59 protein-coding genes and 2 tRNA genes (2 of these 61 running past the window's edge) are annotated in these 56,971 nt (G+C 36.7%); 41 read left to right on the plus strand and 20 right to left on the minus strand.

All coding sequences use genetic code 11. The features are described 5' to 3' along the window. From ACYT6F_RS05590 to ACYT6F_RS05600, 3 genes are all read right to left on the minus strand, one after another. Positions 1-1,269, minus strand: partial view of a patatin-like phospholipase family protein gene (locus ACYT6F_RS05590; protein WP_472600257.1) — the 5' portion only. Its footprint begins 891 nt before the window's first position; 1,269 of the gene's 2,160 nt are visible here — the first part of the coding sequence; it begins with the start codon at positions 1,267-1,269; its stop codon lies off the left edge, out of view. 3 nt (positions 1,270-1,272) lie between these two features. Then, a complete protein-coding gene (locus ACYT6F_RS05595; protein WP_472600258.1) occupies positions 1,273-3,717 on the minus strand; it encodes a bifunctional UDP-N-acetylmuramoyl-tripeptide:D-alanyl-D-alanine ligase/alanine racemase in 2,445 nt (814 codons plus the stop codon). Positions 3,718-3,807: 90 nt separating this feature from the next. Continuing rightward, on the minus strand, positions 3,808-4,401 hold the full coding sequence (locus ACYT6F_RS05600; protein ID WP_472600259.1) for a thymidine kinase: 594 nt from the start codon (positions 4,399-4,401) through the stop codon (positions 3,808-3,810). A gap of 62 nt (positions 4,402-4,463) precedes the next feature. Here ACYT6F_RS05600 and ACYT6F_RS05605 point away from each other — a divergent pair, with 62 nt between their 5' ends. The 6 genes from ACYT6F_RS05605 to ACYT6F_RS05630 all read left to right on the plus strand — a co-directional run bounded on the left by ACYT6F_RS05605 (position 4,464) and on the right by ACYT6F_RS05630 (position 10,261). Then, entirely contained in the window at positions 4,464-5,966 is a 1,503-nt protein-coding gene (locus ACYT6F_RS05605; protein WP_472600260.1) for a hypothetical protein, read from the plus strand. Positions 5,967-5,974: 8 nt separating this feature from the next. Beyond that, on the plus strand, positions 5,975-6,649 hold the full coding sequence (rsmI, locus tag ACYT6F_RS05610; RefSeq protein WP_472600261.1) for a 16S rRNA (cytidine(1402)-2'-O)-methyltransferase: 675 nt from the start codon (positions 5,975-5,977) through the stop codon (positions 6,647-6,649). Next, positions 6,650-8,125, plus strand: a complete 1,476-nt coding sequence (locus ACYT6F_RS05615) for a WG repeat-containing protein (RefSeq protein ID WP_472600262.1) — start codon at positions 6,650-6,652, stop codon at positions 8,123-8,125. 166 nt (positions 8,126-8,291) lie between these two features. Beyond that, positions 8,292-9,035, plus strand: coding sequence for a 3-oxoacyl-[acyl-carrier-protein] reductase (gene fabG / locus ACYT6F_RS05620; protein ID WP_472600263.1), 744 nt, complete (start codon positions 8,292-8,294; stop codon positions 9,033-9,035). 3 nt (positions 9,036-9,038) lie between these two features. Further along, positions 9,039-9,791: a DUF6056 family protein gene (locus ACYT6F_RS05625; RefSeq protein ID WP_472600264.1), complete on the plus strand. Its 753-nt coding sequence runs from the start codon at positions 9,039-9,041 to the stop codon at positions 9,789-9,791. A 50-nt stretch (positions 9,792-9,841) separates the two neighbouring features. Continuing rightward, positions 9,842-10,261, plus strand: a complete 420-nt coding sequence (locus ACYT6F_RS05630) for a hypothetical protein (protein ID WP_472600265.1) — start codon at positions 9,842-9,844, stop codon at positions 10,259-10,261. A 2-nt stretch (positions 10,262-10,263) separates the two neighbouring features. On the opposite strand, the gene ACYT6F_RS05635 is transcribed toward ACYT6F_RS05630, so the two are convergent. Both ACYT6F_RS05635 and ACYT6F_RS05640 read right to left on the minus strand, forming a co-directional pair. Beyond that, positions 10,264-10,998: a DUF1835 domain-containing protein gene (locus ACYT6F_RS05635; protein ID WP_472600266.1), complete on the minus strand. Its 735-nt coding sequence runs from the start codon at positions 10,996-10,998 to the stop codon at positions 10,264-10,266. 2 nt (positions 10,999-11,000) lie between these two features. Next, positions 11,001-12,041, minus strand: coding sequence for a GMP reductase (locus ACYT6F_RS05640; RefSeq protein ID WP_472600267.1), 1,041 nt, complete (start codon positions 12,039-12,041; stop codon positions 11,001-11,003). A 168-nt stretch (positions 12,042-12,209) separates the two neighbouring features. On the opposite strand from ACYT6F_RS05640, the gene ACYT6F_RS05645 reads away from it, so the two are divergent. Genes ACYT6F_RS05645 through ACYT6F_RS05655 form a run of 3 tightly spaced genes read left to right on the plus strand, consistent with a single transcriptional unit; the run spans position 12,210 to position 14,588 of the window. Next, positions 12,210-12,965, plus strand: a complete 756-nt coding sequence (locus ACYT6F_RS05645; RefSeq protein WP_472600268.1) for a prolipoprotein diacylglyceryl transferase — start codon at positions 12,210-12,212, stop codon at positions 12,963-12,965. After that, on the plus strand, positions 12,943-13,176 hold the full coding sequence (locus tag ACYT6F_RS05650) for a hypothetical protein (RefSeq protein ID WP_472600269.1): 234 nt from the start codon (positions 12,943-12,945) through the stop codon (positions 13,174-13,176). Before ACYT6F_RS05645 ends, ACYT6F_RS05650 begins: the two co-directional genes overlap by 23 nt. 8 nt (positions 13,177-13,184) lie before the next feature. Continuing rightward, positions 13,185-14,588, plus strand: a complete 1,404-nt coding sequence (locus tag ACYT6F_RS05655; RefSeq protein ID WP_472600270.1) for a radical SAM protein — start codon at positions 13,185-13,187, stop codon at positions 14,586-14,588. Positions 14,589-14,958: 370 nt separating this feature from the next. Here the strand turns inward: ACYT6F_RS05655 and ACYT6F_RS05660 are convergent, their stop codons facing one another. Together ACYT6F_RS05660 and surE are read right to left on the minus strand one after the other, a co-directional pair. Next, positions 14,959-16,296 carry an IS1182 family transposase gene (locus ACYT6F_RS05660; RefSeq protein ID WP_472597713.1) on the minus strand — a complete coding sequence of 446 codons (1,338 nt, stop codon included), beginning with the start codon at positions 16,294-16,296 and terminating at the stop codon, positions 14,959-14,961. Between the two features lie 110 nt (positions 16,297-16,406). Next, positions 16,407-17,177 carry a 5'/3'-nucleotidase SurE gene (gene surE / locus ACYT6F_RS05665; protein ID WP_169231672.1) on the minus strand — a complete coding sequence of 257 codons (771 nt, stop codon included), beginning with the start codon at positions 17,175-17,177 and terminating at the stop codon, positions 16,407-16,409. Positions 17,178-17,325: 148 nt separating this feature from the next. Between surE and ACYT6F_RS05670 the strand changes: the two genes are divergently transcribed. Continuing rightward, the gene (locus tag ACYT6F_RS05670) at positions 17,326-19,455 is read left to right on the plus strand and encodes a carboxy terminal-processing peptidase (RefSeq protein WP_472600271.1); all 2,130 of its coding nucleotides are present in this window, start codon (positions 17,326-17,328) and stop codon (positions 19,453-19,455) included. Between the two features lie 99 nt (positions 19,456-19,554). Here ACYT6F_RS05670 and ACYT6F_RS05675 read toward each other — a convergent pair whose 3' ends face one another. Continuing rightward, positions 19,555-20,058 (minus strand): superoxide dismutase family protein, encoded by a 504-nt coding sequence (locus ACYT6F_RS05675; protein ID WP_169231674.1) that lies wholly within the window; start codon positions 20,056-20,058, stop codon positions 19,555-19,557. A 370-nt stretch (positions 20,059-20,428) separates the two neighbouring features. On the opposite strand from ACYT6F_RS05675, the gene ACYT6F_RS05680 reads away from it, so the two are divergent. The 8 genes from ACYT6F_RS05680 to ACYT6F_RS05715 all read left to right on the plus strand — a co-directional run bounded on the left by ACYT6F_RS05680 (position 20,429) and on the right by ACYT6F_RS05715 (position 27,342). Further along, on the plus strand, positions 20,429-22,669 hold the full coding sequence (locus tag ACYT6F_RS05680) for a TonB-dependent receptor (protein ID WP_472600272.1): 2,241 nt from the start codon (positions 20,429-20,431) through the stop codon (positions 22,667-22,669). A gap of 47 nt (positions 22,670-22,716) precedes the next feature. Further along, positions 22,717-23,367 carry a hypothetical protein gene (locus tag ACYT6F_RS05685; RefSeq protein WP_472600273.1) on the plus strand — a complete coding sequence of 217 codons (651 nt, stop codon included), beginning with the start codon at positions 22,717-22,719 and terminating at the stop codon, positions 23,365-23,367. Between the two features lie 119 nt (positions 23,368-23,486). Next, positions 23,487-24,809, plus strand: coding sequence for a 2TM domain-containing protein (locus ACYT6F_RS05690; protein WP_472600274.1), 1,323 nt, complete (start codon positions 23,487-23,489; stop codon positions 24,807-24,809). Positions 24,810-24,816: 7 nt separating this feature from the next. Next, positions 24,817-25,140, plus strand: coding sequence for a 2TM domain-containing protein (locus tag ACYT6F_RS05695; RefSeq protein WP_472600275.1), 324 nt, complete (start codon positions 24,817-24,819; stop codon positions 25,138-25,140). A 2-nt stretch (positions 25,141-25,142) separates the two neighbouring features. After that, positions 25,143-25,712, plus strand: a complete 570-nt coding sequence (locus tag ACYT6F_RS05700) for a methyltransferase family protein (protein ID WP_472600276.1) — start codon at positions 25,143-25,145, stop codon at positions 25,710-25,712. Positions 25,713-25,952: 240 nt separating this feature from the next. Continuing rightward, a complete protein-coding gene (locus tag ACYT6F_RS05705) occupies positions 25,953-26,258 on the plus strand; it encodes a 2TM domain-containing protein (protein ID WP_472600277.1) in 306 nt (101 codons plus the stop codon). Between the two features lie 11 nt (positions 26,259-26,269). Beyond that, complete coding sequence (locus tag ACYT6F_RS05710) at positions 26,270-26,542, plus strand: 2TM domain-containing protein (RefSeq protein ID WP_472600278.1); 273 nt, start codon at positions 26,270-26,272, stop codon at positions 26,540-26,542. A gap of 56 nt (positions 26,543-26,598) precedes the next feature. After that, complete coding sequence (locus tag ACYT6F_RS05715; protein ID WP_472600279.1) at positions 26,599-27,342, plus strand: LytR/AlgR family response regulator transcription factor; 744 nt, start codon at positions 26,599-26,601, stop codon at positions 27,340-27,342. A gap of 87 nt (positions 27,343-27,429) precedes the next feature. Here ACYT6F_RS05715 and ACYT6F_RS05720 read toward each other — a convergent pair whose 3' ends face one another. Beyond that, a complete protein-coding gene (locus ACYT6F_RS05720; protein ID WP_472600280.1) occupies positions 27,430-28,326 on the minus strand; it encodes a hypothetical protein in 897 nt (298 codons plus the stop codon). A 111-nt stretch (positions 28,327-28,437) separates the two neighbouring features. On the opposite strand from ACYT6F_RS05720, the gene ACYT6F_RS05725 reads away from it, so the two are divergent. Next, on the plus strand, positions 28,438-29,202 hold the full coding sequence (locus tag ACYT6F_RS05725) for a glycine-rich domain-containing protein (RefSeq protein WP_472600281.1): 765 nt from the start codon (positions 28,438-28,440) through the stop codon (positions 29,200-29,202). A gap of 17 nt (positions 29,203-29,219) precedes the next feature. Further along, on the plus strand, positions 29,220-29,555 hold the full coding sequence (locus ACYT6F_RS05730) for a hypothetical protein (RefSeq protein ID WP_472600282.1): 336 nt from the start codon (positions 29,220-29,222) through the stop codon (positions 29,553-29,555). Positions 29,556-29,631: 76 nt separating this feature from the next. Here the strand turns inward: ACYT6F_RS05730 and ACYT6F_RS05735 are convergent, their stop codons facing one another. Both ACYT6F_RS05735 and mnmA read right to left on the minus strand, forming a co-directional pair. Then, entirely contained in the window at positions 29,632-29,826 is a 195-nt protein-coding gene (locus ACYT6F_RS05735; RefSeq protein WP_472600283.1) for a hypothetical protein, read from the minus strand. A 68-nt stretch (positions 29,827-29,894) separates the two neighbouring features. Beyond that, entirely contained in the window at positions 29,895-31,082 is a 1,188-nt protein-coding gene (gene mnmA, locus ACYT6F_RS05740) for a tRNA 2-thiouridine(34) synthase MnmA (protein ID WP_472600284.1), read from the minus strand. Positions 31,083-31,197: 115 nt separating this feature from the next. Here mnmA and ACYT6F_RS05745 point away from each other — a divergent pair, with 115 nt between their 5' ends. Then, a complete protein-coding gene (locus ACYT6F_RS05745; RefSeq protein WP_472600285.1) occupies positions 31,198-31,725 on the plus strand; it encodes a hypothetical protein in 528 nt (175 codons plus the stop codon). Between the two features lie 352 nt (positions 31,726-32,077). On the opposite strand, the gene ACYT6F_RS05750 is transcribed toward ACYT6F_RS05745, so the two are convergent. After that, a complete protein-coding gene (locus tag ACYT6F_RS05750) occupies positions 32,078-34,606 on the minus strand; it encodes an ATP-dependent Clp protease ATP-binding subunit (protein WP_472600286.1) in 2,529 nt (842 codons plus the stop codon). A 152-nt stretch (positions 34,607-34,758) separates the two neighbouring features. Here ACYT6F_RS05750 and ACYT6F_RS05755 point away from each other — a divergent pair, with 152 nt between their 5' ends. The 5 genes from ACYT6F_RS05755 to ACYT6F_RS05775 all read left to right on the plus strand — a co-directional run bounded on the left by ACYT6F_RS05755 (position 34,759) and on the right by ACYT6F_RS05775 (position 38,004). Beyond that, complete coding sequence (locus tag ACYT6F_RS05755) at positions 34,759-34,986, plus strand: uroporphyrinogen decarboxylase (RefSeq protein WP_472600287.1); 228 nt, start codon at positions 34,759-34,761, stop codon at positions 34,984-34,986. Next, positions 34,983-36,083, plus strand: coding sequence for a glycosyltransferase (locus tag ACYT6F_RS05760; protein ID WP_472600288.1), 1,101 nt, complete (start codon positions 34,983-34,985; stop codon positions 36,081-36,083). The genes ACYT6F_RS05755 and ACYT6F_RS05760 overlap by 4 nt, the downstream gene beginning before the upstream one ends. 285 nt (positions 36,084-36,368) lie before the next feature. Next, entirely contained in the window at positions 36,369-36,788 is a 420-nt protein-coding gene (locus ACYT6F_RS05765) for a SufE family protein (RefSeq protein WP_472600289.1), read from the plus strand. A gap of 2 nt (positions 36,789-36,790) precedes the next feature. Then, positions 36,791-37,759 carry a glycosyltransferase family 9 protein gene (locus ACYT6F_RS05770; protein WP_472600290.1) on the plus strand — a complete coding sequence of 323 codons (969 nt, stop codon included), beginning with the start codon at positions 36,791-36,793 and terminating at the stop codon, positions 37,757-37,759. 80 nt (positions 37,760-37,839) lie between these two features. Further along, positions 37,840-38,004, plus strand: a complete 165-nt coding sequence (locus tag ACYT6F_RS05775; protein ID WP_472600291.1) for a hypothetical protein — start codon at positions 37,840-37,842, stop codon at positions 38,002-38,004. 97 nt (positions 38,005-38,101) lie between these two features. Here the strand turns inward: ACYT6F_RS05775 and ACYT6F_RS05780 are convergent. The 3 genes from ACYT6F_RS05780 to ACYT6F_RS05790 form a co-directional block, all read right to left on the minus strand. Next, positions 38,102-38,176: transfer RNA gene (locus ACYT6F_RS05780), tRNA-Val, on the minus strand. Between the two features lie 33 nt (positions 38,177-38,209). Then, a tRNA-Val gene (locus ACYT6F_RS05785) sits at positions 38,210-38,284 on the minus strand. Between the two features lie 44 nt (positions 38,285-38,328). Then, positions 38,329-39,573, minus strand: coding sequence for a bifunctional folylpolyglutamate synthase/dihydrofolate synthase (locus ACYT6F_RS05790; RefSeq protein WP_472600292.1), 1,245 nt, complete (start codon positions 39,571-39,573; stop codon positions 38,329-38,331). A gap of 246 nt (positions 39,574-39,819) precedes the next feature. Here ACYT6F_RS05790 and ACYT6F_RS05795 point away from each other — a divergent pair, with 246 nt between their 5' ends. The 10 genes from ACYT6F_RS05795 (at position 39,820) to ACYT6F_RS05840 (ending at position 48,866) form a co-directional block, all read left to right on the plus strand. After that, a complete protein-coding gene (locus ACYT6F_RS05795) occupies positions 39,820-39,987 on the plus strand; it encodes a hypothetical protein (RefSeq protein ID WP_472600293.1) in 168 nt (55 codons plus the stop codon). Positions 39,988-39,990: 3 nt separating this feature from the next. Beyond that, positions 39,991-40,149 (plus strand): hypothetical protein, encoded by a 159-nt coding sequence (locus ACYT6F_RS05800; protein WP_472600294.1) that lies wholly within the window; start codon positions 39,991-39,993, stop codon positions 40,147-40,149. A 78-nt stretch (positions 40,150-40,227) separates the two neighbouring features. Continuing rightward, positions 40,228-41,025, plus strand: a complete 798-nt coding sequence (locus ACYT6F_RS05805; protein ID WP_472600295.1) for a lysostaphin resistance A-like protein — start codon at positions 40,228-40,230, stop codon at positions 41,023-41,025. 242 nt (positions 41,026-41,267) lie between these two features. Further along, complete coding sequence (locus tag ACYT6F_RS05810) at positions 41,268-42,446, plus strand: HlyD family secretion protein (RefSeq protein WP_472600296.1); 1,179 nt, start codon at positions 41,268-41,270, stop codon at positions 42,444-42,446. Continuing rightward, positions 42,446-44,605 carry a peptidase domain-containing ABC transporter gene (locus tag ACYT6F_RS05815; RefSeq protein ID WP_472600297.1) on the plus strand — a complete coding sequence of 720 codons (2,160 nt, stop codon included), beginning with the start codon at positions 42,446-42,448 and terminating at the stop codon, positions 44,603-44,605. The genes ACYT6F_RS05810 and ACYT6F_RS05815 overlap by 1 nt, the downstream gene beginning before the upstream one ends. A 47-nt stretch (positions 44,606-44,652) precedes the next feature. Beyond that, positions 44,653-45,987 carry a TolC family protein gene (locus ACYT6F_RS05820; protein WP_472600298.1) on the plus strand — a complete coding sequence of 445 codons (1,335 nt, stop codon included), beginning with the start codon at positions 44,653-44,655 and terminating at the stop codon, positions 45,985-45,987. Between the two features lies 1 nt (position 45,988). Beyond that, complete coding sequence (locus ACYT6F_RS05825) at positions 45,989-46,579, plus strand: SprT-like domain-containing protein (RefSeq protein ID WP_472600299.1); 591 nt, start codon at positions 45,989-45,991, stop codon at positions 46,577-46,579. 2 nt (positions 46,580-46,581) lie between these two features. Next, on the plus strand, positions 46,582-47,664 hold the full coding sequence (locus ACYT6F_RS05830; RefSeq protein ID WP_472600300.1) for a mannose-1-phosphate guanylyltransferase: 1,083 nt from the start codon (positions 46,582-46,584) through the stop codon (positions 47,662-47,664). A 31-nt stretch (positions 47,665-47,695) separates the two neighbouring features. Next, positions 47,696-48,364: a hypothetical protein gene (locus ACYT6F_RS05835; RefSeq protein WP_472600301.1), complete on the plus strand. Its 669-nt coding sequence runs from the start codon at positions 47,696-47,698 to the stop codon at positions 48,362-48,364. After that, positions 48,327-48,866, plus strand: a complete 540-nt coding sequence (locus tag ACYT6F_RS05840) for a GNAT family N-acetyltransferase (protein WP_472600302.1) — start codon at positions 48,327-48,329, stop codon at positions 48,864-48,866. The genes ACYT6F_RS05835 and ACYT6F_RS05840 overlap by 38 nt, the downstream gene beginning before the upstream one ends. 111 nt (positions 48,867-48,977) lie before the next feature. On the opposite strand, the gene bcp is transcribed toward ACYT6F_RS05840, so the two are convergent. Next, positions 48,978-49,427, minus strand: a complete 450-nt coding sequence (gene bcp / locus ACYT6F_RS05845) for a thioredoxin-dependent thiol peroxidase (RefSeq protein WP_472600303.1) — start codon at positions 49,425-49,427, stop codon at positions 48,978-48,980. Positions 49,428-49,460: 33 nt separating this feature from the next. On the opposite strand from bcp, the gene ACYT6F_RS05850 reads away from it, so the two are divergent. Then, positions 49,461-50,081 carry an endonuclease III domain-containing protein gene (locus ACYT6F_RS05850; RefSeq protein WP_472600304.1) on the plus strand — a complete coding sequence of 207 codons (621 nt, stop codon included), beginning with the start codon at positions 49,461-49,463 and terminating at the stop codon, positions 50,079-50,081. 79 nt (positions 50,082-50,160) lie between these two features. On the opposite strand, the gene ACYT6F_RS05855 is transcribed toward ACYT6F_RS05850, so the two are convergent. Continuing rightward, positions 50,161-50,607, minus strand: coding sequence for a DinB family protein (locus tag ACYT6F_RS05855; protein ID WP_472600305.1), 447 nt, complete (start codon positions 50,605-50,607; stop codon positions 50,161-50,163). Between the two features lie 245 nt (positions 50,608-50,852). Then, on the minus strand, positions 50,853-52,649 hold the full coding sequence (locus tag ACYT6F_RS05860) for a DUF885 domain-containing protein (protein ID WP_472600306.1): 1,797 nt from the start codon (positions 52,647-52,649) through the stop codon (positions 50,853-50,855). 246 nt (positions 52,650-52,895) lie between these two features. Between ACYT6F_RS05860 and ACYT6F_RS05865 the strand changes: the two genes are divergently transcribed. The 4 genes from ACYT6F_RS05865 to ACYT6F_RS05880 all read left to right on the plus strand — a co-directional run bounded on the left by ACYT6F_RS05865 (position 52,896) and on the right by ACYT6F_RS05880 (position 55,606). Continuing rightward, positions 52,896-53,357, plus strand: a complete 462-nt coding sequence (locus ACYT6F_RS05865) for a hypothetical protein (protein ID WP_472600307.1) — start codon at positions 52,896-52,898, stop codon at positions 53,355-53,357. 173 nt (positions 53,358-53,530) lie between these two features. Then, on the plus strand, positions 53,531-54,235 hold the full coding sequence (locus ACYT6F_RS05870; RefSeq protein WP_472600308.1) for a MotA/TolQ/ExbB proton channel family protein: 705 nt from the start codon (positions 53,531-53,533) through the stop codon (positions 54,233-54,235). A gap of 58 nt (positions 54,236-54,293) precedes the next feature. After that, positions 54,294-54,692 carry an ExbD/TolR family protein gene (locus tag ACYT6F_RS05875; RefSeq protein ID WP_472600309.1) on the plus strand — a complete coding sequence of 133 codons (399 nt, stop codon included), beginning with the start codon at positions 54,294-54,296 and terminating at the stop codon, positions 54,690-54,692. A gap of 32 nt (positions 54,693-54,724) precedes the next feature. Then, the gene (locus tag ACYT6F_RS05880) at positions 54,725-55,606 is read left to right on the plus strand and encodes a ferric siderophore ABC transporter substrate-binding protein (protein WP_472600310.1); all 882 of its coding nucleotides are present in this window, start codon (positions 54,725-54,727) and stop codon (positions 55,604-55,606) included. 15 nt (positions 55,607-55,621) lie between these two features. Here the strand turns inward: ACYT6F_RS05880 and ACYT6F_RS05885 are convergent, their stop codons facing one another. Both ACYT6F_RS05885 and ACYT6F_RS05890 read right to left on the minus strand, forming a co-directional pair. Then, complete coding sequence (locus ACYT6F_RS05885) at positions 55,622-56,014, minus strand: hypothetical protein (protein ID WP_472600311.1); 393 nt, start codon at positions 56,012-56,014, stop codon at positions 55,622-55,624. A 127-nt stretch (positions 56,015-56,141) separates the two neighbouring features. Beyond that, on the minus strand, positions 56,142-56,971 hold the 3' portion of the coding sequence (locus ACYT6F_RS05890) for a nucleoside recognition domain-containing protein (RefSeq protein ID WP_472600312.1). 574 nt of this gene lie beyond the right edge of the window; 830 of the gene's 1,404 nt are visible here — the last part of the coding sequence; its start codon lies beyond the right edge, outside the window — the gene reads right to left on this strand; its stop codon occupies positions 56,142-56,144.

Genomic DNA, 56,971 nt, shown 5'->3' on the forward strand with positions numbered 1-56,971 from the left:
AAGGCCTGTTTTGAAGATTTCATCATAATGCAATCCGAATTTCAGAAAGTTGCGGGTGTTATCTTCAGTAACGTACAATTTCAAATAATTATCTTCATTTTCTGAAATGATATCGTAATTGATAAATTTATAATTGTTGGTGGAGACCAGCTTATCAATTTTCTTATTTATGCTGCCGTATGTTTGCAGGGAGGGAAGTCGTAGTCCCATCTTCCCCAGAACGTAGTTTTTACCGTAAATTCGGCCTCCTTCTATGGCAACGCTGTCTATCTTGTAAACATTGGAATAAATGGGATTTACACGCTGTCTGAGACGGTCAAACGGACGTTTTGGAAGTTCATCCAGAATTTTGGAATATTTCATGCCTTCAGCATAGCCGCTATCGAGGATTTTTTTCTTTTCGTCGTAGCTTGTAGCAGTCATTCCGGTGAGATTCGGTTTGATATTGATATCGGTGTATTTATACTGTCTTCTGGTATCTTTTTTAATCCCGAAATCAATTACCTGATTCAGAATGGAAATGATATTTCCAAGGTCTTCTCTTTTGGAAAGATCCTGATTAAGATCCACACCGATCACAATATCGATACCTTTATCCTTTAAAGGCTTTGAAGGATAATTTACTGTCATTGCCCCGTCAATATAGATGCTGTCGCCGATTTTTACAGGATCCATTAAAGAAGGAAATGCCGAACTCGCCATGATAGACTGTACCAGATCTCCTTTTTCAAAGATTTCCATATTTCCACTTTCCAGATTGGTCGCAACGCACATGAAAGGAATAGGCAGTTTTGAAAAGTCATTAATATTAGAAACATTTTTGAAAAGTTCCTTCAATAAATAAACGTTTTTCTGCCCGGTACTGATGGAAGAGGGAAGGGTAATCTTTCCGTTTTTCAGAGGAATGGTAAGAAGATATTTATCTACTGATTTATTGAAAAAAGAGGTTTCCTGCCTTGTCGCTTTAGGATCCATGATCAGTGAATAGAAATCTGTATCCATCACGATTTTTTCAATTTCCTTCCCGGAATATCCTGAAGCATATAAACCACCGACAATCGCTCCCATACTGGTCCCGGCAATATAGTCTACTTTAACGCCCAAAGAATCCAGCACTTTAAGCACACCCACATGAGAAAATCCTTTAGCTCCTCCACCTGCAAGTGACAAACCAATCCTGGGATTTTTCGGAATCACCAGATCTTTTTTTACCTGAGACTGAATCAAAAACAGTTGAAATGCCATTAAAAGGATCAGGAGTTTTCTCATAGTTTAATCTTTGATATAAATCCTTTTCACGCGGGGCGAAATGGAGGTTAATACTTCGTAGGTTATTGTTTTGCAGTATTCTGCAAATTCTTTCAGTGTGGGTTTTGCGTTGAATATCGTAACGGTATCACCTTCTTTTAGATTCGGAATATGATCTACGTTAATCATCATCATATCCATACATATATTTCCTACAATCGGAGCCAGTGTTTTATGAATTCCAACATTTCCTATCTGATTTCCTATCAGTCTTGGGATACCGTCAGCATAGCCAACCGGGATGGTGGCTATTTTTGTTGGACGATCTGTTTTGAATCTTCTGCTGTAGCCAACTGATTCTCCGCCTCCCACAATGGATATCTGGGATATGACGGTTTTGAAACTTACTACGGAACGTAACTGTTTATTTATTTCACTATTTTGTGATTCTCCTAACATTCCAATTCCAATTCTTACCATATCGTATTGATGGTGTGCATAGTTGGTTATTCCTGAGGAATTTAATATATGGCGGATAGGAGTGTAGCCCAGGTTTTTAATCAGCTGGCTGGAATTTCTTTCAAATACTTCAAGCTGATGTAAAGTAAATTCTTTTTCTGAGGGCATATCTGAAGATGAAAGATGGCTGAAAATACTTTGTACCTTTAAATTTTTCTTTGCTAAAGTACGGCTTAGTTCATCCAGCTCAACATCTTTAAAACCAAGACGGTGCATTCCCGTTTCCAGTTTAATATGAATGGGATATTTTTTATCATAGCCCGATTTCCGTACGGCTTCGTAAAACTGCTCCAATACCCGGAAGCTGTAGATTTCCGGCTCCAGATTATACGCGATCACAGTTTCGTAGCTGTGCTGCTCGGGATTCATGACAACAATAGGTACGGTAATTCCTTTTTTACGCAGTTCAACGCCTTCGTCCACAAAAGCTACACCTAAATAATCAATGTGATGATGCTGCAGAAATTCGGAAATTTCATAACTTCCGAGCCCATAAGCATTTGCCTTTACCATAGCCATCATTTTCGTCTCCGGTTTCAGTAAAGATTTATGGTAGTTAATATTATGAAGAATGGCATTTAAATTAATTTCAAGAACAGTATCATGCTTTCTGAGTTCAAGTATGTCTTTAAGTCTTTCGATCTCAAATTTTCTGGCTCCTTTCAGGAGGATAATCTGATCTTCAATTTCTGTAAGATATTTACTGTCAATTAGTTCCTGAGTATTATTATAAGTTAAAGTTTTAGATTTAAATAATTCACTATATTTTGAAATTTCATGACCAATCAGGAAAACAGAATCGAATTTCTGTTCATTTACCAGTTCGGAAACTTCCTCATAGAGCTCTTTTAGATTAGAATTAACTCCAAGAATATCCGTTAAGACCAAAGACTTTTTCGGTTTATTATATTCATTTAAGAACTGTAAAGCTGTCTTTAATGAATCCAGGTCCAGATTGAAGGAATCGTTGATGATGATGTTTTCTTTAATTCCTTCAATAGCCTCGAGTCTCATCTCTACAGCCTTCAGGGCATTGATTTTTTCGATAATTTTATCATTGTTTATTCCCAACTCTTTTAGAACCGTTAAAAGTGCAAGAGCATTCGTTAATGTCGCCTCGTCTCTCTGATAAACGGGAAAGCTTATCTCTTCATTAAAATATTGCACAACAACGTCTGAATCCTTCAGTGTATTTTTGAAGTGTACATCATTACTTTCTTTATACCCGTAAGTAATTAATTTTTTTGTTGAATATAATTTATTTATTTTTTTGTCTACCAATGAGTTATCTCCATTGTAAATAATAACCTCGGAATTTTTAAAAAGCTTAATTTTTTCATCAATTAACTGTTCTTCCGATTTAAAATTGGCAAGATGTGCAGTTCCCATATGGGTCAGCAATCCGATTTGAGGATGAAAGATGTTTTCCTGTTTTTCCATCTCATCTGGCTTCGAAATGCCTACTTCAAATATTCCCAGCTGATGAGAATCATTGATCTGAAGCAGCGATAAAGGGAGACCAATTTGTGAATTAAAGCTTTTAGGACTTTTTACGGTTCTGAACTCATTCCATAAGCACTGATATAACCATTCTTTTAAGATAGTTTTACCATTGCTTCCTGTAATTCCTACGGATTTTAAATGGGAATTTTCAAAATGATATTTTGCAAGTTTTTGGAGAAACTCAACAGAATTTCTGACAATGATCCAGGTAATATTTTCATATTGAGGATAATGATGTTCTGAAATAATTATTTCTATACCCCTGTCAATGGCAGCTTCAATAAATTTTTCGCCTGAATTCTTCTGCGTATTGATTGCAATGAATGCTGTATTTCTGGTGGAATAAATGATCCTGCTGTCAAAAGCTATATTTTTTATCAAAAGTTTTTCGTCACCAATAACCTGTGCATTGGTGATTTCTGCAATCTGATGTACTGTATAATTCATTGGTGCCTGTTCTGCTGATTGTAAGCAGGAAACAAATAAGCAAAGGCATGATCAATAATTGCTTAAGCTTCCGGCTTCTTTTTGCCTAATTTACTGTTTTTTCTTCTTTAAAAGTACTTCATCAATAAAAACCCGGCGGCTTACCGCTTCGTAGCTTTCCGTTTCTCCGAGTTCTACCAGATTGTTTCCATTGGATATTCTCATGGAATAATTGGCTAGGTTCCCGGTTCTCTTACAGATGGCGTGTACCTTTGTTACATACTCGGCAGTAGCCATAAGATTGGGCATTGGGCCGAAAGGTCTTCCTAAAAAGTCCATGTCCAGACCGGCTATAACCACACGGATTCCACTGTCTGCCAATTGATTGGCTACATCTACAATGCCTTCATCAAAAAACTGTGCTTCATCAATTCCCACCACATTACAATTGGAAGCCAGCAAAATAATTTCATTAGGATTTTCTACCGGTGTACTTCGTATCTTATTCTGATTGTGAGAAATTACATCTTCTTCAGAATACCGTGTATCCAGTTTCGGTTTAAAAATCTCCACATTCTGCCCCGCCATTTCTGCCCTTCTCAGCCTTCTGATCAACTCTTCGGTTTTTCCGGAAAACATTGAGCCACAAATAACTTCCATCCAACCGCTTTGTTTGGAATGATTAATTGTATTTTCTAAAAACATTTGTTAAATTAGCCGTATATTTTTAACATCAAAAGTAAGCAATTTTTTAACAAGATTCTTATATGCAAAACATCCAAGATTTAAAGGAAAAGATTTTTTTTGAATCCAAGAATATGATCGCTATTCTGGACAAAATAAGCAATGTGGACGAATTACTTTCCCGGCAGGATCTTGTGGATGAGCTAGCCGGCAGGATCTCGTTCCTGAAATTGCTTGAAAAAAATATAGAAGATTTCGGAAATGAAAATTTTTCTTCGGTAGAAAGAAATGACGAAAACTTTTCGTCTGAACCATTTTTAGAAACTAATCATGAAGTAGTTGAAGAAGAAGCGATTTTTAACAATCAGCTTAATGAAATTGGTGAAAATGAAGAATATTCTAATGATCAGGTTACTGAAGAAGAAGCGATTTTCAATAATCAGCTCAACGAAATTGTAGAAGAGGAACTTCACGAAACTTTGGTGAACTTTGTTGAAGAAAATACCACATCTGAAATTACTGTTACCGATGAATCCGATGATTTTTCTGAAACAAACAAGGATATTTTCAGAGAGCAGCTGGAGGAAATTGATGAACAGGAAATTCCTGATACAGATGATGCACTGAATTTTGTAGATGAAGAAAGGATATTGGCCAATTATGAGCCTGAAAATGATGTCGATATTGATGAAGGCATGTTCAGCAGGGAAAGTACAGAAGAAGAAGCTGTTTTTAATAATCAGCTGAATGAAATTGACGAATTTGAAAACGAAATTTCTGATGATCAGGGAGATATAAGTGATTTTGATGAAGAAGAAAATATCAGGAACCGTTTTGATACCGATGTTAAAAACGAAAGACAGGAAATTACAGAAACAATTCCGAGCATTTTTGATACGGAGCCTATTGATGAAGATCTGCTGATTGAAGAAAATGAAGACGATTTTTCGGTTTCAGAAGCTATGATCGAGCATGGAGAGATGGCTTCCGATACCACGAATGCAGAAAGCATTGTAACAGAAATAAAACATGAAGCAGCTGTTGAAGAAAAACAGGAAACAATACTGGCAGAAATTAATGACCGAAGAAAGATTGTTGATATAGACAGACCTGCTTCCGAAACAGAGAAAGATAAGCCTGCCTCGGATGAGAGCTTTGAGAACCTCGAAGCATATCAGCAGGAGAAAAAAATAAAACTGGCGCACATCAAGGGTTTAAAAGCTGTACAGAGTCTTTTTGATGATGATCATCTGGAAAGAGACCAACCGTCCGAAAGAACACCGCCTGCCGAAAAGAAAGAAGATACGGGGAGCATTTTAAAAACAAATATTCCGACAGATTTTATGGAAGCGGAAAAGAAAAAGCCGGAATTCAAACTGGATTTAAATGATCGTATTGCTTTCACAAAAATGCTTTTCGGGGGAAGCCAGTCTGAACTGAATGAGGTAGTAAATAATCTGAACAGTTTCAGAACACTGGAAGATGCAAAGGAATACCTGAGCGACCTTTATTATGCCAAAAAATGGAGCAAGGTGGATGAATATGCACAAAGACTCTGGATCTTGGTAGAAAACAAATTTTTATAACGTAAATTTTGAGCGGAATTCTATATTTTGTTCCCACACCGATCGGGAACCTGGAAGATATGACCTACAGAGCAGTAAATGTGCTGAAAGAGGTGGATTATATACTATGTGAAGATACGAGAACTTCCGGAATTCTTCTGAAGCATTTCGAGATTTCCAAACCTTTAAAATCTTATCATCTCCATAACGAACATCAGACTACAGATAAAGTAATTGCTGATCTTAAAAGCGGTCAGAATATTGCCATTATCACCGATGCAGGAACTCCCGGAATCTCGGATCCCGGCTATTTACTGGCAAAAGCAGGTGCTGATCATCATATTGATATGATCTGTCTTCCGGGAGCCACAGCGTTTGTTCCGGCTTTAGTAGTTTCCGGACTTCCCAATAACGAATTTCTTTTTGCAGGGTTTCTGCCCCAGAAAAAAGGAAGACAGACCAAGCTGAAACAGCTGGCTGAAGAAAAAAAGACCATCGTGCTCTATGAAAGTCCTCATAAAATCAATACAACGCTGGAGCAGATCAAAGAATTCTTCGGGGAAAATACTAAAGTAAGCCTGAGCAGAGAAATTTCAAAGAAATTTGAAGAAACCAAACGCGGAACAATTATTGAACTCATTGAATTTTCAAAAAGCAAAACGTTAAAAGGTGAGATCGTTCTCATCGTAAATAATTCCATTTAATTGAAAAAGCTAATTTTCGTACTGTTTTCGTCGGTTTGCCTCGGACAGACGGATCAGTATAAACAGATACTTTTAACAAAAAAGCTGGGCAAAGAAGTGCGTTCCTACACAAAAGGTTACGGAATGATCAGCGATGCCAAGACCGGAACTTCCGGAATTGTAGATTCTTTAGGCAATATTACTTTTAATTATCCCTTTAAAAGCGAGATTTCAAGGCTTTGGAAAGACCGGTTCATCCTTAGGGTAAAATCTGGAAATTCTGCAGGCAAAACAGCGCTTATTGATGAAAAAGGAAAAGAACTTATTCCTCTGGACAACTTCAGGTTTCGGACCTGGGAAAATAAAGACCGTCTGATTTATACAAAACAGGGAAAAGAATGTGTCTATGATTTTAACGGTAAAGAAATTATTCCTTTTTCCGAAAAAATAGAATTCGGCAGCGAAAACAGGTTTTTTGTGAAGAAAGCAGGTGTCTGGATGATTTATGATTTCGGCGGAAAACAGGTTTCTGACAGAACATTTACAACCGACCTCCGGTTTTATAAAGGCCGTACGTATATTTCTACCGGAGAGAATTCCGGGGAGATTATTGATAATAACGGTAAAACTCTCACGGTCATTACCAACCATAATGTCGACAATATCAATGCTTTTCCTTTTCTCGTAACTCTTAATGCTTCCAAAAACCGATACGGTATTATTGATGAGAAAGAAAACATCATTGCTGATGAAATCTATGATCAGGCTTTTGTCGGACGGGAATATATTTACCTTACAAAGGATGATAAAGTAAGTCTTTTTTCAAAGAAGGAAAGGATGGTGTATCAACTTGATTACCATTATGTAAACCCAATTTTTAACGGTTTGTTTAAAACGTCACAGGATCAGTATAATCCTAAAGTTGCCGTTGTTCGTCTGACAGGGGAAATTGTCTTTCCCAAAGAATATGACAGGGTAGAAGGACTTACCATTGCCGGAGAAAAATACATATATCTTCGAAAGAACGATGAGGAAACTATTGTAGATAAAAATTTAAAAAATATTCTAAAAGAAGACTACGAGATTGAAAAAATATTTCCCAACACGATTATTGTAAGTAAAGAGGGTTCTTACTACAGTTTCTCACCAAAGGATGGGCAATACATAGAACTAAAAGGGTTTAAAGAAATTAAGCCTTTAGAAATGTATCCGATGCTGGTAGGGAAAAATATCGATAGTTTCTACGGAATACTCAGCGAAGATGGTAAAGAAATCGTTCCATTTGTTTATGATGACATTATTACTTTCTCCGGAGCTAATGAATTTATCGTAAAGAAAAATGACAAATTCGGTGTGACCAATCATAAGAACGAACCTTTGGCAGAGGTTGTTTTTGATAAATACATTCAGGATAAAAAAGGGCTGAAACTTATCAAAGGAAAAGAATTACAATTTATCTATTTTACGGAGCAGAATGAAAGGAATTTTATTGAATAATTATGATTATGATAAAAAACAGATAATAAATTATCCAAAAAAATAAAATTTAGAATGCAATAAATAACATTTTGTAATATCTTTGCGCACTGTTTATCTCTAAATTAAAAAATGTATATTAGCCAATTTTCAAAGAGCTAAGTTATAAAGAAAATAATTGTCATATATGAAACTATTAGAAGGAAAAGTAGCGCTAATCACGGGAGCTACAAGAGGAATCGGAAAAGGAATTGCTGAAATGTACGCCCAACAGGGCGCAAAAATCGCTTTTACCTATGCCGGATCTGTTGACAAAGCTAAGGAATTAGAAGCAACTTTAAGTTCTGTAACTCAAATTAAAGGATACCAGTCTGATGCATCAGATTTCGATGCGGCCCAGACATTGGTAGACGAAGTACTCAATGAATTTGGAAAAATTGATATCCTGATCAACAATGCGGGGATTACAAAAGATAATCTGCTGTTGAGAATGTCTAAAGAAGACTGGGATATGGTAATCAGGGTAAATCTTGATTCTGTTTTTAATCTTACCAAAGCAGTAATCAAACCGATGATGAAGGCAAAGGAAGGATCTATCATTAATATGACTTCAGTAGTCGGGATCAGCGGAAATGCAGGACAGGCCAACTATGCTGCCTCAAAAGCAGGAGTTATAGGATTTACAAAGTCTGTAGCGCTTGAATTAGGCTCCAGAAATATCCGTTGCAATGCAATTGCTCCCGGCTTTATCCAGACTGAAATGACAGATGCGCTTGACGATAAAGCAAAAGACAAATGGAACGAAGCAATCCCTATGAAAAAACTGGGTCAGACTAAAGATATTGCCAATGCCTGTGTATTTTTAGGAAGTGAAATGGCTTCATATATAACAGGGCAAACCCTTAACGTAGACGGCGGTTTATTAACATAAAAAATGAAGTCAGTATATTATATTACTGCATTTTTATCAATTATACTTATCATCGGTCTGGTATACATATCTTTTTTCAATGTATATCAGACCGATGATTATATTTATGCATACACAACCGGGAAATTCGGTATTGTTGGAAATATGCAGGAATTTTATAGGAATTGGGGAGGACGGTATTTCGGATATACTTATAATATGTTTGTTCCTCTTTCAGATGATCCTGAAAATATTTTACCTAAAATATATCCTGTTTTTCTTATCCTTTCTTTTATAGGTCTTTCAGCATTGAATTTTAAAGAGTTTTTTAAGTATTCCTGGCTTCAGGCGATTATTAAAGGCTTCGTTTTATTTTTCTTTTATACTGTTATTTTAACGAACATTTCAGAGCATTTCTTTTGGTTTACCGGATCCAATGTTTATTTTTTACCTGTTATTTTGTCCGGATTTTTATTGTTCTTCTTCAAAAAATATAATGATACAGGTAAAGTAATATGGTATAATTTAGTTCTGATACTGATATTTATATTGATGGGCTCCAATGAAATTCTAGCACTGATTTTACTCGGTATTATAGTATATATAAATACTCAGGATGTATCAATCAAAACGAGAATAATATTAATTGTGGCATTATCAGGGATTTTAATCTCATTTCTTGCGCCCGGAAATTTTCTGAGAATGGCCGAATCCGAAGATGCCTTTTATTTAAAATGGGTAAAAAGAATACTCGCAGATATTATTTCAAAAAGCTAATAATAATCTGGTTGATTTCTTTTTTGCCCTTACTGTTCTTAGGATTTATTATGAACAGTATCGGAAGACAGTTTGAGAATATTATCTTTTTCTGGCTGCTAAGCTCATCGGTGATACTATATATGAGGTTTGGGGAGATCAAAAAATTCTGGATTTTCAGTATGATTATTATTTTACTGCCGCAAACAGATTTCTTCCCCGAGAAGTATAAGAATTTTAATCTCAGCTTTAATATAAATAATATTGCTAAAGAGATATTATACACAGATTTAAAAGCTTATGACAATGAAATAAGCGAAAGAATTCATACTTTAAAAACAACACCATCGGATTCTGTGGTTTTAGATAAGATAAAAACAGTGCCTGCCGTGTTATATTTTGATGAAATGTCATCAGTAAATGAGCCAAGAGATTATGTAAGTATGCAGCTGGAAAAATATTTTAATAAGAAATACATCAGAACAAAATGATATTATCTTTCTTTGAGAATTTTATCATAAAACGGTTTTACCTGAAGATCTCCAAATCCGAAAATTCCAAGTTCGTTTCGGAATTTTTCAAAAACAGCATTGAAATTCATCGTTCCGTTATGCATTAAATCTCTGACAAAAGTTTCAGGATTAACATTCTGATAAACATGGATCAGTTCTCTCAAAAAATGAAAACATTCTGATTCATGCCGAGAAAGTTGCTTTAATTTATCTCTGTCATTATTTTGAAAAGCTTTCCATAAATCGCATCCCAGATCAATATCTTTCTGATCAAATAAAATTTTCGACTTCCACGCCTCCTGCAAATCCATATCATTTGAATCTGCAAATCCTTCCCACTTGTTTTCTAATGAATTTTTTGGAAAAACTCTGTATATTTTTATATTTCTCCACTTTGGAACCAAAGTCAGGCAAAACCACATGTTGACCTGACAAAAGAGATCATCTTCAAACCAGAGATTCACTTCAGAATTTTCGGGAATATTTTTAATCTTTTCAAATTCCGAAACAACCTTATGGTAATAATCTTCCTTTTCACCAAAATAGTTTTTGGAGATAAATCCTGATCTGATATCCCACAATTTATCTATAGTCTCAGCTTGTAAGGGACCAGCAACTAAAGCTTCTCTGCAGATTATTATCTCGCCTGAAATTGTTGTCTGTTTTAACTTTTCGGCGAGATAATCTCCATTTGTTATATTAAATATTTTATTCACTTTTACTCCTTAAATACCTGGTTTTCCTGCTCCTGAACTCTAATAAAAGTAGTTCTCTTAGACAGCTCTTTCAATGTCGAAGCGCCTACATACGTACAGGTAGACCGCACTCCGCCCAAAATATCTTTCACCGTTTCCGAAACCGGCCCTTTATAAGGGACTTTTACGGTCTTACCTTCAGAGGCACGATATTCTGCAACACCTCCGGAATGTTTATCCATGGCTGTTTTAGAACTCATTCCGTAGAAAAGCCGGTATTTTTTACCATTTTCTTCCACGATTTCACCGCCGCTCTCATCATGGCCGGCAAACATTCCGCCTAACATGACAAAATCTGCTCCGCCGCCAAAAGCTTTAGCTACATCTCCGGGAACTTTACAGCCGCCGTCTGCAATAATGTGTCCCTTTAATCCGTGGGCTGCATCTGAACATTCAATAATCGCCGAAAGCTGCGGATATCCGACACCCGTTTTTACCCGTGTCGTACAGACAGATCCGGGACCGATTCCTACTTTTATGATATCTGCACCTACCAGAAGAAGCTCTTCCACCATTTCTCCGGTAACCACATTACCGGCAATGATGATTTTATCAGGAAAATTAGCTCTTGCCTTCTTCACAAATTCAACAAAATGCTCCGAATAACCGTTGGCTACATCAATACAGAGAAATTCGATTTTTGGATGCTTTTCGAGGATGATACGGATTTTTTCTTCATCTGACTTACCGGTTCCGGTGCTTAAAGCAATATACTGATGAATATTTTCAGGCTGTGAATCCAGAAATGCAGTCCATTCTTCAGGGGTATAATGTTTGTGGATGGCGGTAATGATTTTCTCCTTCGCAAGCTCCACAGCCATTTCAAAAGTTCCCACTGTATCCATATTGGCGGCAATGATGGGAACTCCGCTCCATTTTTTTTGGGTATGCCTGAAGGTAAATTCTCTTTCCAGATCAACTTCCGAACGGGATTTCAATGTGGAACGTTTCGGCCGAAACATAACATCCTTAAAACCCAGTTTTATATCATATTCTATTCTCATAATTTGGAAAATTTTATATTTAAATAAAAATAGGAAAAAGATTGATAGGATTTTTTAAACTAAAGATTTTATAAATAATTTAACTTCAATTCCGAATGCAGGCTATATTTAATCACCTTACTGTAAAAAATGATTTGAGTTCTAATTTAAAATGATACTTTTGGAGCCATGGATTTTCCTGTAACCTTTCATATTTTCGGCAAAGAAATTTTACTCCATCCGGTCACAGAATCTTTAGGGATTTTTATCGGGATGCGATATTATACTTTTTCAAAAAGAAATGATAAAGAAAAATTCAGCAATGTCAATTCTTTGTTGATTCTTATTGCTGCAACTCTTGGTGCTTTAATCGGGTCACATCTCATTGGCTCATTAGAGAGACCGGATGATTTTATAAAGGCTTCAGATACGTGGATATATATCTGGCTGAATAATACCATTGTGGGAGGTTTGGCCGGTGGCCTTATAGGAGTTGAGGTCATGAAGAAAATCATAGGTAAAAAAGAAAGCACAGGAGACCGGATGGTCTATCCGTTAATTGTAGCTATGTTTATTGGCAGAATTGGCTGTTTTTGTACCGGAATTTATGAAGAAACTTACGGATTACCAACAAGTTCCATGCTTGGAATGGATCTAGGAGATCATATCAATAGGCATCCTGTTGCTTTATACGAAATGATATTCTTATTGATATTGTTTATTTCTTTGAAATATTTCCAGAGAAATTATGCATATAAATCCGGAGTTTTATTTCAGATTTTTATGCTTTCTTATTTCTCGTTCAGATTTCTTCTTGATTTTATTAAACCGACATACAATATCATTTTAGGATTAAGCACCATACAATTGGTATGTATTTCAATTATCATTTATTATATTTATCTATTAAAAAAGAACAGACATGAAATTATTAGAAGTAGGTAACTTAGGAGGGCGGTTCGCTGGGTTCGGATTGCTCTTTCTTATCGCAGGAATCATTATTATAGCTATTTCTATAGTAGCTATTCTGATTTTGGGAATCATGTCCGCTTCAAACAAGGAAAAGAAATATAATTTTAAAGCACCTCTAATGGGAATTTTGATAGGTGTATTAACTTTTATTGCAGGAGGTTGCATTTGCGGCTTTAATTTATAAAAATCAATATGCCAGTAAGAAACTATACCTATTACGACTATACCATCAGCCTTTGCCCGGAATGCCTGAAAAGAGTTGGTGCTAAAATTATCATTGAGAATGAAGCGGTTTTCATGACCAAAAGATGCCCCGATCACGGATTTTTCAAAACAAAAATTGCTTCTGATGTGCAGTATTATAAAAATATCAGAAATTATAATAAAGCTTCGGAGATGCCGGTTCATTTCGGAACCGATGTAGAATATGGTTGTCCTTACGATTGTGGTTTATGTGTTGATCATGAGCAACATAGCTGCCTGTCCATTGTGGAAGTAACAGACCGTTGCAACCTTACCTGTCCTACCTGTTACGCTATGTCATCGCCGCACTACGGAAGCCACAGAAGCCTGGAAGAAATAGAGGCGATGTTTGATATTATCGTTAAAAATGAAGGCGAACCGGATGTTGTGCAGATCAGTGGGGGAGAGCCTACCATTCATCCTGAGTTTTTTAAAATCATGGACATTGCCAAATCAAAGCCAATTAAGCATTTAATGCTAAATACCAACGGTGTAAGAATTGCCAATGACCCCGGTTTTGCTGAAAAGCTTGCAACCTACGCACCGGAATTTGAGATTTATCTTCAGTTTGATTCTTTTAAACCAGAAGTCCTGGAAGATTTCAGGGGAAAAGATCTTACCGATGTCCGGATGAAAGCCTTGGAAAAATTAAATGCTTTAAACCTCTCCACCACGCTTGTTATTGTACTTCAGAAAGGAAAAAATATTGATGAGATCGGAAAAATTATCGATTTTGCCTTAAAACAGAAATGTGTCCGCGGAATTACCTTTCAGCCCGTAGAAATTGCCGGAAGAAACCGTGATGATTCTGCACAAGAGAAAATTACCCTGACGGAAGTGAGACAGGAAATTTTAAACCAGTTTCCGCTTCTGAATTCTGATGATATTATTCCGGTTCCATGTAATCCTGATGCTTTGGCGATGGGATACATTCTGAAACTGGAAGGCGAAACAATTCCTTTAACGCGATACATCAATCCTGCGGATCTTCTGAACAATGAAACGAAAAACACAATTGTCTACGAGCAGGATACCGGCCTTCAGATGCAGCTGCTGGATATTTTCAGTACCGGAATTTCTGTGGATAAAGTAAAACCGAAGGTGAACCAGTTATTATGCTGTCTTCCTGAAGTTGCTGCACCGAATCTGGATTATGACAACCTGTTCAGAATTATTATTATGAACTTTATGGATGCTCACGATTTTGATGTCAGGGCAGTAAAGAAATCCTGTGTTCATATCGTTAATAAGGACCTGAAAATGATTCCTTTTGAAACCATGAATCTTTTTTATCGGGATGATAAAAAGAAATATCTGGAAGAGCTAAGGAAGGAGGATAGAGTTTTGTTTTAATTTTTCTTCACAGATTTATACAAATTTTGACAGCTATTTATGAATTAATATGACATAGGGAAATGGAGCGTTAAGAAAATTAATTCTATGAACGTCAAAAAAATTCTACTGTTTGAGCGCGAGATAACTGTTTGAACCGAAGAACAAATCTTAAATTCGCGCGAGTTTTAGAATTTTTAGAGAATAGAATTAATTTTTAGCGAAAGTTCCCAAGTCTTGAACTTTTCGTTCTTTTGTTTCAAGACAAAAGGACAAAAAATAAGAGGCTGTCTCAAAAGGCAGTCTCTTTTGTTTTTTTTATTTAGTTTTGAAGTTTATAAAAAGCGGGACATTTTCTATGTTTTATAAAAAACTACAAAAAGCAGTTGTTTTATGCTGCTTTTTGTAGTTTTTTAAGGTTATGGGCGATGGCGAGAAGACCGGTTTCAATTTCTACTTTCACCTTTCCTCGTAAGAAAAAGCGTTTAAAACTTTTATTGTGCTTGATTTGGGCGAAAACAGGTTCTACGTCGTAACATCGTTGCTTTCTTAAGGCAATTCCCCGTTTGGTATTGAGAAGCCTGAAAATCCTGTTCCTATGTTTTGCAAGTTTGGGATTTGATGCAGACTGGGTAACTTGTTTTGATTTTTGGTCTTTATTAAAGTAATTGTATTTTACATATGCTTTTACTTTTTTCTGTCTTAGAAATTCATAGTTCTCATAGCTTCCGTATCCTGCATCTGCAACAACTTCACCAGGTGGGTGTCCATAATTTTCTTCAAAGCTTTCTATATGCAAGGCCAGGGTCTGGGTATCAGTAGGATTAGGATGGAGGGTATAATGAACAATAAACTGATTCTCGGTAGAAAGCTGCAGATTATAAGCGGGTTTGAGCTGTCCGTTTCGCATATGGTCTTCCTTCATCCTCATAAAAGTAGCATCATGATCCGTTTTACTAAAGCTGTTTCTTCCGGCCAGAATCTTTTCATATGCTTCATATTTCTCCAGATTGTTACGCCAGTTTTTACGGGCATAACCAATCTTCTGGCGAACTTTTGAGGAAATCTTCTTTTTCTTTAAAACAGAATCTATGGTTTGAATGACCTTACTTACTTTTTCTTTATCAATAGATTTAAAAATAACAGGTTCGGTATCTCTAAGTTCTTCCTGAGCAATCTGCTGCGTATAATTCCATAATTCTTCCAGCTGGTGTTCTATTCTTTCCCTGCTTTTCTTCAAAGCTCTTCCCCAGACAAAAGTATAGCGGTTTGCATTGGCTTCTATCTTGGTTCCGTCTACAAAGGTTGTTTTTAAACTAACGTGTCCTTCTTTATGAAGCAGCATCACAATCTGAGTAAAAATATCCCTGATCTGACCTTTGAGTTTATCGCTCCTAAAGCGGTTAAGCGTGTTATGGTCAGGTCTCTGCATTGCTGAAAGCCACATGAAGTAGACATTTTCCTTTAATGCCTGTTCCAGTTTTCTGCTCGAATAAATATTATTGAGATATCCAAAAATCAGAACCTTCAGAAGCATTTTAGGATGATAGCTGGAACTTCCCCCTGATTTATATTCGTTAATCAGGTTGCGGATATCCAATCGGTCTATAACCTCAGAAACCAACCGTACCGGATGATTCTCTTCTATAAAATCTAATAAATTGGGCGGAAACAAAAAGTTTTGTTTGGGATTATAATCTTTAAAGATTACCTTTGATCTACTATGCATACAGCAATTTATGAAAATTGCTGCAATTAGGAAAGTCTCAGACTTTCCTTTTTTTATGATCAATAAAAAAGACTGTCTCACTTTTGAGACAGCCTCTCAATATTTTAGATTTAATCAAACTTCATCACCTCGCTTAGCGTATTCATATACTCATACGCCGTAAGGTCGAATTTTACCGGAACAATGGAAATGTAGCCGTTAGCAAGAGCTGTTTCGTCTGCATCTTCAGATTCATCCATATTGTTGAAATATCCGGTAAGCCAGTAATATTTTTTACCGTGAGGATTTACCCTTTCATCAAAGCTTTCTTCCCATTTGGCGTGAGCCTGTTTACAGACTTTTACCCCTTTAATTTCTTCCTTTGAAAGCTTCGGGATATTCACATTCAAAACAACGCCTTTAGGCATTGGGTTTTCCAAGGTTCTTTTAACAATATTCTGAATATATTCTTTTGCCTGTGTAAAATCTGCTTCCCAGCTGAAATCCAGTAACGAAAATCCGATCGCCGGAAGATTCTCTACACCTGCTTCTACCGCTGCAGACATCGTCCCGGAATAAATAACATTGATAGACGAATTGGCCCCGTGATTGATCCCCGAAACTACAATATCGGGTCTTCTCGGTAATATTTTATCAAGCGCCATCTTTACACAGTCTACCGGTGTCCCGCTGCATGAAAAATCTTTCTGCGGGCCTTCCAGGTGCACTTCTTCATAGCTGAGCGTAGAATTGATGGTAATCGCATGACCTTTACCGCTTTGTGGTGAGTTGGGTGCTACAACAACTACTTCTCCGATTTCGTTCATAAAACTTACAAGATTTCTGATACCAGGTGCCGTAATCCCGTCGTCATTAGTAACCAGAATAAGAGGTCTTTCCATATTAAAATTTAATTTTTAACAAAAATACTTAAAACTAATCGATATTTGTAAAGAAGGTATTAAATTTGATAATTTGTAACAGTAAATCAAAAATTACTACTCATTAAAATACTTTTATAAAAAAATTAATAAAATACATTACCGATTTATGTGGAAAAATTTTAAGCTAAATAAATTTTTACTCCTCATTCCATTAACAAGTCTAATGTTTTGTTTCAACTCGCCTAAAAATGATGACGAAAAGATGCAGACGATAATGGTGAGCGTAAAAAACACACTTTCTTATTTACATTACAGTCCAAAACCTATTAACGATGCGTATTCCAAAGATGTTTACAAGCATTATTTCGAATTGGTAGATCCGGGGAAAAGATACTTCCTGCAGTCGGATATGGACGAATTTGCAAAGCACGAAACCAAGCTTGATGATTATATTAACCTGGGAGATCTTACTTTTTACAAACTTACGGTCGACAGATTATACCAGCGTGCCGATGAAATTGATAAAATGACACAGGATATTTTCAGCAAGCCGATTGATCTTAAAGAAGATGAATCACTGATTCTTGAGCCGAAACTTAAAAAATCACCTGTAAACAAACAGGAGATGTATAATGAGTGGAAAAAATTCATTAAATACAATATTCTTCAGGAAATTGAATCCATGAACAGCAAAGAAGAAGCTCAGAAAGAGAAGAAAGATTCTGTTCAGAAATATAAGCTGAAAGATACGATCAGGTACGAGCCTATTGCACCGGATCAGAAGATTAAAAAAGCAACAGATGAGGTAAAAGATCTTGTAAAAGAAACATTCACCAGATTCAAGAAAAGAAAGAAAATGGATTGGTTTACCGTATATATGAACGCTTACACCGAAGTTTTCGATCCGCACACCAACTATTATTCACCAAAAGATAAAGAAGACTTCGATACCAACTTTACAGGAAAAGTAATAGGGATCGGTGCCATTATCCAGGAGAAAAAAGGAAATCTGTATCTGGGAACCTTAACGATTGGTGCTCCGGCATGGAAATCCAAACAGCTTTCCGAGGGAGATAAAATATTAAAGGTAAAATCCAAACCGAAGGAAGACGCCGTAAACGTTGTCGGAATGCTTTCTGACGAAGCGGTACGATTGATCAGGGGAGAAAAAGGAACACCGGTAACCTTAACTGTTCAGAAAAAAGACGGAACGATTAAAGACGTAACAATGATCCGTGAAGAGGTTGCGATTGAAGATACATTCGCAAGAAGTATTGTCATCAACTCTCCAAACGGTAAAAAATATGGTTTCATCAATTTGCCGAGCTTCAACGCAGATTTTGAAAATCCAAACGGAAGAAATGCTTCAGATGATATCAAAAATGAAATCATTAAGCTGAAACAGCAGAATATCGAAGGGATCGTTCTGGATCTTAGAAACAACGGAGGAGGTTCTCTTACGGAAGTAGGCGATATCATGGGACTTTTCATGGATGCAGGACCTTATGTTCAGGTAAAAGACGGAAACGGGAAAATCCAGACCCTTAAAAACAAGCAGGAAGCGCCGATCTGGACAGGACCATTAGTAATTATGCAAAATGAACTCTCTGCATCTGCATCTGAGATTCTTGCAGGGGTAATGCAGGATTACGGAAGAGCAATGATTATCGGATCTCCACAATCTTTCGGGAAAGGGACGGTACAGACTTTCGTGGATCTGAACAGATTCTTAAATACAGAAGACGATTTCGGATCTCTAAAGCTTACGATTCAGAAATTTTACAGAATTACCGGTGAATCTACCCAGAGAAAAGGAATTGTTTCCGATATTGAAATGAAAGATTTCTTTACCTATGCCGAAGTGGGAGAACGATATGACGACTATGCTTTAGCTTGGGATAAAATTCCTTCTACCAACTTCCAGAAGCTTAATTATTTCAACATTCAGGCTCTGGAAAAAGCAAGCGCAGACAGAATGGCGAAAAACGCTAAATATCAGCTATTGCTGGAATCTGCACAATGGAGAGAAAAACTGGATAAAGAAGAAACAATAACGCTGAATATCGATAAGTTTAATGAGCTTACCAAACAGAGAAAAGCACAGATTGAAAAATTCAAATCTTTAAATAAATTTGAAAACGGACTTAAGTTTTCCATGTATCCTAATGAAATAGAGAGAGAGAAAAAAGATGAAGCATTCAAAAAGAAATCTGAAATCTGGATCAAAAATCTTAAAAAAGACCTTTACCTTCAGGAAGCCATGAACATCATTGGAGATATGAATGTAAAGTCTTAAAATAACAATTATCTTGATCGGCAAGACCGTAACAAGAAACAAAAAAACCGTTGCCTGATGTTCTCGAAGGCAACGGTTTTTTTATTGAAATAAAAGAAATTATTTAATTTCTATACATCCCACTCTTCCGCCGGCATTTCCCGTAGGCTGCGTATGGAAGTCGTCTGCGGAAGCATGAATAATCATTCCTTTTCCGATAATGTTTTTAGACTCATCTGTACATCCCAGACACCATTTGTCGGTCTTGAAAGTCAGCATGGCGTTTCCGTTCTGATCGGCGGTAAGATTGCCGATATCTCCCATATGGAAATGTTCGGCACCCCATTTTCCGTGATCATCTTTGGCAGGATTCCAGTGTCCTCCGGTTGAAGTTCCGTCAGCTGCAGAACAGTCTCCCTTTTCATGAATGTGTACGGCATGGATTCCCGGGGTAAGGTTAGTGACATCCAGCTTCATCACAACTTCGTCTCCCTTTTGGGTAAATTTTGCCGTTCCGCCGGTCTGTGTGTTGCTTTTAGACATGACCTGGTATGTTTTTGTCGTTCCGCACGAAACAACAAACAACGTGCATGCTGCCAGTAATGATAATGTTTTAACTTTCATTTTTAAATGATTTAAAGTGATTGTAGTATAAATTTAAAAAAACATTTACGGATATACCTTACGATTTTAAGATCTTTTTGAAAATAACAGTAAAAGATTCTTTTCTAAAGAATAATAAACTTGATAATTGAAAATAAAACAGCTAGTTGAAATTCCCCTACCTGGAGAGGTGACAAAAATTCAGGAAATTTTTGACGGAGTGGTTTAATCAGGCACAATTAACTATGCCTTTCTTGTTGGTAATAACAAAGAGTAGTCGCTCCCGCCTTTAAAACCAAAACCAACCATTCAGAATTCAAAATCTACCGTTCGGTAACAAAAATTTATCTTCATTAAAATTTCATCCTATTTTTGAACCGAAAATAAAGCTATGAAAACAAAACTATTATTTCTCATTTCTCTTCTGTTCTTTGCATTAAGCATAGCACAGACAAAAATATCGGGAAGGGTAACCTATAAGAATAAAGGCGTGGCAGAGGTAAATGTTACCCTGAAAGATACATATGACGGAGCAACCACCGATACAGAAGGGAATTTCTCTTTTGAAACATCGGAAAAAGGGAACAGAACCTTACTATTTACACATCCCAAGTACATGGATGTTGAAAGATCAATAACCATTGAAAATCAGGAAATTTCAGTAAATGCTGAACTGAAGGAGCAAATCAGTGAAATTGATGCTGTTGTCGTATCAGCCGGATCTATTGAAGCCAGCGACAAAAAAAGGGCTACAGCACTTCTCACCCCGATTGATATTTATACTACCGCAGGAGCAGACGGACAAATATCTTCTGCTCTTACCTACCTTCCCGGGGTTCAGAAAGTAGGAGAAACAGAAGGCCTTTTCATCCGTGGAGGAACAGGAACGGAGTCCAGAATTTTCATGGATGGAAGCCTTATCAACAATTATTTCTCGAATTCGGTTCCGGGAATTGCAGGAAGAGACCGTTTTAATACTTCCCTTTTCAAGGGAAATGTATTTTCAAGCGGCGGATATTCTGCACTGTACGGACAGGCCCTTTCCGGAGCTCTGATGCTGGAAAGTGTTGACCTTCCTGATCAGAGTTCTTACGATCTCGGAGTTTCACCCATATTTTTGAATGCCGGATTTCAGAAACTAAGCGAAAATAAAACCACCTCTTTCGGAGCAAGCTTAGGATATTCCAATTTAAAGCTGATGCAGGATGTTATTAACTTCAACACCGACTTTTCAGAAGCTCCCCAAAGTTTTAACGGTGATTTTAATTTCAGAATCAAAACAAAATCAGGAGGCTTCTTTAAGTATTATGGAATGTACGATTCCAACAGAATGGGAGTGAAAACCCAAAGTCTCGAGCCGGCAGATTCTGATTGGTCTCTGGTAAAATTAAAAGGAAAAAACACCTATCATAATTTATCATTTAAACAGAAATTCGGAAAATATTTGCTGAATGCCGGAACATCCTATTCATTCAACCGGTCGGATCTTAATTTTTCAACTGAAAAGGATGGTGTTGAAACTGGAAAAACTAAACTTTTGACCGACGGGAATTATATCAATTTCAAAACCGTTTTAGAAAGGAAAGTTAATAAAATCAGTGCATTGCGTGGTGGAGTTGAACTCAATGCAGCCAGCGAAAAACTCAGCTTCGATGAATTTGTTCAGAAAAACTACAAAGACCTGATTTCTTCCGCATTTGTGGAAACAGACCTTGGATTCAGCAATCAATTGTCCGCTAAAATTGGAGTAAGAGCAGAATATTCATCTTACCTTGAAAAAAGCAATATTGCTCCGCGTCTGGCTTTAGCCTACCGTTTTGCCAAAGACTGGACAACCTCTTTCGCGTACGGTATTTTTTATCAGAATCCTGAAAGCAGATACATCAACGCACCGGCAGATCTTGATTTTCAGAAAGCGCAACATTTTATCTTCCAGGTACAGAGAACAACAGAAGGAAGAAGTCTTAGGCTGGAAGCTTTTTATAAAAAATATGATGACCTGATCAAAGTAAAAAACCTGAGTTATATTGACGGACAGAATCAGTATATTCAGACGGCTGACAACAACAATGGCTATGGTTTTGCAAAAGGTCTTGAACTATTCTGGAGAGATAAAAAAACATTTGAAAATATTGATTACTGGATCAGCTATTCTTACCTGGATTCAAAAAGAGATTTTATGAATTATCCGGTAAGCCTGAAACCTAATTTTGCTTCTGAGCATACGCTTTCAGCGGTGGCAAAAAGATTTGTACCAAAATGGAAAACGGGATTTAATCTTTCTTATACTTATGCCAAAGGCCGTCCGTATTATGATATTGCAACACAGGATGTGAACGGGGATCAGAAATATTTTGTAAGAAACGAAGGACGCTTAAAAGATTATAATGCTCTGAATTTCAGTGTAAATTATCTTCCTAATTTAGGGAAGAAAGATGCTAAAGCATTTACCGTTCTGGTACTGGGCGTATCGAATATATTAGGCTCAAAAAACGTGTACGGCTACAATTTTTCAATGGATGGAAGCAGGAGATCAGCAGTAGTACCGCCGGTAAATACCTTTGTCTTTATAGGAGCTTTCATCAGTTTCGGGGTTGATAAAACACAGGATGCCATCAACAATAATTTATAATAAAAATTACATTAAATACATTACTATTAACTTTAAAAAATTTAAAAATGAGAAAATATTTTTTAACTTTCGCTTTAAGTATGATGAGTTTAACAGCTTTTGCTCAGGCAGATTATGAAAAAATTATGTCTGATAAAATTGCGAAACTGGAAACCACCAGATCAACCGATGAATTCCAGGCGCTGGCCAATGATTTCGACAGGATCGGGAAAAAGGAAACAAAGCAGTGGCTGCCTTCCTATTATGCCGCATTGGCTTATCTTCAGAAAGGCAGAATGCAGATGCAGTCCGGTAAAATGTCCGAGCTTTCCATCAATGCAGGCATTGCCGATAAGTATCTGGATCAGGCAGAAGCTATTGCCGGGAAGGACAATTCTGAAATTCATCTTCTGAGAAAAATGGCCTATTCGCTGAGAATGATGGAAAATCCCGCAGAACGATACATGACAGACGGAATGAAAGCCATGGAAGAGCTTAAGAAAGCAGAAACCCTGGACCCAAATAACCCGAGAGTAGCGCTCATTAAAGCCGAAGATACTTATTTTACACCGGAACAATATGGCGGAAGTAAAGAAAAAGGACTGGAACAGTTTAAAGCAGCACTTGTAAAATTCAATGCTTTTAAACCTAAAACCGCTTTGGACCCGAACTGGGGAAGAGCCGAAGCAGAATATTTTCTAAGCGGTGCCGCGAAATAATTTTCATAAGCCTTCTCTTCGGAGAAGGTTTTTGATGGGATTGCAGAGAAAAGAGTCATTCGGCAAAAATAATTTTTAATACTTTTAGACAGCCTAATTTTGAGGCAGGAAAACCGATAATGAAACGCAAGAACTTTATAACTTTATGCTGGGTTTCGCTGGCAACATCCATGTTTTTCTTTTTTGTCTTTACCGATGAAAAAAATCTGGAGAACTTTATGCTTACCATTGCCATATCTTCCATGTACTCTTTTGTTTTGGGTGCAGGAAACGGGCTTATTAATGATTTTCTCAATAAAAAGTTTCCCTGGTCTGAAGCTACGACCAAAAGGGCTGTGATCAGTATTATTTCTATTTTATTGGCGAATATCATCATGGTTTATTTCTGTAATTACATGAATTTTGTCGTTTTTCAGAAAAGTGCCACTACCGAAGAATATTTTACCGGGAAATATAATTATATCAATTGGTTTACCATTAATATTGCTTTGCTCATTTCCGCCTTTCTCCATGCCAAAAGCTTCATGGTAGAGCTCAAAAAAACATCCAGAAAAGAAGTGGTGGAGCAGAAACTTATTGCAACGTCTGCCAACGCCCAGTTCGAAAGTCTTAAAAACCAGCTTGACCCGCATTTTTTATTTAATTCTTTAAATGTATTAAGTTCGCTTATTGATGAAAATCCCAGGCAGGCCCAGAAGTTTACCGCTTCAATGTCAAAGATTTACAGGTATGTTTTGGAACAGAAGGACAAAGAGCTCGTAACTGTTGAAGATGAGTTGGAATTTGCTAAAACATACTGTGAACTACTGAAAACAAGATTTGAAGACAGTGTAGATTTCATTTTCGATGTGAAAAAAGAAGATTACAGAAGATTTGTCGTTCCGTTGTCGCTTCAGCTGTTGCTGGAAAACTGTATCAAGCACAACTTTGCGACATCATCAAAACCTCTTATCATCAAAATTTATTCTGAAAATGATACGCTGTGTATTGAAAATAACCTTCAGGTAAGGGAGCAGATCAAAGAAAGTTCCGGAATAGGACTGGCTAATATTGTACAGCGGTATTCACTGCTCACAAAGAAAAATGTCTTTATCGAAAAATCTGAAGATTATTTTAAAGTAAAACTTCCGGTATTATCGATTAAGCCTAATGTTGTCAGTGAAAAAGCAACCGATGAAGACAAAGCTTACGAAAGAGCACAAAAAAGAGTAAAAGAACTTAAAAGCTTTTATGGAAACCTGATCTCTTATTGCATTATCATTCCTTTTCTGATTATTCTCAACCTCATAACTTCGCCCCGAGATATCTGGTTCTACTGGCCGATGCTGGGGTGGGGAATAGGTCTTGTCGCCCACGGAATGAGTGTTTTTGCCGTCGGAAAAAGCTGGGAAGAAAAGAAAATCAGGGAAATTTTAGAAAAGCAGAATAACTTTAAAAATTAAAAACATCATGAATTCTATCAATAAAGATGAAATCAGATACAAAGAAGCAGAAAAACGCGTCAGGAAAATAAAAAATTTCTATGTTTTCGCTTTCGTGTACCTCGCGGTGAATATTTTTATCATGGTAATGAATTACAAACAATTAAAGCCGGGAGAAACAATCTGGCATCTGAAGTACTTTTCGCTGCCAATCTTCTGGGGAATCGGACTTATCAGCTATGCTATTAATGTTTTTGTTCCTGGAGCTATTTTAGGAAGAAACTGGGAAGAAAAGAAAATTAAAAAACTGATGGAAGAAGAAAAAGCTGCACAGAATAAATACAATAAATAATCATGAAAATACTACAGATCTTGTTTGCTGTTTCCATGGGAGTATGGTTTTTAAGTGAAATTCTATACAAGAATATTCTAAAATCCGGGGACAATGACAAAAAAGATAAAGACCGCTCAACGCTGAATATTCTGTGGCTGGCTATTCCGTTATCCATTGCATCATCCGTCAGTGTTTCATATCTTACAAAACTACCGATTTCTGATGAAGACCGGATTTATTACATCGGAGTTGCTCTTGTATGGGTGGGAATTATTCTTAGGTTTATCATCATCAGATCATTGGGTAAATATTTTACCGTTGATGTAACGATACGTGAAGATCACAAAATTAAAAAGGAAGGTTTCTACAAATATATAAGGCATCCGTCATACGCTTTTTCGCTGCTGACTTCACTCGGCCTGGGATTGTATCTTAACAATTGGTTCTCGTTGATTTTAGCTTTTTTAATTCCGTTTATTGCTTTCAGTTACAGAATTACGGTTGAAGAAAGAACTTTGATTGAGCAGTTCGGGGAAGAATATCTGGGATACAGAAGAAAAACAAAAAAACTGATTCCGTTTATTTACTAATTAAGTCTAATCTTAACAAGTTCATTTAATTAAATCATCAGAATACCAATTGGTATTCAGCATAATCTGCAAAAGAAAAAAAATCGAAGAAAAACAAAATCCCGATTCTCCGTTGAGTCGGGATTTTTACAATTCAGGATGCATATTCTACGGTTCGGTCATATTAAATTGATTTAAGGCCTGTTTCCGTGCTACATTTGTCTCAACAAAAACAAACAATTAATCTTAAAAATAAAAATTATGGAAACGTACATCAACAAAGAAGAATTAGCCTACCAAAAAGCATCAAGAAGAGTAAAAGAACTGAAAGGATTTTACGGAAACCTTACTTCATACTGCCTTGTTATTTCTTTCTTAGCGGTCCTGAATCTTATTACATCACGAGAATATCTATGGTTCATCTGGCCGATGTTAGGTTGGGGAATAGGAATTGTAGCCCACGCCGCCAATACGTTCGGAATCGGGAAAGACTGGGAGGAAAAAAAGATCAGACAGCTGATGGATGAAGAAAGAAAAATACAAAAACACTTTAATAATAACCTTTAAAAATTAATACAATGAACTACAATCAGGCACAACAAAGGGTACACGACTTAAAAAAATTCTATAAAAACCTTCTATGGTTCGGAATTGTTGCCGCAATCATTTTTGCAGATGATTTTTTTAAAAAAGGAATTCATCTTTCACTTTGGGACGGATCCATTATCCTTGCTATCTGGGGAATTATTTTAACGGTAAAAGCCGTGAAGCTATTCATTTTTGATTCAGAATGGGAGCGAGGCATCATTGAAAAAGAAATGAAAAAAACAAAAGACCCCATTCAGTTTTAAAAACTGGTAACTTTTAATTATTTTTAGATCTTAAAACTCAATCTGGAACTTAAAAAATGATAAGAACAGTTATTATCGAAGACGAAAAACCGGCTTTAAGGAAATTGGAAAGAATGCTTGCCGAATTTCCTGATATAGAATTGATTGCCAAAATAGAATCTGTAGAAGAAGGCATTTCCTGGTTTTCTGAAAATGAACATCCTCAGCTTATCTTTTCGGATATTGTTCTGGGGGACGGCCTGTCATTCGATATCTTTGAAAAAGTTCCGACGAAAGGGTTTATCATTTATACCACTGCTTTTGACCAGTATACGCTGAAAGCATTTAAGCTCAACAGCATCGACTATCTTTTAAAACCTATCTTAGATGAAGATCTCGGTGCGGCCATTGAAAAATTCAAGTCGTTTATCCCTTCGGATAATTCTGTTAATTCACAGGAAATAAAGCAGTTAATTAAAAAAGATAAGACTACGCTTTCCAGGATTCTGGTGAAGATCGGGTACAATCTTAAGATCGTGCAGACGCATGAAGTCAGCTGCTTTTACAGCGAGAATAAAATTGTTTATCTGCAGACTCAGGAGCGTGCTTTTCCTTCGGATTTTACTTTGGATGAACTGGAAGATATTCTGGATGACAGGAAATTTTTCAGGGTAAACCGACAGTTTATTATCAATTCGGATTACATTAAAAATATCCATACATCACCCAACTATAAAGTTGAGCTCGAGTTTCAGCCTAAAGAAGAAATTACGGTAAGCCGCGACCGCGTGAAGGATTTCAAAGACTGGCTGGTAAGTTGATTCATAAAAGATAATAGAGAAAAGATGATAGACTTTCTCTTATATCCCAAAACTTTAAACCTTGAACTTTAAACTAAAAACCCACAACTATTTGTAATCAATCCGGTTAGCTTCCGTATCTTCAAGTTGTTTTACAATGGTTGGCGGTATTTCTTCACTGTCAATGGGAAAGCTGATGGAATCCGTAATAAAAGTTTTCCGGTCTGCTTTCTGAAAAATTTCGAAAAGAGCAATCGGCTCCTGGTTAAAACTGATACACGTACTTATAAAATGCAATTCATGGAGCTTGTATTCTGGATTTTTAAGCTTTTCCTTGATATCTTTTATCCTTGAGATAAAATGACGCTGGCGAATGAACGTATTGCTGTTCATGATGATAAAAACATAATCTGAATAGGCTGTAACCTTGCCGAAATACTTATGCCGGTCACCACCGCTTCTTTCAATGAAATATTCTCCTGACGTCTCAGATTTGTAGATCTCTGTTGCCGATCTCCAGATGCGTTCTTCACGGGCCTGTAAAGGATTATCCGGAAGATTCCTGTTGTAGGAGTACCAGCAGCCGACCAGCTTATCGAGCAGTTCCCTGTTCTGCTTTACATTATTCATGTCAATGCGTAAGTCATTAAAATTAAACGACTCTGTATTAGAATTAATGAAATCAATATAGTTTGAATATCCTAAGACCCGTACAATCTGGCTTAACTTGGCAAGATTGGGTTTGCTGATGACAGCATTTTTATCCTGGGAATATTTCTTTAGTTTATTGATAATCACATGTTCATAAAGATAATTGGAACCCAGAACATCCGGATTTTTTCTGAGACCTTTTCCCTCATTTTCATTTATGATGAGGTCATTTAGTTCAGCAACAATATAAGACCATTCCGTCTTGGAAACATCTTCCCAATGGCTTTTCTTCAGGAAATGCATGGCTAAGAAATTCATGAGCTTTTCCAGATGCAACAGATCTTCTTTTTTCATTTGACTAAATTATAAGACTAATATAAGATTATTTTAAAACTTAATAATACAGCTGTAAGACTTTTATATTTATTCTTCATGTGATATTTGAGTAGAAACAAAATATAAACAATGGAAACAAAACTCATCTTACAGAATGATCCGCTTTGGAAAAGACTTCAGAATTTTTCATTAGACCATCCTAATGCTGATTTTCCCTTTTCAAAAAAACTGGCGAAAGAAGAAAACTGGCCGAGCTCCTTTACTGAGAAAGCGATCGAAGAATACAAGAAGTTCGTTTATCTCTGCTGTACATTGCCTGATGGTGCTTCACCCAGTGAAATTGTCGATAAAGTATGGCACATGCACTTGATTTATACCCAAAATTACTGGGAAGAATTCTGTCCCGATATTCTCCAAAAGAAATTGCATCATCATCCGTCACAAGGAGGGCCAGCGGAAAATGAAAAGCACAACAGCTGGTTCAATGAAACATTAAAAAGCTATCGTGAAATTTTTCAGCAGGAACCGCCTGAAGAGATTTGGAAATCAAATTTAAAGCCTTCAGACAAGAAAAATAAATCATACTTCGGTAAAATTGCTCTTCTATTGATTAGTGCTTTCATCATTTATTCCTGTTCTGAAAATAACAACAGCGGATTAGGAATATTTTTTACTCTGATTTTCTTCTTTGTAATTATCGTATTGATCATAAAAGCATTCAATAATAAAAACGGATCAGATAAAAACAATACAGACGCGGAAGGTGACGGAACATTTTTCTACACTTGCGGAAGCGACAGTTCTCACGGAGACGGAGGAAGTTCTTCCGGGTGCAGCAGTTCCTGCGGAAGCAGTTGTGGAGGAGGCTGCGGAGGATGTGGCGGCGGAGATTAATCATTAAATTCCAAACAATGAGAAGAATATTCATTCATACCATTCCGTTTGCAATCAGTTTTTTATGGCTGCTTATCCAAAATCATACTTCAAATCCGTTTGCTTTGAAAGGTCCGGATTTCCTAAGATTTTACCTGGTTCTTATTTTTGGATTTTATACTCTGACTTTTGTTCTGAACTTCGTACACAAGATTTCAGAAACAACGTTTTATTGTTTAGGCTTGATTTTTTTAATAGGAACCATCAAACTCTTTATTGGAATGATATTAGGAAAACCTGTCGGATTTTTAATCATGATTTTAATTGCCGAATTAATTGTATTCCTTATTCTTAAAAGATCTTATTTAACCTGAAAATTAAAATAGAATATTATCATTTTATCCAAAAAGAAACCCGAAACAAGATGCTCCGGGTTTTATGATATTATAACTACAGTTTCATTTTTTCTGATCTGTATCGGTTGATCAGGAAATAGGTGAGTAGAACCAGCATCACGCTCAATGTAAGCTGCGATTTTTCCGGATTAATGATCTCCTGATAAAGATGATATCCGAAAAACGAAGATACTAAAGCAATAATTAATTGTTGAGCATGAGAATAATTGTTTTCTAAAATGGTTTTCATAATGAAATTTTTTATTGTTATTTACAGAGTAAGTATAACAACTCAAAATATGTTACAGAAAATTTTTTTTATGAAATCACTCCGCTTCCCAATAATTCTTCTCCGTCATACCACGCGGCAAACTGTCCTTCGGCAATTGCGGATTGAAATTCTTCAAATTCAATATAAAAAGCATCATCAAACTGATACAGCGTTGCTTTCTGCAAGGGCTGCCTGTAACGGAATCTAGCCATGACTTCCATTGATTCTCCGTTTTTCAGCTGTAAATCTTTACGAACCCAGTGCAATTCGGAATTATCGATTTTCAAAGCTTTTTTAAGCAATCCGGGGAATTGATGTCCTTCTCCTACGAAAAGAATATTGTTTTCCATATCTCTGGAGATGATAAAACAGCTTTCCTTATGTCCGCCGATGCCAAGCCCTTTGCTTTGTCCGATCGTGAAGAACTGGGCACCCTGATGCTTTCCGATTACCTTTCCATCAGATTTTTTATAATTGATTTTTTGGCTTAAAAATTCAAGCTCTTCCTGTTTGGAAGAAAATTTCGGCTTTTCCTGGGTAAAAAGAGGTGAATCCTTGAAAATTTCCACAATTTCTCCCTCTTTCGGAACTAATTGCTGTTGTAAAAACTGAGGAAGACTTACTTTCCCGATAAAACACAATCCCTGAGAATCTTTCTTATCAGCCGTTACCAAACCGATTTCCTTGGCAATTTCCCTCACTTGAGGCTTTGTCAGTTCCCCGATCGGGAATAACGCTTTAGATAATTGATCCTGACTTAATTGGCATAAAAAGTATGACTGATCTTTATTGTTGTCTTTCCCGGCTAAAAGATGGAAAATCTCTTTTCCATTTTCATCAATGGTAGAATCTACTCTTGCGTAATGTCCGGTTGCCACTTTATCTGCTCCGAGCGACATTGCCGTTTTCATAAAAACATCAAATTTTACTTCGCGGTTGCACAAAACATCAGGATTCGGGGTTCTTCCTTTCTGATATTCATCGAACATGTAATCTACAATTCTTTCCTTGTACAGATCGCTCATATCGATCACCTGAAACGGAATTCCAAGCTTTTGGGCCACCATTAAGGCATCATTGCTGTCTTCGATCCACGGGCATTCATCTTCCAGCGTTACCGAAGCATCATTCCAGTTTCTCATAAATAAGGCTACCACTTCATGGCCCTGCTGTTGCAATAAATACGCCGCCACACTGGAATCTACACCTCCTGAGAGGCCTACTACTATTTTCATTTTTTCAATTTTACGAAACTCTTAACGGGAGTTCTTAGTTTGACGCTGCAAAAATACAATTAAAAAGATTCGTAAAAAAGTTATAATTTTAGCCATCGACAAAAACAATATTATTATGAAAAAGTTTATTATTCCATTATTTCTCCTCATTTCAGGTTCAGTTTTCTCCCAGCAAGCCATTACAGCTGCACCGGAAAATACAAACCGCTGGACTTTTGGAGGCGGAATCGGCTTTGGTTTTGGAAGCAATAACTATTTTAACCTTTCAGCTGCTCCGAGGGTAGGATACAGGCTTACCGATGATCTTGAAGGCGGAGTTTTGGGAAGTGTTTCGTGGCAGAAATCCAATGCGTACAGCTCAACCATGTTTGGAGTTGGGCCTTTTCTGAACTATTATTTTGCAAGAACTTTCTTTTTAAGTGCTAATTATCAGCATTATTTCATCAATTATAAAGATAAATTTTACGATTTTAAGGCAAATGAAAACGAAGATGCGCTGTATCTGGGCGGCGGATATATGCAGAGAATCGGGAATAATTCTTACCTGCAGTTGGGTTTAATGTATAATGTGCTGTGGAAAGAAAATTCGAGTATTTTCTCCAGTGGCCTGGTTCCTAATATTGGTTTTGTGGTGGGACTTTAATCTGAAGATACAGTGTAAGATCATTATATCCAGATCGGCGCCATCTGTAATCAGCGTGGAATATTTTTTCTCCCGCGGATCGCACAGATTTCGCGGATTGAATTTTTTAAAAGCTTTTAATTAAACGCAAAGATGTAATTATATAATTATTAATTTTTATTAGCAAAGGCAAATAAATTTGCTTCACGAATGTGGAATATGGCTTTATCAAATCAACGTATTGATTTAAACTTTGCTCCTTTAATGAAGTATTAATTGAATAATTTTTGCATTAGAAAATATAATTATGCAGTAATAAAAAAAGCATCAGAAGTAATTCCGATGCTTTTATTATTAAATTATTTATTTACGATTAAGAAGACTTTTCTGCCGATTTCTTCGGTTTTGACGTCTTTCCGGTTAATCCGTCTTTTGCCTCATTGACGTCAAGAACTACCGTTTCTCCTTCGTTCAATTGCTTGTTTACCAGCATTTCGGCCAATAAATCTTCAATGTACTTCTGGATCGCACGTTTCAATGGTCTTGCACCGAAATCTTTATCCCATCCTTTTTCAGAAATAAAGTCTTTGGCCGTGTCGGTTAATTCTACTTTATATCCTAATTTTTCAAGACGGCTGTATAATTTACCAAGCTCAAGATCGATGATTTTCTTAATGTCGGTCTGCTCAAGAGAATTAAAGATAATAATATCATCAATTCTGTTCAGGAACTCAGGGGCAAATGCTTTTTTAAGGGCATTTTCAATAGTACTTCTGGCTCTTGTATCGGTACTTGACTTTTTAGCTGATGTTCCGAATCCTACACCGTCTCCGAAATCTTTTAGATCTCTTGTTCCGATATTTGAAGTCAGGATGATAATTGTATTTCTAAAATCTATTTTTCTACCTAAACTGTCGGTAACGTGACCTTCATCTAAAATCTGCAGCAAGATGTTGAATACATCCGGGTGAGCTTTTTCGATCTCATCAAGAAGTACCACAGCATAAGGTTTTCTTCTTACAGCTTCTGTTAATTGTCCACCTTCTTCGTATCCTACGTATCCCGGAGGCGCACCCACTAATCTTGAAACCGCGAATTTCTCCATGTATTCACTCATATCAATTCTGATCAGTGCTTCGTCAGAATCGAAGAGTTCTCTTGCCATTACTTTTGCCAGCTCGGTCTTACCAACACCGGTTGTTCCTAAGAAAATAAAGGTACCAATCGGACGGTTCGGATCTTTAAGACCCGCTCTGTTTCTCTGGATTGCTTTAACAACCTTTTTCACAGCGTCTTCCTGACCGATTACTTTTCCGTTCAGGTTTCCGTCCATTCCGGCAAGCTTGTCGAGTTCATTTTTACCAACTTTCGTTACAGGAACACCACTCATCATAGAAACCACTTCTGCCACATTTTCTTCTGTTACGGTTTCTTTTTTCTCCTTCACATCTTTGTCCCATTTATCCTGGGCGGCATTCAGCTCCATCTGAAGTCTTTCTTCTTCATCTTTCAGTTTTCTGGCTTCAAGATAATCCTGCGCTTTAACTGCTTTTTGTTTCAGTTCTTTGATCTCTTCGATTTTCTTCTCAAAATCAATGATTTCGGTAGGAACTTTCATGTTTTTGATATACACGCGAGATCCGGCTTCATCCATTGCATCGATTGCTTTATCCGGTAAGAAACGGTCTGTAATATATCTTGAAGTTAAATTAACGCATGCTAAAATGGCTTCATCTGTATAAACTACATTGTGATGCTCTTCATACTTATCTTTAATCTGATTAAGAATCTGAACTGTCTCATCAATAGAAGTCGGTTCCACCATAACTTTCTGGAATCTTCTTTCCAAAGCGCCGTCTTTTTCAATATACTGACGGTATTCATCCAGCGTTGTAGCTCCGATGCATTGAATTTCACCTCTTGCCAGAGCCGGTTTGAACATGTTCGATGCATCTAAACTTCCGGTAGAACTTCCCGCACCAACAATAGTGTGAAGTTCATCAATGAATAAGATGACGTCCCTGTTTTTTTCCAGCTCGGTCATGATTGCTTTCATTCTTTCCTCGAACTGGCCACGGTACTTCGTTCCGGCAACTAAACTTGCCAGATCTAAAGTGATCACTCTTTTATTGTAAAGAACTCTTGATACTTTTTTCTGTTGAATTCTTAAAGCCAATCCTTCCGCAATCGCAGATTTACCAACTCCAGGTTCTCCGATAAGGAGCGGGTTATTTTTCTTTCTGCGGGATAAGATTTGGGAAACTCTTTCAATTTCTTTCTCACGACCAATTACAGGATCTAGTTTTCCGTCTCTTGCCAAAGAAGTAAGATCTCTACCGAAATTATCGAGGGTAGGGGTTTTACTTTTTGCAGAGCCTAAATTTCCTGTAGGCTTTCTCATCTGCTCAAAATCTTCTCTTTCATCATCATCGTCATAAGCGCTCATTTGTGGCGCCTGCCCGGAGTTTTTAAGCATGGTCTGATATTCCTTTGAAACTCCTTCATAGTCAATATCATAAGCGCCTAAAATATTTGAAGTAGGATCCTCATATTTGTAAAGAATGCCTAAAAGCAAATGAACGGTATTAATCTCATTGCTTTTATATTGTCTGCATTCAAGTTCTGCACGTTTAACGGCATGATCTGCCATTTTGGTGAAAGAAATATTGGTTACCTCCTCAGATATAGGATTAAGACTTGCTGTATTTAAAGTTTCAATTTTTCTTCTGATCTGTGTTAAATCCGCATTAAGGTTTTGAAGGATTTCTTTTGCAGAGTTTTCCGTTTTTATAATACCTAAAAGTAGATGTTCTGTATTAAGAAATTCACTTTTCAGCCTTTTCGCTTCGCTTTTGCTTTGTTTGAACACCTGGCTCAAACCTTGTGAAAACTTATAATCCATAATATATCTCATTAGAATAAAAGCAGCATTGCCATTTATTCATTATCTAAATTACAAATATTTTACCAAAAACCAATAAATGACTTTATGGCAGAAAAAATTTTATTATCTTCCTGAAAATGATTATGTTTGTGATCTTCTAAAATTCTATCATGAACTCTGAAACTGCTGCCTATATCGGCTATTCTGCATCTCTGTTTATTGTACTGAGCTTCATCCTGAAAGATGTGAGAAAAATCAGGATTGTCAACATGATAGGATGCATCTGTTTTGTCATTTATGGTGTTTTCAGCGGGATGCTCTGGCCGGTCATTATTCCGAACGGGCTGATTTGTTTTATACAGGTTTATCATCTTCTGGCTGATAAAGACAAGAAATGAACAGGAAAAGAGTTATTGTTTGCGCTTTCAGCAATCTCTATACAGATCAGCGTATCGAAAAGATATGCAGAACACTGCACGAAAACGGATATGATATTGAATTGATAGGCAATACCTGGGGTGGAAATAATGAGTTATCACGTCCTTATAAGGTCTCGAGGATACAGCTGATTTCTACAAGTCTAAAGACTGCTTATTTTGAATTCAACTGGAAGTTGTATAGAGAATTAAAGGAAAAAGCAGATAAGGAAACTATTCTTTATGCCAATGATCTTGATGCTTTGCTTCCCAGTTATTTAATAGCTAAAAAAAAACAGATTCCGCTTATTTTTGACAGTCATGAAATTTTTTCCGAAATGCCGGCAATTCAGGGCAAAATGTCACAAAAATTATGGCGCTACCTGGAAAGAAGACTGGTTCCGGAAATTAAGCACATGATTACGGCAAGCTCAGGGTATGCAGATTGGTTTAAGAGTCGCTACGGAATTCAGGCGGCGGTTGTACAAAATGCACCCCGGAAAATGGATTTCAAGTCTGAAATTCCTGAAAACAATCCTAAAATTATTTTATACCAGGGTGTTATTAATCCTTTTCGCGGAATTGATAAGGCTATTCTGGCCATGCACCACCTGGACCATGTCATTTTTAAAATTGCAGGTGACGGACCTAAAAGAGAAGAATATGAAAAGCTTGTGCTCAGAGAAAACCTTCAGGAAAAGGTTGTGTTTTTAGGAAAACTTTTGCCGCAAGACCTTCGAAAGATTACTCTTACGGCAGACTGCGGGATAAGTATAGAGGAAAACGGGGGAGAAAGTTATTATTATTCACTGCCGAATAAAGTGTTGGATTGTATTCAGTCACGGGTTCCTTTGATATTGTCGGATCTTCCTGAAATGAGACGGATTAAAAATCAATATAATATCGGGGAAATTATAAAAGATCATGAGCCGGAAACCATTGCCCAGGCCATTCAGACTGTTTTAAATAAAGGAAGAAAGTTTTATCTGCCTGAACTTGAAAAAGCAGCAAATCAGCTGTGCTGGGAAAATGAGGAGTTAAAGTTGCTGGAAGTTGTAAAGAAAGCGTCTTTTTATTAATTTATTTTTATATTTAAGGGTGTCTGCAACCCTAGCCCCGATTGTCGCGACATCCTTTTAGGTTTCGGGCGGAGCGAAGCGGAGCCCGAAACCTAAAAGATACAGCAGAAAACGGGAAAAAGCTTCAATCTTACAAGGTAAATTGATTGATTCCGGAAATTAAATCAGTACGCTTCGATAAAGTCAAATATGGGAAAAGGAAAAACTTGTATTTACTTTTCATATGAGGTCAGTAATAAAATAATCTTTTAAAATTGGTTATCTTTGCAGAAAGAATAGATCAACATGACCATTAAGGAAAAACAGCAGGAAATAATCGATGAATTTGCTTTTCTTGAAGACTGGGAGCAGAAATATGAGTACATCATAGATCTGGGTAAAGAGCTGAAGGGCCTTGCTGACGATAAGAAAACAGATGAAAACCTGATCAAAGGCTGCCAGAGCAAAGTCTGGATTGATGCCGAGTTCAGAGACGGAAGATTGTTTTTCGATGCAGATTCCGACGGGATTTTGCCAAAAGGTATTGTTTCTCTCTTAATAAGCATTTACAGCGGACACACCACCCAGGAGATTTTAGACTCTGATTTTGATTTTATTTCAGAAATCGGGCTGCAGGAGTTTTTGTCTCCTTCCAGGGCTAACGGATTAATGGCCATGACCAAACAAATTAAATTTTACGCAGTTGCCTATCAATTGAAGTCGTAATTGTGACAAGAATTTTAGCATATCGTTTTTCCGCTTTTGGTGATGTTGCGATGACAGCACCCGTGTTCCGGGAGTTCCTCGAACAAAATCCCGATGTCGAAATTATTATGGTTTCCAGAAGTAATTTTGAAGCCTTGTTTGCTGATATTCCGAATCTTATATTTAAAGGCGTTAACCTTGATGATTATAAAGGCGTCTTTGGACTCAACCGGCTCGCCAATGAACTCATTAAAGAGTTTCGTCCCGATCTTATTGCCAATCTCCATGATGTTATCAGAACGAAAATTCTTGATAGAATCTACAGTGCTAAGGGGTTTAAGGTTTTTAAAATCAATAAAGGAAAAGAAGAAAAGGAACATCTGACCGACATCTGGAATATTAATAAAGTGCAGCTGAAAAAGACAGTGGAGCGATATGCCGACGTTTTTCGTGCAATGGGCTTTAAGGTGAAGCTTTCTCATACATTACGGCCTAAAAACATCCACAAATCCGGGATTGGTTTTGCCCCTTTTGCACAACATAAGGGAAAAATGCTGCCTCTTGAAAAATCATATGAACTGGTCAGGATTTTATCGCAACAAAGAACCGTTTATTTTTTTGGTGGCGGCAAAAATGAAACCGATTTACTGGAAAAATGGGAAAATGAGATTCCTAATACCCACAGCCTCGCCGGAAAGTTAAGCCTTACAGAAGAGCTGAATAAAATTGCAGAGCTGGAACTGATGATCTCTATGGATTCGGCAAATATGCATCTTGCCAGTCTTGTTGGGACGAGATGTATTTCCGTTTGGGGACAGACTCATCCTTATGCAGGATTTTTAGGGTTCGGGCAAAGCGAAGAAGATGTTGTTCAGGTAAAAGATCTTACCTGCAGACCTTGTTCTGTTTTCGGGGATAAAGAATGTTTCCGCGGCGACTGGGCGTGTATGGGTGAACTTAATATACAGAAGATTGTTGAAAAGATAGTCTAACCTGCTAAAGATATTTTCATCATTATCGCTTATAATGCTGTTGGCACAGTATTTATATTTGACTATCAAATAAAGAAATTATGAAACTGTATAAAAAATTAGGAATAGCATTTATTGTAGCAATATTTGTAACCTCCTGTGTCGCGGTAAAATCTAACGGGAACCGCGGGCTGCCACCGGGACAGGTGAAGAAAGTAACGGGTGCCAAGTCTGCAAGAAATTATGCTCCGGGACATAATAAGTAATAAAATCATAACGTTCACAGTCTGCTGAACGTTTTATTTTATCAATTTATTGAATGATAGAAAATAAAAAATCTCCCTTGAAAAAGAGAGATTTCTGTGGGTCCTGAGGGATTCGAACCCCCGACCCTCTGGGTGTAAACCAGATGCTCTGAACCAACTGAGCTAAGAACCCGAATTTTTTTGAAAGGTTTCGTTTCCTTTTCTGTGGGTCCTGAGGGATTCGAACCCCCGACCCTCTGGGTGTAAACCAGATGCTCTGAACCAACTGAGCTAAGAACCCTCTGTATCGTTGTTTCCTCGATTAGAGTGGTGCAAATATACGACTTATTCGGAAATCTCCAAATTTTTTTCTAAAAATTCTCCCACAACAAAATTACTCCCACCGATAAAAATCATTTCTTCTTTTCTACAATTCTCTTTTGCAGTGAGATACGCTTCCTGCACCGAATCGAAAATTTTATAAGAAATTTTTGCTTCCTTCAATAAATCCTCATATTCCCACGGTGACCTGCCTCTGTGAATGGAAGGTTTTGCAAAATAAAACGCAGCATTTTCAGGTAAAATTTTTAAAACATCATCTATTTTTTTGTCATTTACAAACCCTAAAATAATATGCTTATGCTTATCAATAGTATTTAACTGGTCAAAAACATATTCCAGTCCGGCCTGATTATGGGCTGTGTCACAAACGGTAAGAGGATTTTGGGAAAACTCAAACCAACGGCCGATAAAGCCGGTATTGCGATGTACATTCAAAAGTCCGTTTTCTATATTTTTTTCGGAAATAATGAAATTCAATTTGCGTAATTTTTTTGTTAAAGCTAAAACAACCCGGATATTCTTTTCCTGATAATTTCCCTTAAGATCAGAAGTTAAGTCCGTTTCTACTACAGTTGCATCTATAAAAGATGTATTTTCCCGGTCTGCTTTATCTTTAATGATCTTTTTTACCACTTCGTTTTCGTCTCCTGAAATAATCGGGATCTGCGATTTGATAATTCCCGCCTTTTCAAAAGCAATTTCTTCAAGAGTATCTCCTAAAATATTCTGATGATCAAGCTGAACATTGGTAATGGCAGAAACGAGCGGCAGAATAATGTTGGTAGAATCCAGTCTTCCGCCTAAACCGACTTCAATGATGGCTACATCAACCTGCTGCTGATAGAAATATTCAAAAGCCATGATGGTGGTAAACTCAAAGAACGAAGGCTGTATATCTTCAGGCAGGCTTTTAAGTTTTTGAATAAAATGGTAGACAAATTCCTTATCACAGTTCTTGCCATTGATTTTAATTCGTTCCGTGAAATCAATGAGGTGAGGAGAATTGTAAAGCCCCGTTTTATATCCTGACTCCTGAAGGACAGAAGCAAGCATATTGCTCGTAGATCCTTTTCCGTTCGTCCCTCCAATGTGGACGCATTTTATTTTTTCCTGGGGATTTCCGAAGAAATCACAAAGCCTCCTGATATTGTCTAATCCCGGTTTATAAGCCTTTTGCCCATCAGTCTGATAATTGGGAGCCTGTACGAACAGCCATTCTACGGCTTCCTGGTATTGTGCGGTTGTCATGATGCAAAATTAAACTTACCGGAGAAATTTAACACAGATTTTAATTAAAATTTTTTTAACCAAGCAAGATAATATTCAGAATAAAATAATTTAAGAAAAGTTAAAATTTAGTCTTTTTATGTGTGAAAAATATTTTTATAAACTTTCAAATTGTATTTTTTTAAAGCGGCAATTATTTTTGCTAAAAACATAAGTGCACAAATGTTTTTGAAATAGAAAATTTATTAACATAAAATTTTTAAAAACATGGATTTAAAAAAATTAAATGTTCAGGAAATGAACAAAAAAGAAATGAAAAATACTCAGGGTGGTATTTGGTGGTTGCTTGCGGAAATCGCCTATGAATTAATCTATTCACAAGACGATGTTAAAAAGGGGTATGCTGCAGGACAGGCTTTAATTAAAAACAGATAGTATATGAAAAGTTTAGTAGAATTAACAGACAAAGAATTAAAGTCCACAAATGGAGGGTCACTAATTGGATTCGTTATTGGATTCGTTGGTGCATGTCTTGTATATGCTGCAGAACATGAAAAAAAGATTAACCTTCCGGGAGGTCAGGCAATGAAACAATAATTTGCAATTTTAAGTAATTAATGTGAGTGGTTTTAATGCTACTCACATTGTTACCTATTACAATTGAATTTTTATTTTATGAACAAAATAACTTCATTATTTTTTAAAATATTCTATATCCAGCTTCTTATTTCTATTCCTTTCTTTTTTATTGCATTTGAAGATTATCCAAAAAAAATATTTACCGTTAATTTATGGATTGCATCTTTTTTTCCACAGTTGATATGTGGGGTATACTTTTTACATAGATTAAATCTGTTTAGTGCTTTAAAAGAGAATTTGTTGTTAAATATATGGACATCTAATAACTTATTTATTATGTGTTTAGGAATTATTATTCCCACAATAATTTGGTTAATATTAAAATATGGTAATCTAATAGAAACAAGCTTTACTCAAAAAATTGATTATTTAAAACTTATGTATTGTTTATTGTTACTTTTTTTATCTGCATTTATGGAAGAATTCTTTTTTAGGTTTCTACCTTTTACTATAATAAAAGATGAATTGACAATAAAAAATATCTTTATTACATCATTAATATTTAGCTTATTTCATTTATTTAATCCAAACCTCAATATTATAGGCTTGTTAAATATCCTAATTGCTGGCATTTTTTTAAGTACAATATATCTCAGAACTAATTCTCTTATTTTATCGACAATAGTACATTTTTTATGGAACTTTATGATTGGTTGTATATATGGTAGTTCTATAAGTGGTTTGAGAATAGATAGCATTAGTAAGTATAAATTTTTATCAAGCAATAAGCTATTAACTGGATATTATTTCGGCTTTGAAGGTTCTATCTTTACTAGTGTAATATTTCTTATTTTTATATGGATTTTGGTTAGAAAAGTAAATTTTTCAAAATAGAACTATTTTCGTTATTGTGTCCATTTAGAAAATTATATATCCAATATTGTATACTTTTCTTATTCATTTATTACATAATTCTTTCGTTTTTATTGTTGACAAAATTTAGTATTCTTATAATCTCAAAAACATTATAAAATTCGCATGAATCTTTCAAAATATAAATTCCTTTCCCTTGTTTTTCGGTGGTATTTATTTACTCGATGGGGTTTTTACATTGTTTTCCTGTTCAAACAACGCAAATGAATTTTGGGATTTCATATCACCAAAAATCAAGAGAGTTCAAGGCAATTTATTACCGCTCTGATCTTATTATTTGGTTATTGGAAATTAAGAAACAAATGAGAAAAGCAATATATCTTACCATTCTATTAATGGTAATTTTATTTTTTACTTCTTTGCCTATCATTGAGATTCCCATTTCATCCTCTTCAAGAGGTTTGGTGCGATCTGTTCAAGAAAACACCAAAGTGTCATCTGTAGTTTCGGGCAAGGTGGTACAAAGCAGATTAGAAAGAAACAATCAATACATACAAAAAGGAGATACACTATTAGAAGTAGCTACAGCCCAACTTGATACACAAAAAAGTCTGCAAAGCAGCCAGAGTTCAGATTACGCAGCGCAATTATCAGATTTGCAAAAAATTTCTCGGGGGCAATTTGGAGGTTTGCAAACCGGGCAATACCAACGTGAGGTCTCTGCTATGCAGGAGAAAATTGCACAGGTGCAGACCCAGCTTTCTTTGGCACAAAAAGACTTCGACAGGGCAGAAACACTCTACAAACAAGGTGTAGTTCCAAAGGCAGAATATGACAAGTTTTTTTATAATCTCCAAGGGCTAAAAACTCAAATTTCGGGTATCAGAGAACAGCAAATCGCACAGTGGCAAGCCCAAAAAAGAGAGATTGAACGGCAGCTTCGTTCTTTGGGTTCAGAAATTCAACGTATTGGGCAGGAGCAGGAAAATTATATCGTTACGGCACCCATTTCTGGCAGATTGGTCAATTTTTCGGGCGTACAAAAAGGGAATTTCATTGTGCAGGCGCAAAATATCGGTGAAATCTCTCCGGAAGAATCTTTGATTGCCGAGTGTATGGTCTCACCAAAAGATATTGGATTCATTCAAACAGGACAAAAAGTAAGATTTCAAATAGATACATACAATTACAATCAATGGGGTCTTTTGGATGGAGTAGTGAAAGAAATTGATCAAAACATTACAGTAAACCAACAAACCGGGGAGGCTTACCTTAGGGTAATTTGTACAATGCAAAAAAATTATTTGCAGCTTAAAAATGGCTACAGAGGCAAAATCGGAAAAGGAATGACATTTACTGCACGGTTTCATCTCGTCGATAGAACATTATGGCAGTTGTTATTTGACAGAGCAGATGATTGGTTTAATCCGAAACTAAAATAATGAAGAAAGATATCTTAATAAAACAGCATGATCTAAAAGACTGTGGTGCGGCCTGTCTCGCATCGGTTTCTGCTTATTATGATCTAAAAATGCCCATCGCAAAAATTCGTCAGCACAGCCATACCGACACACGGGGAACGAATGTATTAGGAATGATACAAGGCTTGGAAAAAATGGGCTTCAATGCAAAAGGAGTAAAAGGTGGTACAGATGCCTTACCCGAAATACCTCTTCCTGCCATTGCTCACGTTATTACTAAAGAGCAATATCATCATTACGTAGTTATTTATAAAGTTAACAAAAGTAAGATTGAAGTAATGGATCCTGCTTTTGGAAGAATTGAAGAATACACTATTGAAGAATTCTCAAAAATCTGGACAGGTGTTTTAATATTGCTTGAACCTAACGAATATTTTGAACAAAAAGATGAAAAGACGAGTGTTTATAGTAGATTTTGGAATCTGGTACAGCCTCATAAAAACATTCTGATTCAAGCGCTTATGGGCGCCGTTGTTTATACCATTTTAGGATTATCCACTTCCATTTATATTGAAAAAATTACAGATTATGTTCTCATTGACGGAAACACAAGGTTGCTCAATTTGCTTTCTGTTGGGATGGTTGTTATTTTATTTTTTCAGGTTTATATTGGAATAATGAAATCGGTTTTAGTTTTGCAAACCGGACAAAGAATCGATAAGCATCTTATCTTAGGATATTATAAACATTTGCTGAAGCTCCCCCAAAGGTTTTTTGACACAATGAAAGTCGGCGAAATAATATCCCGGGTGAATGATGCCGTAAAAATAAGATCTTTCATCAATGATGTAGCGATCCAAATCTTTGTGAATATTTTTATTGTTGTTTTTTCTTTTGCATTGATGTTTACATATTATTGGAAACTCGCATTAATAACCGCATTAATTATTCCGTTCTATTTTATTGTTTATTGGCTTACCAATAGACTTAACAGAAAAGTAGAGCGTAGGTTGATGGAAGAAAGCGCAGAGTTGGAATCGCATTTGGTAGAATCTATAACGTCTGTAAAAACCATTAAGCAATTCGGAGTAGAAACTTTTGCCAATAATAAAACTGATAATGCATTTTCAAAGCTGCTGAAAACTATTTACAAATCTGTACTCAATAGCCTGTTTGCTGGAGACTCTTCCGAGTTTTTATCCCGGATTTTTACCATTATTTTACTATGGGTAGGCTCTGGATATGTGATTGACAGGACAATAACACCGGGAGAATTACTCTCTTTTTATGCTTTGATTGGCTACTTTACGAGTCCGGTTTCCCAATTAATCGGGATGCATAAAACTATTCAAAACGCTTTAATTGCAGCCGACCGCTTATTTGAAATTATGGATTTAGAGCGCGAAGAGACTACCGATAAAATGGATATTAAAAAGGAAAATATACATGATATTCAGTTTAAGGAAGTAAGTTTTAGCTATGGAAGCAGAACTGATGTTTTTGAAGACTTCAACTGTATTATAAAAAGTGGAAAGACCACTGCAATAGTAGGCGAAAGCGGAAGCGGAAAATCAACATTAGCTGCACTTATTCAAAATTTATATCCTTTAAAAAAAGGAAAAGTAATGATTGGCAATTATGATATTAATTATATTTCAAACCATTCGCTACGAAACCTGATATCGGTTGTTCCACAGCAAATCGATTTATTTTCAGGAAATGTAATAGAAAATATAGCTTTAGGTGAAGATTTTCCAGATGTACAAAAAATTCTAAACATAACAAAAGACTTAGGAATCTTAGCATTCGTAGAAAAGCTGCCAAACGGATTTCAAACGTATTTAGGAGAAAATGGAGCGTTGCTATCAGGCGGACAAAAACAAAGAATCGCTATTGCAAGAGCATTGTATAAAGATCCCGAAATATTAATTTTAGATGAAGCTACATCTTCTTTAGACACAGCAGCAGAGCAAGCAATACAAAAAACACTGGAGGGTTTTAAAAATCAGGGGAAAACAATGATCGTTATTGCCCATAGATTAAGCACTATTGCCAATGCAGATGAAATTTTGGTGATGAAAGAAGGTAAAATTGTAGAACAAGGAGATCATAAAGAACTCCTTTCAAAAGATTCTATTTATAAACAAATGTGGGAAAAACAAAGCATTTCTTTAAATTAATGTAACAAAAAATAAAATGCTTCGTCTAATAGGGAAAAATCGGAATTATGAAAAAAGTTTTGACTATTATTTTGGGATTATCTTGCCTGGCTGTCAGCGCCCAGAAAAAGTGGTCTTTGCGGGAATGTGTGGATTATGCTACCAAACATAATCTCCAGGTAATCCAAAATGAATATTCGAAACAAATGCAGGATCTTAACCTGAAAATTGCCAGAAAAAATTATCTCCCTTCTGTATCCGCAAATGCTGGAAATACAATAAGTTTTGGGCAGGCTTCTTTAGGAACGGGAAGTATTAGGAACGACAGGTTTGGCAATAGTGCAAATATTGGAGCTGACATCTTGGTTTATAATTACGGAAGGCTTGAAAAAACCATCAGAAAAACCGAATTTGATGTAGAAGCAAGTCAATATGATATTGAGACGATCAAAAATGATATTTCTCTTCAAATTGCACAACAGTATCTGACGACGTTGTTGAATAAAGAAATCGTTAAAATTTCCCAAGCTGCTGTTGAAAATGCACAAAAGCAGTATGACAGATCGAAAATTACCACTGAAGTCGGAACAACAGCTCAAACCGTGCTGGCAGAAGCAGAAGCCGGGCTTGCACGGGAAAAGCAGAATCTTAAAACAGCTGAAATAAACGTGGGAAGAAGCCTTTTTGCATTGGCACAGCTGCTGCAGCTTCAGGATTATAAAAATTTTGATGTTGAAGATGTGAATGTGCCGGATCAGCTGGCGCCGCAATTAATATCAGTCGATGAGGTTTTAACAACAGCGTATGAAACGCAGCCCCAGGTAAAAGCCGCCGAAAGCAGGATAAAATCGGCAGAAGCTCAGACTGAAGTTACCCGAACAGCGTTCTGGCCTACTGTGACGGCAAGCGCCGGACTAGGGACTTTTTATAATAATATTTTAACCCGATACGATCAATTTGGTAATCCAATTATTGATCGTACTTTCTTCAATCAGTATAATGATAATTTTGGACAGAATCTGGGGATTTCAGTAAATATCCCGATTTTCAACAAAGGCATTACCAAGCTTCAGGTAGAACAATCGAAGCTTCAGGAAAGTATTGCAAAAACAACACTGCAGCAGCAAAAGCAGGTCGTCCGCGAAAATGTTCAGAAAGCCCAGTTTGACGTAGACGCCAACTATGAAATTTATTTGTCTGCCCTTCAGGCCGAAAAAAGCACTAAATTGGCCCTGGATTTTGCCGATAAAAGCTATGCAGCAGGCAGATCAACAATCTACGATGTCAATATTGCAAGAAATAACTACGCCAATGCACAGGGATCTGTGGCTCAGGCTAAATACAATTATCTTTTCAGCCTTAAATTGTTGAATTTCTATGCAGGAATTCCACTAAGTTTGTAAAATGTCTATTCAATCGTTAGAAAAATATTTACCCGAACACACATTACAATATTTAAAAGTTTGGTTTGCAGATTATTATATTCATATAAAGATTACAAGAAACAGAAATTCAAAGCTGGGAGATTACCGCAAACTTCACGATAATTCACATGAAATTACCATCAATTCTACGTTGGTTCCGGAACTTTTTTTCTTCGTACTTACCCACGAACTTGCCCATCTTCTCGCCTTTGAAAAATACGGCAGAAGAATTTCTCCGCACGGCAACGAATGGAAAGAAACTTTCAGACAAATGCTCTTACAGAGTATTGATGTTTACAGTGAGAACCTGAAACCGATTATAGTAAAATTCTCCAGATCTCCTAAAGCCAACTTTATGTCAAGCCCCGATCTGGTTAAATATTTTCATATTGAAAAACAGGATGATACTCTTGTATTTATCGAAAAACTGCAAAAAGGGGATTTCTTTATTTACCGAAATGAAAAGTATTTATTGGAAGGTCTTATTAAAAAAAACTATCTTTGTAAGAACCTGGCCACCGGGAGGAAGTACTCTTTCAAACCTTTGGCAAGGGTAGAAAAATGCACTTAATAATGTCAAAATCAAATAGATATTGCGTGATTATGGCGGGAGGAATCGGCAGTAGATTCTGGCCTTTAAGTACGCGGAAATTTCCGAAGCAGTTTCAGGATATTTTAGGCGTGGGACGCACGATGATCCAGCAGACATACGACAGGATAAGCAAGCTTATTCCTGCTGAAAATATATTTGTGATCACCAATAAAGAATATGTAGAGCTTTCTCATCAGCAGCTGCCGGAAATTCCTCAGGAAAATATTGTAGGAGAACCCCTGCTGAAAAATACGGCTCCATGCAATCTTTACATGGCTAATAAAATTGCTCAGATTGATCCTGATGCAACAATGATCGTTCTGCCGGCAGATCATCTTATTTTGAAAGAAGAAACCTTTCTGCAAAAAGTAGAGCTGGCTTTTGATCTTGCTTCTGAAAATGACTATCTCGTAACCCTCGGTATTACCCCTACAAGGCCGGATACAGGATATGGCTACATTCAGTTTGTTGATAAAAATGATTCTGATTATTATAAAGTAAAAACCTTTACAGAAAAGCCGATTTTGGAAATCGCCAAGAGTTTTCTGGAAAGCGGCGACTTCCTGTGGAATGCCGGAATTTTTATATGGAATGTTAAGAGTATCCATCATGCTTTTGAAAAATTCCTCCCGGAAATGACGCAACACTTCATGGCCTGCGAATACAATGCAGAAAGTGAACAGGGCTGTATTGAACTTATTTATCCTAAAGTACAGAAAATATCTATTGACAACGGAATTCTGGAAAAAGCGAAAAATGTATATGTGATCCCTGCCGACCTGGGATGGAGTGATCTTGGAACATGGACCTCAGTATTTGAGAATACGGAAAAAGATGAAAACCGCAATGCCACTCAACAAAAACATATTTTAACCTACAATTCGGAAGGCAATATCATCAATATAAAAAACAGCAACAAAGCCGTTATTGTAGATTCTCTGAAAGATTATATCGTTGTAGACACAGACAAAGTGCTGCTTATCTGTCCTAAAGAACACGATCAGTTAATTAAAGATTATGTGCTGGATTTGAAAAACCTTAAAAAGGGAGACAAATTCATGTAAAATAATTCCTGTTGATTAACGTTCCTAAAATATGGTAAAACTTACAAACAGACTCGTTGCATTCATTTGTATTGTATCCGGAATCACTTTATCTGCTCAGGAGAAAAAACAGTTTCCCAATGTCTCGGCAGTTTTGCAGAACATCGTTCCCAATACAAAAACGGATTCATGGATTCTCGTTCATAAAAGTTACGGTAAAGACAATATTATAAAACAGTCAGGGATAAAAGAGTATGAAACTCAGTCTTCGGGATTCAATATAGGAATTGCGGATGAAGATGCATTTTACTATATCGTGGATTTCTCTACAGGTAAACCCGAATATATCACAGATCTCACGGCACTGCGGAAATTTGTCGGTAAAGTAGATAATATCTATGATGCAGCGGTTTTTGCAGCTACAGAGGGCTATATTGTTGACGAAGAGTTCAGAGATCTGGCCGCTAATTATTATCAGGACAAATCCAATTATTACCTTGATCTGGGAAAGCTGACTTCAACAGAATGCCCGTATCAGAAAAAGCATTTTACTTTAACCATTCCCAAATCAGGAGAAATAATTTTAAATGCAAAAGATAACGGATCTTATATTGAGCTCTATAATAAAAAATGCACCAATAATCCGAGGTTACTGAAACTTGAGAAAAAAGAAGAACCTAAAGATGAGCCTAAAAAATCAAAACCTACAAGACGAAAATAAATTTTACGAAACGGAACGTCTGATTTTGCGTCCTATGAATTTAGAGGATGCGGAATTTATTCTTGATCTGTATAACAGGCCTAAATTTATTCAATATATAGGAGACCGCTATATAAGGACAGTTTCTGACGCCGAGCATTATATTCAGAGAAGATTTCTTCCTCAGTTTCAAAAGCTTGGCTTTGGAAATTATCTTATGCTTACAAAGGAAGGGCATCACAAGATCGGTGGCGTAGGAATATTTGAAAGAGACGGTCTTGATGTTGTGGATATCGGTTTTTCTCTCCTTGAAGAATTTGAAGGAAAAGGATATGCTTATGAAGCTGCGTTAAAAATAAAATCTGTCGGAATGAAGGATTTTGGGTTAACAAAATTGTCTGCCATCACAACAAAAGAAAATATATCTTCTCAAAAATTGATTGAAAAGTTAGGTTTAAAATTTCAGCGTTTTGTAAAAATTCCGAACGATCCTGAAGAACTGATGTACTACGAAACAGAGTAATTTATAGTTCTTTCTTCCGAACCATCACAATTGTCATGCTGAAAGCATCCAAGTATATTAGAAAATAGTATGGATTTGGAATTAGATGCTTTCAGCATAAACTTACATTAGCTATCCTTCCAGAATCTGTTCGGCTGCAGTTTTTGATGTCACTTTTTCAATAACTCTTTCGCAGATTCCTTTTTCATCGAAAATAAAGGTTGTTCTTACAATTCCCATATAGGTCTTTCCGAAGGTTGTTTTTTCCTTCCAGACTCCGAATTTCTCAAGAATTTCATGACTTTCATCCGCAATAAGATCATAAGGAAAAGCAAATTTACTGTGGAAATTTTTTTGCTTCTTTACAGAATCTCCGCTTATTCCCAACAGTTGGAATCCGGACTTTTCAAGCTTTGAATAATTATCGCTGAGATTGCACGCTTCTACAGTACAGGTTGGCGTATTCGCCTGAGGATAAAAGAAAATAACCAGTTTTTTTCCGATTAATTTTTCCGAATTTATTGTTTCTCCATCCTGATTGAGTCCTTCGAATGGTGGTAATTTATCTCCAACTTTCAACATAATGATTTAATTTTGTTCAAATTTAATTGTTAAATGACAAAAAAGCAAAGAGCCGAGCTCGTTCAGATAGAATTAGAAAAATTATATCCTCAGGTTCCGATTCCGTTGGACCACACCGATCCTTATACTTTAATGGTTGCTGTAGCACTTTCTGCACAGACAACCGACAAAAAAGTTAATCAGGTAACGCCCGATCTTTTTGCTGTAGCAGGAACACCACAAAGAATGGCAAAACTGGAAGTGTTTGAGATCAAAGAACTTATAAAAGAGATAGGATTGGCCAATACAAAAGCTAAAAATCTTAAAAGAATGGCAGAACTTCTTCTGGAAAGGCATAATGGAGTGGTGCCGCAAACTTACGAAGAACTTGAAGCATTGCCTGGAGTTGGTCACAAAACAGCGTCTGTAGTGATGAGCCAGGGGTTCGGATTTCCTGCTTTTCCGGTAGACACCCATATTCATCGTTTAATGACGCAATGGAAACTTACTTCAGGGAAAAACGTTTTGGAAACAGAAAAAGACGCAAAAAAATTATGGCCGGAAAGCGTATGGAATAAACTTCATCTTCAGATTATTTTCTACGGAAGGGAATATTCTCCGGCAAGAGGAAAAGGGGAGAAAGATTTTATTACGAAAATGTTGTTTGAAAAATAAAATCATCGCAAAATTCCCCTCCTTTGGAGGGGCGGCGAAAATCCGAAGAATCTTTGATGGATCGTTAACAATATATATATTAAAAATTATCCAATAATCTTCTGTGATAATTAATCTGCCCCAAATGATAGCTTAAATGCCCGAACAGATGAGTCAGGAAATATTCTGTAGTCATGGTATAGCCCAAAGGTTCGGACGGATATGCTTTCTGAAGATCTTCGGCGGATAAATTTTTAAGCACAAGATTCACGGTTTCTATAGTCTTCTCAATCTGCTGAATCAGTTCAGTTCCCGGAATGTCTTTTAATGAAAATTCAAGTTCCCTGTTTCTTATATAGTCTGAATTCCCAAGTATGGCCCCAATATAATGATTAAGGTTTCCAACCAGATGAAGACTAAGGTTCCCCGCTGAATTAGAAATGTTTTTATCGGTTTTCCAGATGTTTTCTTCGTTTTGATAAGATTCGATTTCTGTTTTTAATTTATTTAAATCTCTTGTGAAAAGAGATTGTAGACTTTGTATCATTTTATTTGATTTTTGTTCTGAAATATCCTTGGAAAAACTTAGTAACCGGGGAATCAATTTTAGTTTTATACTTTATAAATCCGTAAATGCTATCGTTTCTTTTAAATTCTGACTTATTAATAGTTAAATTCTGATAAAAAGGAGAAGAATTTATAAATTTGATTTTACCCCTCAAAGTTTTGGGGTATCTTATAATTTTCTATAGGAATTTGTCTATATCTTGTTCTTCCCGCGGTAAAATCAATTTATTTCTGTTTTTTCGCCCACAATTCCATTTTCCGGTTCAGAACATCCAAAGGAAGACAGCCTTGATTCAACACTTCATCATGGAATTTCGCCAGACTGAATTTGCTTCCCAGTTTTTTCTGATATTTTTCTCTCAGCTCACGAATTCTCAAAGAACCAATTTTATAACCCAAAGCCTGGCCGGGCATTGCCATATATCTTTCTACTTCGGCGGTGGCGCCTGCTTCATCGTAAGAAATGTTGCTTAAAAAGTATTTGATGGCTTCTTCCCGTGTCATTCTTCCGGTATGAAGGCCTGTATCAACCACAAGTCGTACAGCTCTCAGCATTTGATCACTCAGATAACCCATTTTCTGATAAGGATCCGTATATAAACCGAATTCCGGACCTAATGTTTCACAATAGTGCGCCCAGCCTTCACCATACGCTCCAAACCATCCAAATCTCATAAATTTTGGAAGATTAGTGTTTTCCTGCTGCAGGGAAACCTGGTAATGATGGCCGGGAATCGCTTCATGCAGAAATAAAGATTCCATTCCTGAAGTCACATTAAATTTGGAAGGGTCTGGAAGTGGGACATAAAAAATCCCCGGTCTTTTCCCATCCGGTGTACCCTGAATATATTCCGCACTTGCGCTCGCTTCCCTGAATTTTTCCGTCTGTCTGATCTCAAACTTCGTTTTTGGAGTTACGGAGAACATGGTTTTCAGCTTAGGAGTGATCTTCGTTAAAATTCCATTGAAAGCAGCGAGCACCTCTTTTGATGTTTTGTAAGGCATCGCTTTCGGATCTGTTTTTACATAGCTGATGAATTCTTCCAGCGTTCCGGTAAAGCCAACCTGCTGTCTCACCTTTTCCATTTCATCGCGAAGCATGGCAACCTGCTGCAGCCCGATTTTATTGATTTCTTCTGGCGTTTTATTGGTAGTGGTCCAGCTTTTTGCGTAATACTGGTAAATTTCTTTTCCGTTGGGCAGACTGTTGTAACCGTCTGTGTCTCTTGCTTTAGGCAGGTATTCTTTCTCTAAAAAATCTCCCATTTTTGTATAAGCAGGGATGATCTTTTGTGTAATAGCATCTTTGTAGAGTTTTGAGAATTTTTCTTTCTGCTCGTTTGTAAAATTTGTAGGGAATTTCCTGATCGGGCCATAAAAAATATTCTTCTCCAGGTCAGTTGAGGTAATTTCTTCAGCTCTCATCTGTGGGATCATTTTTACGACCAGTTTTTTAGGCAAAACCATCTTATTGCTGATGCCTTCGCGGAAATTATCCGTTGCGGCATTCATCCAGTCGGGAAACTTCTCCATTCTTTTGAGCCAGTCGCTGTAATCTTTTTCTGTTTTAAAAGGCTGGCTTCCCTCTCCGCTTCCGTACAGGGGAAAGTTCAGCGGAAGTCCTCCAAACTGCGTGAAAGGAATATACTCCGGATGATAGTCATAAGCCTGAATTTTATCTTTCAGCGTAAAATCCAACACATCATAAACCACTTTCTTTTCATCAGAAAGACTTTTATAGTCCACATTTTCAAGCTGTTTCTGTACCGAACGGTAGAAAGCGACTTCTCCCGAAATAAAATCCTTATCAATGGTGATCGGAAGCTGGTCATTATATCTCAGATCTCCCTGAGCCGTGGCATCGAGCGGGTAAAGCTTCAGGTACTGCTCATAATAATTGGAAGCAATAGAATCGATATTGGAGGGTGTGACTTTAGTTAAAGGGGAATCAGATTTTTTGCAGGAAACCATGCTTATGGCAAGGCTAAGGCCTACAATACTTTTTGATAAAATGTTTTTCATTCTTCAGAATTCTTTATGAAAACAAATGTAAATATTAAAATGATTGATTTTATCATCAACATTGAAAAACACCAAAAAAATCAAGAGAAAGGGTTTATAAATAAATTAGCCTTAAATGCTTCATTAAATTAAATAAAGCCAAATTTTTAAAAATAATTTTCAAAAAATTTTTCACGTTCAATCTATTTTTTATCTTTGTTGAAAACGTTTAACAATCATATTATTACAGCTCTTTTTTAAGAAAAAATGAAAGGGATTTTAAAAATTTACCATCCGGATGAAACGCTAAAGTACAATATCAGAAACACTTATTGTAAAGCGGTTTACAGCAACCAGCAGCATTTTTTAGAGGTTGAGATTATCACGGATGATGGTCTGGATCATGTAGAAGATGATTCTCTCCAGTACAACTTTCCTCAGCTTTCACTTGAAGTTTTTGATTTCCCTATCGAATCTGCGGAAATAGAAGGAAAAACAATTACCATTAACGATTCCGATGAGGATACTTTTACCGAAGTAGATCTTTTTGATGATGAGGACGCTTTTATCTACGATAACGAGCTGCAGTTTGACAGAAATGAAGAAGGAGAATTGCAGGTGATATGGAAAGGGACCATTGATGATTTTTACACAGGTTCCGGAAATCCCATTCCTTTCAGGCTCAAATGTGAATTTAAGCAGGATGAAATTGAAGTAGACGAAGATTAATTAATCTTCTCTCTTCAACGAAATTTAATATCAGATTCTTTTCAGATTTTTTGAAAGGAAATTTGCTGTTGTGGAAAATAACAGATTTTAATTTGTTTTAAGCATTTTTTAAGATACCAATTCATAATATTCCACTACATTTGTCGTTACAACTCTTATAAAAATACAGATTAATGCTGATAACGGAACTTACTCAGGTTTTATTTGCACAGGTTGCTGCGCCGGCGGTAGCGGCAGACGATTTAGAATTTTCATTCTGGAAGATCATGTTTCACGGGGGAGCTTTTGCCAAAATAGTAATGGTAACCGTGCTCCTGTTAGGTGTGTTTTCTGTTTACCTCTTCTTTGAACGTTTTTTCTTTATTAAAAGGCTGACTTCAAAAACAGATCCCAACTTCATGGATAATATTGAAGACTTTATCAAAGAAGGAAAAATGGAATCTGCACTGGACTACTGTAAAAGACAGAACTCTCCAGAAGGCCGTATTCTGGAAAAAGGAATTTCAAGATTGGGAAGACCGGTTTCCGATATCGTAAGCGCGATGGAATCCCAGGCACAGGTTGAGGTTGCCAATATGGAAAAAAACCTGAACCTTTTGGCTGTAGTACCCAGTATTGCTCCGATGTTAGGACTTTTAGGAACGGTAATCGGGATGATTATTGCTTTCTTTAACCTTTCCCATGCAACCGGTTCTTTTTCGCCTAAAACATTATCAGAAGGTATTTATACGGCGTTAGGACAGACTGCGGTTGGTCTTGCAGTAGCAATCCCGGCGAACTTCTTTTACAATTTATTATTAACAAGAATTGATAAATTTGTATTGAAGGCACAGAACATGTCCGGCGAATTTTTAGATCTTATCAACAAACCTTTATAATCTTCATGTGAAACCGCAAGGTTCCGTCTGATCATTAAAAATTAACAAAAGTAAAAAGATGAAAATTCAGAGAAGAAATAAAGCAAATCCCGAGTTCAGTCTCGCAGCGATGACCGATGTTATCCTTTTGATGCTGATCTTCTTTATGGTGACATCATCAGCGGCCAATCAAAGTGCCATTGATGTAAAACTGCCTAAAACGGGAGCTGTTGAAGATAATATACCGAATCCTTTAACGGTAAGCATCAAGCCGGACGGGTCTTACTTTATAGACGACAGTCCTGTAGGAAAAGCACAGCTGGAGCAGACAATCGTTAATAAACTGGCCAATCAGACCAATAAATCTTTTACGATCCGGGCTGATGAAAATACCATGCACAAAGATGTTGTTTTTGCAATGGAAATTGCTGAAAAGTATAAATTCAATATAGCCATTGCAACAGTTAAGGATAAATAACAATCCGGAATTCACCGGAAGATCTTTTTAAAATGAGAAGCGATATTATAAGCAGAAACGAGCAAAATAAAGACCGGGTAAAAAGTGCATTGCTTTCTATCCTGATCTGGTCTGCCATCCTGCTTTTTGTTTTTTTATATAAGCTGAAACCGGAGCTGGATCAGGAGCCGGAAATTATAACAACCATGCTCGTGAATTTCGGGGACAACCGTAACGGAAACGGTGTGGAAGAGCCTGCCGATCAGCCGGGAAGTCTGGCTGCAGCAACGGAAAACGTTACAGATCCTGCAGAAGCCGCTGTTCCGGAAACCAAAACAGTATTAAAACCTGAGCCGCAACCGGAAACTCAAAAGTCGGAGGCTAAAGAAAAAATCATCACCGGAAACAATTCAAAAATCAGTGTTCCGAAAAAAGAAGAATCCAAAGCAGAAACCAAAAAGTCAGCAGCAAGCACAAGCGCCACTAAAAATACCAAAAAATCAGGAGCGGTAACCTCCAATTCAAAAACCGGAAATGGTGACGGAAAAGGAACCGCAGCCATCGGAAATCTTATCAGAGGAAGAGGAACTAAAGCCGGAAGCCAGGGAGACGGAAACGGCATCGGAAATGCAGGAGATCCTTTGGGAGGCGACGGGAACGGTGACAGCAGAGTAGGAATAGACAGAAAACTGGTAGGATTTATTCCCGGGACAATGGGAAGAGGAGGTGCCCAGCCGGCCAACAGCTGTACGGCAAGCGGAACAATCACCATATCCTATACCGTTGATAAAGCCGGAAATGTAGTGTCTGCAAGAAGAGCAGGCGGAACATCTGATCCATGTATTACCTCAAATGCCATTTCATGGGTAAAGAAATATGTAAAGGCAGAGAAAGCCAGTGTTTCTTCCACGGGAACGTACAAAATTACTTTCTAAAAATACAAAAGCACTTTATTCAAGTGCTTTTTTTATTTCTGATATTCTGTTGATAATCGGAAGAGCAAAAATTCCGCTCGATTGAAGATACAGTTCGTAAAAAGTTTTTGCTTTGTCGAGAAAATCATTATTAGCCTCTGTTTTTCCTTTAAAATAAAAAAGGTTTCCCAGCATTTCATAATAATCTTTATGGTCTCTTTCCTGTCTTTCGTTCACGATTTCAATTAATTGTTCTTTTGTTTTCGAAGAAACTTCTGTGAAGCTCATCTTAAAAATATCTCTCATTAAAGAATCGAAATCCAGGTCTTTCTGCATTAAACTTTCTTCCGGCTTATCCAGAATCAGCTTTTCCAATGCCTGGCTTAGCTGGCGGATTAATCTTAATGTAAATTCTTTATCTGTAATCATAATAAGTTTAAAGTTTAGGTTCTATTTAAAATGGTGATTGAGGCTCTCGAAATCACCAATCATATTTATAATTAATCTGTTATTGTATACACCATTGGTGGCTGAGGTGCTCGAAGCCACCATTATATTATGCAAAAAATAAATATGCTAAAGCAATGGAAGTGATAATTCCCACCAGATCGGCCAGAAGCATGGCAATTACCGTATATCTTGTGTTTTTAACGGCAACTGCTCCAAAATAAACGGCAATTACGTAAAACGTAGTATCTGAACTTCCCTGAAGCACTGCAGCCAATTTCCCCTGGAAGCTGTCGGCTCCGAAAGTGGACATCGTATCCACCATCATTCCTCTTGCACCTGAACCAGATAAAGGTTTTATTAAAGCTGTCGGAAGCCCGTCAACAAATCTCGCATCAAGATTTGCATGGTAGGCTACCCATTTCATTCCGTCAATAATGACATCAAAAACGCCGGAAGTTCTCAATAAAGAAATCGCGATCAGCATTCCGACCAGATAAGGGATAATTTTTACACAGGTCGTAAAACCTTCTTTTGCTCCTTCAATAAAGGCATCAAAAACATTAATTTTTTTATATACTGCTCCCAAAACAATCGCAAGGAAAATAAAGAGAATTAACCCGTTGCTCAATACTTTACTGAAATCATCGAGCTGATCCTTACTAAGCTGTACAAGATACAAAACCAATAACGCTATAATCGCAGAAATTCCTCCAAGATAGGCAATGACTACAGGTCGTAACAGATTGATTTTTTGATAGAGAGATACTACAATCATGGCAGCAAGCGTTGCAGCAAATGTAGCAATCATACACGGAAGGAATATATCCGTCGGTGTTTTTGAACCCATAGAAGCTCGTATTGCAATGATTGAAACCGGAATCAGCGTCATTCCACCGGCGTGGAGACACAAAAACATAATCTGGGAATTGCTCGCGG

The organism is Chryseobacterium sp. NG-CE01, from assembly GCF_055695505.1.

What these genes read in the sequence shown, in the direction of transcription:
- ACYT6F_RS05870 (WP_472600308.1), top strand. Translation starts at nt 53,531, where the DNA reads ATGCTGATAACGGAACTTACTCAGGTTTTATTTGCACAGGTTGCTGCG.
- ACYT6F_RS05745 (WP_472600285.1), top strand. Translation starts at nt 31,198, where the DNA reads ATGAAAAAGTTTATTATTCCATTATTTCTCCTCATTTCAGGTTCAGTT.
- ACYT6F_RS05815 (WP_472600297.1), top strand. Translation starts at nt 42,446, where the DNA reads ATGAAGAAAGATATCTTAATAAAACAGCATGATCTAAAAGACTGTGGT.
- ACYT6F_RS05775 (WP_472600291.1), top strand. Translation starts at nt 37,840, where the DNA reads ATGAAACTGTATAAAAAATTAGGAATAGCATTTATTGTAGCAATATTT.
- ACYT6F_RS05695 (WP_472600275.1), top strand. Translation starts at nt 24,817, where the DNA reads ATGAATTCTATCAATAAAGATGAAATCAGATACAAAGAAGCAGAAAAA.
- ACYT6F_RS05750 (WP_472600286.1), bottom strand. Translation starts at nt 34,606, where the DNA reads ATGGATTATAAGTTTTCACAAGGTTTGAGCCAGGTGTTCAAACAAAGC.
- ACYT6F_RS05720 (WP_472600280.1), bottom strand. Translation starts at nt 28,326, where the DNA reads ATGAAAAAAGAAGATCTGTTGCATCTGGAAAAGCTCATGAATTTCTTA.
- ACYT6F_RS05830 (WP_472600300.1), top strand. Translation starts at nt 46,582, where the DNA reads ATGTCAAAATCAAATAGATATTGCGTGATTATGGCGGGAGGAATCGGC.
- ACYT6F_RS05670 (WP_472600271.1), top strand. Translation starts at nt 17,326, where the DNA reads ATGTGGAAAAATTTTAAGCTAAATAAATTTTTACTCCTCATTCCATTA.
- ACYT6F_RS05790 (WP_472600292.1), bottom strand. Translation starts at nt 39,573, where the DNA reads ATGACAACCGCACAATACCAGGAAGCCGTAGAATGGCTGTTCGTACAG.
- ACYT6F_RS05630 (WP_472600265.1), top strand. Translation starts at nt 9,842, where the DNA reads ATGAACAGTATCGGAAGACAGTTTGAGAATATTATCTTTTTCTGGCTG.
- ACYT6F_RS05705 (WP_472600277.1), top strand. Translation starts at nt 25,953, where the DNA reads ATGGAAACGTACATCAACAAAGAAGAATTAGCCTACCAAAAAGCATCA.
- ACYT6F_RS05840 (WP_472600302.1), top strand. Translation starts at nt 48,327, where the DNA reads ATGAGCCTAAAAAATCAAAACCTACAAGACGAAAATAAATTTTACGAA.
- ACYT6F_RS05605 (WP_472600260.1), top strand. Translation starts at nt 4,464, where the DNA reads ATGCAAAACATCCAAGATTTAAAGGAAAAGATTTTTTTTGAATCCAAG.
- ACYT6F_RS05690 (WP_472600274.1), top strand. Translation starts at nt 23,487, where the DNA reads ATGAAACGCAAGAACTTTATAACTTTATGCTGGGTTTCGCTGGCAACA.
- mnmA (WP_472600284.1), bottom strand. Translation starts at nt 31,082, where the DNA reads ATGAAAATAGTAGTAGGCCTCTCAGGAGGTGTAGATTCCAGTGTGGCG.
- ACYT6F_RS05715 (WP_472600279.1), top strand. Translation starts at nt 26,599, where the DNA reads ATGATAAGAACAGTTATTATCGAAGACGAAAAACCGGCTTTAAGGAAA.
- ACYT6F_RS05625 (WP_472600264.1), top strand. Translation starts at nt 9,039, where the DNA reads ATGAAGTCAGTATATTATATTACTGCATTTTTATCAATTATACTTATC.
- ACYT6F_RS05645 (WP_472600268.1), top strand. Translation starts at nt 12,210, where the DNA reads ATGGATTTTCCTGTAACCTTTCATATTTTCGGCAAAGAAATTTTACTC.
- ACYT6F_RS05655 (WP_472600270.1), top strand. Translation starts at nt 13,185, where the DNA reads ATGCCAGTAAGAAACTATACCTATTACGACTATACCATCAGCCTTTGC.
- ACYT6F_RS05825 (WP_472600299.1), top strand. Translation starts at nt 45,989, where the DNA reads ATGTCTATTCAATCGTTAGAAAAATATTTACCCGAACACACATTACAA.
- ACYT6F_RS05880 (WP_472600310.1), top strand. Translation starts at nt 54,725, where the DNA reads ATGAGAAGCGATATTATAAGCAGAAACGAGCAAAATAAAGACCGGGTA.
- ACYT6F_RS05885 (WP_472600311.1), bottom strand. Translation starts at nt 56,014, where the DNA reads ATGATTACAGATAAAGAATTTACATTAAGATTAATCCGCCAGCTAAGC.
- ACYT6F_RS05725 (WP_472600281.1), top strand. Translation starts at nt 28,438, where the DNA reads ATGGAAACAAAACTCATCTTACAGAATGATCCGCTTTGGAAAAGACTT.
- ACYT6F_RS05800 (WP_472600294.1), top strand. Translation starts at nt 39,991, where the DNA reads ATGAAAAGTTTAGTAGAATTAACAGACAAAGAATTAAAGTCCACAAAT.
- ACYT6F_RS05735 (WP_472600283.1), bottom strand. Translation starts at nt 29,826, where the DNA reads ATGAAAACCATTTTAGAAAACAATTATTCTCATGCTCAACAATTAATT.
- ACYT6F_RS05850 (WP_472600304.1), top strand. Translation starts at nt 49,461, where the DNA reads ATGACAAAAAAGCAAAGAGCCGAGCTCGTTCAGATAGAATTAGAAAAA.
- ACYT6F_RS05765 (WP_472600289.1), top strand. Translation starts at nt 36,369, where the DNA reads ATGACCATTAAGGAAAAACAGCAGGAAATAATCGATGAATTTGCTTTT.
- ACYT6F_RS05700 (WP_472600276.1), top strand. Translation starts at nt 25,143, where the DNA reads ATGAAAATACTACAGATCTTGTTTGCTGTTTCCATGGGAGTATGGTTT.
- ACYT6F_RS05805 (WP_472600295.1), top strand. Translation starts at nt 40,228, where the DNA reads ATGAACAAAATAACTTCATTATTTTTTAAAATATTCTATATCCAGCTT.
- ACYT6F_RS05865 (WP_472600307.1), top strand. Translation starts at nt 52,896, where the DNA reads ATGAAAGGGATTTTAAAAATTTACCATCCGGATGAAACGCTAAAGTAC.
- ACYT6F_RS05685 (WP_472600273.1), top strand. Translation starts at nt 22,717, where the DNA reads ATGAGAAAATATTTTTTAACTTTCGCTTTAAGTATGATGAGTTTAACA.
- ACYT6F_RS05730 (WP_472600282.1), top strand. Translation starts at nt 29,220, where the DNA reads ATGAGAAGAATATTCATTCATACCATTCCGTTTGCAATCAGTTTTTTA.
- ACYT6F_RS05675 (WP_169231674.1), bottom strand. Translation starts at nt 20,058, where the DNA reads ATGAAAGTTAAAACATTATCATTACTGGCAGCATGCACGTTGTTTGTT.
- ACYT6F_RS05860 (WP_472600306.1), bottom strand. Translation starts at nt 52,649, where the DNA reads ATGAAAAACATTTTATCAAAAAGTATTGTAGGCCTTAGCCTTGCCATA.
- ACYT6F_RS05600 (WP_472600259.1), bottom strand. Translation starts at nt 4,401, where the DNA reads ATGTTTTTAGAAAATACAATTAATCATTCCAAACAAAGCGGTTGGATG.
- ACYT6F_RS05835 (WP_472600301.1), top strand. Translation starts at nt 47,696, where the DNA reads ATGGTAAAACTTACAAACAGACTCGTTGCATTCATTTGTATTGTATCC.
- fabG (WP_472600263.1), top strand. Translation starts at nt 8,292, where the DNA reads ATGAAACTATTAGAAGGAAAAGTAGCGCTAATCACGGGAGCTACAAGA.
- ACYT6F_RS05640 (WP_472600267.1), bottom strand. Translation starts at nt 12,041, where the DNA reads ATGAGAATAGAATATGATATAAAACTGGGTTTTAAGGATGTTATGTTT.
- surE (WP_169231672.1), bottom strand. Translation starts at nt 17,177, where the DNA reads ATGGAAAGACCTCTTATTCTGGTTACTAATGACGACGGGATTACGGCA.
- ACYT6F_RS05760 (WP_472600288.1), top strand. Translation starts at nt 34,983, where the DNA reads ATGAACAGGAAAAGAGTTATTGTTTGCGCTTTCAGCAATCTCTATACA.
- ACYT6F_RS05820 (WP_472600298.1), top strand. Translation starts at nt 44,653, where the DNA reads ATGAAAAAAGTTTTGACTATTATTTTGGGATTATCTTGCCTGGCTGTC.
- bcp (WP_472600303.1), bottom strand. Translation starts at nt 49,427, where the DNA reads ATGTTGAAAGTTGGAGATAAATTACCACCATTCGAAGGACTCAATCAG.
- ACYT6F_RS05755 (WP_472600287.1), top strand. Translation starts at nt 34,759, where the DNA reads ATGAACTCTGAAACTGCTGCCTATATCGGCTATTCTGCATCTCTGTTT.
- ACYT6F_RS05650 (WP_472600269.1), top strand. Translation starts at nt 12,943, where the DNA reads ATGAAATTATTAGAAGTAGGTAACTTAGGAGGGCGGTTCGCTGGGTTC.
- ACYT6F_RS05795 (WP_472600293.1), top strand. Translation starts at nt 39,820, where the DNA reads ATGGATTTAAAAAAATTAAATGTTCAGGAAATGAACAAAAAAGAAATG.
- ACYT6F_RS05680 (WP_472600272.1), top strand. Translation starts at nt 20,429, where the DNA reads ATGAAAACAAAACTATTATTTCTCATTTCTCTTCTGTTCTTTGCATTA.
- ACYT6F_RS05710 (WP_472600278.1), top strand. Translation starts at nt 26,270, where the DNA reads ATGAACTACAATCAGGCACAACAAAGGGTACACGACTTAAAAAAATTC.
- ACYT6F_RS05660 (WP_472597713.1), bottom strand. Translation starts at nt 16,296, where the DNA reads ATGCATAGTAGATCAAAGGTAATCTTTAAAGATTATAATCCCAAACAA.
- ACYT6F_RS05810 (WP_472600296.1), top strand. Translation starts at nt 41,268, where the DNA reads ATGAATTTTGGGATTTCATATCACCAAAAATCAAGAGAGTTCAAGGCA.
- ACYT6F_RS05875 (WP_472600309.1), top strand. Translation starts at nt 54,294, where the DNA reads ATGAAAATTCAGAGAAGAAATAAAGCAAATCCCGAGTTCAGTCTCGCA.
- ACYT6F_RS05595 (WP_472600258.1), bottom strand. Translation starts at nt 3,717, where the DNA reads ATGAATTATACAGTACATCAGATTGCAGAAATCACCAATGCACAGGTT.
- ACYT6F_RS05855 (WP_472600305.1), bottom strand. Translation starts at nt 50,607, where the DNA reads ATGATACAAAGTCTACAATCTCTTTTCACAAGAGATTTAAATAAATTA.